Origin of the sequence: Paenibacillus sp. 2RAB27 (assembly GCF_052115445.1) — a bacterium.
Taxonomy (GTDB): domain Bacteria; phylum Bacillota; class Bacilli; order Paenibacillales; family NBRC-103111; genus Paenibacillus_E.
Map to the genome: position 1 here is coordinate 288,358 of NZ_JBFRGR010000005.1, position 57,671 is coordinate 346,028.

41 protein-coding genes and 2 pseudogenes (2 of these 43 only partly in view) are annotated in these 57,671 nt (G+C 48.2%); 36 read left to right on the plus strand and 7 right to left on the minus strand.

Annotated elements, in window-relative coordinates:
* The 3 genes in view from AB4114_RS10305 to AB4114_RS10315 are tightly spaced (at most 25 nt apart) and all read left to right on the plus strand, a layout consistent with a single transcriptional unit that may run on beyond the window.
* Positions 1-619 carry the end of a Gfo/Idh/MocA family protein gene (locus tag AB4114_RS10305; RefSeq protein WP_441988370.1) on the plus strand. It extends 653 nt beyond the left edge of the window, so the window shows 619 of its 1,272 coding nt (coding positions 654-1,272); its start codon lies off the left edge, out of view; it ends in the stop codon at positions 617-619.
* A 1-nt stretch (position 620) separates the two neighbouring features.
* The gene (locus tag AB4114_RS10310; protein WP_441988371.1) at positions 621-1,358 is read left to right on the plus strand and encodes a glucosamine-6-phosphate deaminase; all 738 of its coding nucleotides are present in this window, start codon (positions 621-623) and stop codon (positions 1,356-1,358) included.
* Positions 1,359-1,383: 25 nt separating this feature from the next.
* Positions 1,384-2,544 (plus strand): N-acetylglucosamine-6-phosphate deacetylase, encoded by a 1,161-nt coding sequence (locus AB4114_RS10315; protein ID WP_441988372.1) that lies wholly within the window; start codon positions 1,384-1,386, stop codon positions 2,542-2,544.
* Positions 2,545-2,736: 192 nt separating this feature from the next.
* Here AB4114_RS10315 and AB4114_RS10320 read toward each other — a convergent pair whose 3' ends face one another.
* Positions 2,737-3,759 carry a LacI family DNA-binding transcriptional regulator gene (locus AB4114_RS10320; RefSeq protein ID WP_441988373.1) on the minus strand — a complete coding sequence of 341 codons (1,023 nt, stop codon included), beginning with the start codon at positions 3,757-3,759 and terminating at the stop codon, positions 2,737-2,739.
* A gap of 353 nt (positions 3,760-4,112) precedes the next feature.
* Here AB4114_RS10320 and AB4114_RS10325 point away from each other — a divergent pair, with 353 nt between their 5' ends.
* From AB4114_RS10325 to AB4114_RS10370, 10 genes and pseudogenes are all read left to right on the plus strand, one after another.
* A complete protein-coding gene (locus AB4114_RS10325) occupies positions 4,113-5,438 on the plus strand; it encodes an ABC transporter substrate-binding protein (RefSeq protein WP_441988374.1) in 1,326 nt (441 codons plus the stop codon).
* Positions 5,439-5,769: 331 nt separating this feature from the next.
* Positions 5,770-6,651: a carbohydrate ABC transporter permease gene (locus tag AB4114_RS10330; protein WP_441988375.1), complete on the plus strand. Its 882-nt coding sequence runs from the start codon at positions 5,770-5,772 to the stop codon at positions 6,649-6,651.
* Entirely contained in the window at positions 6,644-7,474 is an 831-nt protein-coding gene (locus AB4114_RS10335) for a carbohydrate ABC transporter permease (protein WP_441988376.1), read from the plus strand. Before AB4114_RS10330 ends, AB4114_RS10335 begins: the two co-directional genes overlap by 8 nt.
* The gene (locus AB4114_RS10340; RefSeq protein WP_441988377.1) at positions 7,471-9,474 is read left to right on the plus strand and encodes an alpha/beta hydrolase family protein; all 2,004 of its coding nucleotides are present in this window, start codon (positions 7,471-7,473) and stop codon (positions 9,472-9,474) included. The genes AB4114_RS10335 and AB4114_RS10340 overlap by 4 nt, the downstream gene beginning before the upstream one ends.
* A gap of 31 nt (positions 9,475-9,505) precedes the next feature.
* On the plus strand, positions 9,506-10,753 hold the full coding sequence (locus AB4114_RS10345) for a Gfo/Idh/MocA family protein (protein ID WP_441988378.1): 1,248 nt from the start codon (positions 9,506-9,508) through the stop codon (positions 10,751-10,753).
* A gap of 138 nt (positions 10,754-10,891) precedes the next feature.
* A complete protein-coding gene (locus AB4114_RS10350; protein WP_441988379.1) occupies positions 10,892-11,593 on the plus strand; it encodes a carbohydrate ABC transporter permease in 702 nt (233 codons plus the stop codon).
* Positions 11,556-11,723 (plus strand): hypothetical protein, encoded by a 168-nt coding sequence (locus AB4114_RS10355; RefSeq protein WP_441988380.1) that lies wholly within the window; start codon positions 11,556-11,558, stop codon positions 11,721-11,723. Before AB4114_RS10350 ends, AB4114_RS10355 begins: the two co-directional genes overlap by 38 nt.
* Before the next feature lie 352 nt (positions 11,724-12,075).
* The gene (locus tag AB4114_RS10360) at positions 12,076-14,253 is read left to right on the plus strand and encodes a right-handed parallel beta-helix repeat-containing protein (protein WP_441988381.1); all 2,178 of its coding nucleotides are present in this window, start codon (positions 12,076-12,078) and stop codon (positions 14,251-14,253) included.
* Between the two features lie 149 nt (positions 14,254-14,402).
* On the plus strand, positions 14,403-18,965 hold the full coding sequence (locus AB4114_RS10365) for a DUF4838 domain-containing protein (protein ID WP_441988382.1): 4,563 nt from the start codon (positions 14,403-14,405) through the stop codon (positions 18,963-18,965).
* Positions 18,966-19,067: 102 nt separating this feature from the next.
* Positions 19,068-19,304 (plus strand): annotated as a pseudogene (locus AB4114_RS10370) (carbohydrate binding domain-containing protein); the annotation flags it as partial.
* A 34-nt stretch (positions 19,305-19,338) separates the two neighbouring features.
* Here the strand turns inward: AB4114_RS10370 and AB4114_RS10375 are convergent.
* Positions 19,339-20,039, minus strand: a pseudogene (locus AB4114_RS10375) (IS6 family transposase).
* Positions 20,040-20,364: 325 nt separating this feature from the next.
* On the opposite strand from AB4114_RS10375, the gene AB4114_RS10380 reads away from it, so the two are divergent.
* The 9 genes from AB4114_RS10380 to AB4114_RS10420 are packed head-to-tail and all read left to right on the plus strand — an operon-like array spanning position 20,365 to position 29,548.
* On the plus strand, positions 20,365-21,267 hold the full coding sequence (locus AB4114_RS10380; protein ID WP_441988383.1) for a fumarylacetoacetate hydrolase family protein: 903 nt from the start codon (positions 20,365-20,367) through the stop codon (positions 21,265-21,267).
* Between the two features lie 25 nt (positions 21,268-21,292).
* Complete coding sequence (locus AB4114_RS10385) at positions 21,293-22,171, plus strand: SMP-30/gluconolactonase/LRE family protein (protein ID WP_441988384.1); 879 nt, start codon at positions 21,293-21,295, stop codon at positions 22,169-22,171.
* Positions 22,172-22,227: 56 nt separating this feature from the next.
* Positions 22,228-23,325 (plus strand): alanine racemase, encoded by a 1,098-nt coding sequence (locus tag AB4114_RS10390; protein ID WP_441988385.1) that lies wholly within the window; start codon positions 22,228-22,230, stop codon positions 23,323-23,325.
* Positions 23,326-23,343: 18 nt separating this feature from the next.
* Positions 23,344-23,742 carry a RidA family protein gene (locus tag AB4114_RS10395; protein ID WP_441988386.1) on the plus strand — a complete coding sequence of 133 codons (399 nt, stop codon included), beginning with the start codon at positions 23,344-23,346 and terminating at the stop codon, positions 23,740-23,742.
* Positions 23,743-23,747: 5 nt separating this feature from the next.
* Positions 23,748-25,076 carry a M20 family metallopeptidase gene (locus tag AB4114_RS10400; RefSeq protein ID WP_441988387.1) on the plus strand — a complete coding sequence of 443 codons (1,329 nt, stop codon included), beginning with the start codon at positions 23,748-23,750 and terminating at the stop codon, positions 25,074-25,076.
* Complete coding sequence (locus tag AB4114_RS10405) at positions 25,073-26,563, plus strand: M81 family metallopeptidase (protein ID WP_441988388.1); 1,491 nt, start codon at positions 25,073-25,075, stop codon at positions 26,561-26,563. Before AB4114_RS10400 ends, AB4114_RS10405 begins: the two co-directional genes overlap by 4 nt.
* Before the next feature lie 18 nt (positions 26,564-26,581).
* The gene (locus AB4114_RS10410; RefSeq protein ID WP_441988389.1) at positions 26,582-27,895 is read left to right on the plus strand and encodes an aspartate aminotransferase family protein; all 1,314 of its coding nucleotides are present in this window, start codon (positions 26,582-26,584) and stop codon (positions 27,893-27,895) included.
* Between the two features lie 55 nt (positions 27,896-27,950).
* A complete protein-coding gene (locus AB4114_RS10415; RefSeq protein ID WP_441988390.1) occupies positions 27,951-28,709 on the plus strand; it encodes an SDR family NAD(P)-dependent oxidoreductase in 759 nt (252 codons plus the stop codon).
* A 47-nt stretch (positions 28,710-28,756) separates the two neighbouring features.
* Positions 28,757-29,548: an IclR family transcriptional regulator gene (locus tag AB4114_RS10420; protein ID WP_441988391.1), complete on the plus strand. Its 792-nt coding sequence runs from the start codon at positions 28,757-28,759 to the stop codon at positions 29,546-29,548.
* Between the two features lie 180 nt (positions 29,549-29,728).
* Here AB4114_RS10420 and AB4114_RS10425 read toward each other — a convergent pair whose 3' ends face one another.
* On the minus strand, positions 29,729-30,598 hold the full coding sequence (locus AB4114_RS10425; RefSeq protein ID WP_441988392.1) for an AraC family transcriptional regulator: 870 nt from the start codon (positions 30,596-30,598) through the stop codon (positions 29,729-29,731).
* Positions 30,599-30,838: 240 nt separating this feature from the next.
* On the opposite strand from AB4114_RS10425, the gene AB4114_RS10430 reads away from it, so the two are divergent.
* The 6 genes from AB4114_RS10430 (at position 30,839) to AB4114_RS10455 (ending at position 40,843) form a co-directional block, all read left to right on the plus strand.
* On the plus strand, positions 30,839-35,143 hold the full coding sequence (locus AB4114_RS10430; RefSeq protein WP_441988393.1) for a DUF4838 domain-containing protein: 4,305 nt from the start codon (positions 30,839-30,841) through the stop codon (positions 35,141-35,143).
* A gap of 591 nt (positions 35,144-35,734) precedes the next feature.
* The gene (locus AB4114_RS10435) at positions 35,735-35,944 is read left to right on the plus strand and encodes a helix-turn-helix transcriptional regulator (RefSeq protein ID WP_441988394.1); all 210 of its coding nucleotides are present in this window, start codon (positions 35,735-35,737) and stop codon (positions 35,942-35,944) included.
* A gap of 702 nt (positions 35,945-36,646) precedes the next feature.
* On the plus strand, positions 36,647-38,107 hold the full coding sequence (locus tag AB4114_RS10440; RefSeq protein WP_441988395.1) for a sulfatase family protein: 1,461 nt from the start codon (positions 36,647-36,649) through the stop codon (positions 38,105-38,107).
* Between the two features lie 32 nt (positions 38,108-38,139).
* Positions 38,140-38,901 (plus strand): ABC transporter permease, encoded by a 762-nt coding sequence (locus AB4114_RS10445; protein WP_441988396.1) that lies wholly within the window; start codon positions 38,140-38,142, stop codon positions 38,899-38,901.
* Positions 38,877-39,704 carry an ABC transporter ATP-binding protein gene (locus AB4114_RS10450; protein WP_441988397.1) on the plus strand — a complete coding sequence of 276 codons (828 nt, stop codon included), beginning with the start codon at positions 38,877-38,879 and terminating at the stop codon, positions 39,702-39,704. The genes AB4114_RS10445 and AB4114_RS10450 overlap by 25 nt, the downstream gene beginning before the upstream one ends.
* A 53-nt stretch (positions 39,705-39,757) precedes the next feature.
* On the plus strand, positions 39,758-40,843 hold the full coding sequence (locus AB4114_RS10455) for an ABC transporter substrate-binding protein (RefSeq protein ID WP_441988398.1): 1,086 nt from the start codon (positions 39,758-39,760) through the stop codon (positions 40,841-40,843).
* Positions 40,844-40,874: 31 nt separating this feature from the next.
* Here AB4114_RS10455 and AB4114_RS10460 read toward each other — a convergent pair whose 3' ends face one another.
* From AB4114_RS10460 to AB4114_RS10470, 3 genes are read right to left on the minus strand one after another with little or no spacing between them, the layout of a single operon-like run.
* Entirely contained in the window at positions 40,875-41,579 is a 705-nt protein-coding gene (locus AB4114_RS10460) for a response regulator (protein WP_441988399.1), read from the minus strand.
* An 11-nt stretch (positions 41,580-41,590) separates the two neighbouring features.
* Positions 41,591-43,090: a sensor histidine kinase gene (locus tag AB4114_RS10465; protein WP_441988400.1), complete on the minus strand. Its 1,500-nt coding sequence runs from the start codon at positions 43,088-43,090 to the stop codon at positions 41,591-41,593.
* Positions 43,087-43,974 carry an AraC family transcriptional regulator gene (locus AB4114_RS10470; protein WP_441988401.1) on the minus strand — a complete coding sequence of 296 codons (888 nt, stop codon included), beginning with the start codon at positions 43,972-43,974 and terminating at the stop codon, positions 43,087-43,089. The genes AB4114_RS10465 and AB4114_RS10470 overlap by 4 nt, the downstream gene beginning before the upstream one ends.
* Before the next feature lie 122 nt (positions 43,975-44,096).
* Here AB4114_RS10470 and AB4114_RS10475 point away from each other — a divergent pair, with 122 nt between their 5' ends.
* Both AB4114_RS10475 and AB4114_RS10480 read left to right on the plus strand, forming a co-directional pair.
* Positions 44,097-45,608: a sulfatase family protein gene (locus AB4114_RS10475; RefSeq protein WP_441988402.1), complete on the plus strand. Its 1,512-nt coding sequence runs from the start codon at positions 44,097-44,099 to the stop codon at positions 45,606-45,608.
* Positions 45,609-45,909: 301 nt separating this feature from the next.
* On the plus strand, positions 45,910-47,802 hold the full coding sequence (locus AB4114_RS10480) for a rhamnogalacturonan lyase (RefSeq protein WP_441988403.1): 1,893 nt from the start codon (positions 45,910-45,912) through the stop codon (positions 47,800-47,802).
* Positions 47,803-47,844: 42 nt separating this feature from the next.
* Here the strand turns inward: AB4114_RS10480 and AB4114_RS10485 are convergent, their stop codons facing one another.
* Positions 47,845-48,690, minus strand: coding sequence for a helix-turn-helix domain-containing protein (locus tag AB4114_RS10485; RefSeq protein ID WP_441988404.1), 846 nt, complete (start codon positions 48,688-48,690; stop codon positions 47,845-47,847).
* A gap of 163 nt (positions 48,691-48,853) precedes the next feature.
* Between AB4114_RS10485 and AB4114_RS10490 the strand changes: the two genes are divergently transcribed.
* The 6 genes from AB4114_RS10490 to AB4114_RS10515 form a co-directional block, all read left to right on the plus strand.
* Entirely contained in the window at positions 48,854-49,528 is a 675-nt protein-coding gene (locus AB4114_RS10490) for an MBL fold metallo-hydrolase (protein ID WP_441988405.1), read from the plus strand.
* 10 nt (positions 49,529-49,538) lie between these two features.
* Positions 49,539-49,850: a hypothetical protein gene (locus AB4114_RS10495; RefSeq protein ID WP_441988406.1), complete on the plus strand. Its 312-nt coding sequence runs from the start codon at positions 49,539-49,541 to the stop codon at positions 49,848-49,850.
* Positions 49,851-50,051: 201 nt separating this feature from the next.
* Positions 50,052-50,822 carry an NUDIX domain-containing protein gene (locus AB4114_RS10500; protein ID WP_441988407.1) on the plus strand — a complete coding sequence of 257 codons (771 nt, stop codon included), beginning with the start codon at positions 50,052-50,054 and terminating at the stop codon, positions 50,820-50,822.
* Positions 50,823-50,900: 78 nt separating this feature from the next.
* On the plus strand, positions 50,901-51,566 hold the full coding sequence (pnuC, locus tag AB4114_RS10505; RefSeq protein ID WP_441988408.1) for a nicotinamide riboside transporter PnuC: 666 nt from the start codon (positions 50,901-50,903) through the stop codon (positions 51,564-51,566).
* A complete protein-coding gene (locus tag AB4114_RS10510; RefSeq protein ID WP_441988409.1) occupies positions 51,542-52,585 on the plus strand; it encodes an AAA family ATPase in 1,044 nt (347 codons plus the stop codon). The genes pnuC and AB4114_RS10510 overlap by 25 nt, the downstream gene beginning before the upstream one ends.
* A 753-nt stretch (positions 52,586-53,338) precedes the next feature.
* On the plus strand, positions 53,339-57,671 hold the 5' portion of the coding sequence (locus AB4114_RS10515; protein WP_441988410.1) for an Ig-like domain-containing protein. It continues 1,799 nt past the right edge of the window; the window shows 4,333 of its 6,132 coding nt (coding positions 1-4,333); its start codon is at positions 53,339-53,341; its stop codon lies beyond the right edge, outside the window.

A 57,671-nucleotide genomic window follows, 5' to 3' on the forward strand; every position in this document is an offset into this window, starting at 1 on the left:
TGCGCCTGAGGGAGCACCGAAATACTGTATTGACGGTTGTCCGGTCGCCGACTCATGCCTCTATTATGCGCCAGATACGTATATGATCGAGAAGGGCGATTGGAAGGCAGAGGCCGCGAGCGCAGATCCGAGCTTTGAAGCTCGGTACAAGGCGATGAAAGAAGGACCGTTCGGCCGCTGTGTGTTCCAAAGCGATAATGACGTGGTCGATCACCAAGTCGTCACTATGGATTTCGATAATGAAGTGACAGTGGCGTTCACGATGAGCGCATTTACGGAGAAGTGTAACCGCACACTCAAGCTGATGGGGACGACTGGTGAAATTCGAGCGACGATGGAAACGGATGAAATTGAAATTCGCCCTTTTGGCGCAGAGCGTGTTGAAGTGATCAAGCTTCAGGCATCTGAAGGACATGTCGGTCATGGTGGCGGCGATGGACGTCTCGTGAAAGACTTTGTCCGAACGGTTCGCGCGATGGCGTCGGGGCAAGGCGTGAAATCGAGTCAAACATCAGCCAAGGCATCGGTACAGAGTCACCTGATGGCTTTTGCAGCCGAACGTTCCAGAGTAGAGAAAAGAATGGTTCCACTTGAAGAATTTTATCAGGAGGGCAATTAGTATGAAAATTCATATCTTGGAATCTGCAGACCAATCAGGATTAGAGGCAGCGAGAGAGGGCGCAAGGTTGATCAATGCGGCGATAGCGGTTAAAGGGGAAGCCAGGATTGTACTTTCGACGGGTGCTTCGCAATTTGAATTTCTGAAACATTTCGTCAAGATGGATGTCGCGTGGGATAAAGTAGAGATGTTCCATTTGGATGAGTACGTCGGCTTGCCAGAGACGCATCCGGCTAGTTTCCGCAAGTATCTCAAGGAGCGCTTTTTGCAGTACGTCGATGTGCGGAAATATTGGCTGGTCGATGGCGAAGGCAATCTGAATGAGGCACTTGACCAACTGAATGAAGAAATTAGCAAGGCGCCGATTGACGTGGCGCTGATTGGAATTGGCGAGAATGCGCATATTGCCTTCAATGATCCGCCTGCAGATTTTGACGACGAGCGGCCTTTCAAAATTGTGGAATTGTCAGATACTTGCAAAATGCAGCAGGTTGGCGAAGGATGGTTTGCCACGGTGGAAGATGTGCCTAAACAAGCGATTTCTATGTCGGTCCAGCAAATATTGAAAAGCCTCAATGTTATCTCCGTTGTGCCCCGTCAAGCGAAAGCTCAGGCGATTAGGGATACGTTGCAGAATCGCGTTGACGTTAACGTTCCGGCTACTGTCATGAAGACACATGCCAATTGGAGTTTATATTTGGATAAACACTCATCCTCGCTTGTATACGAGTGGTGCTAATCTGCTGCAGGCGGAGGCGATTGAATTGAAATGGCAGGGGAAGCTGGTCACGACAGGAGAAGCGGTACAGATTGAGACGGCGCACGGCGTCATTACGAAAATAACCCGACTGCTGCAGACGGGCAGCCAGCTGCCGTGGATTTCGGCAGGGTGGACGGACTTGCAGGTGAATGGTTTTGGCGGGTATGATTTGAATGCAGAGCACACGACGATGGAGGACATTGAAGGTGTGACGAAGGCACTTCATGCCAAAGGAGTCACGACGTACTTGCCTACAGTCATTACCGGGAGCTTCGAGCGAATGCGTCAAGCGATGTCGGCCATTGCGGGGTATTGCCGAGCGGATTCGTTTGCTAGCTCATCCATAAAAGGCATTCATATGGAAGGACCTTATTTATCCAGTGAAGACGGCAGCAGAGGAGCGCATCCGCGAGCGTATACAAGAAACCCCGATTGGGATGAATTTGTGCGCTTGCAGGATGCGGCCGAGGGACGGATCTGTATGGTTACGCTCGCTCCAGAGCGGGATGGCGCCACAGCGTTCATTGAACGCTTGGCAAAGTCGGGCGTCGTGGTTGCGATCGGACATACGATGGCAACTGCTCAGCAATTGGACGATGCGGTGAAGGCCGGAGCTGCGTTATGCACGCATCTGGGCAACGGCTCGCAGCCGATGCTGCCGCGGCATCCGAATTACATCTGGCATCAGTTGGCGGATGACCGTCTGTGGGCGACGTTTATTCCGGACGGTCATCATCTGACCCCGTCGGTACTAAAGGCAATGCTTAGAATCAAGCGGGACAGAAGTATACTGGTTAGCGATACTACACAGTTCGGGGGCATGCCCCCCGGCGAATATAGCAGCTTGATCGGCGGCACAGTTGTGCTGCATGAGAATGGACATTTGCATACGGCGGACAATCCGCACATTTTGGCAGGATCGGCCGCATCGCTCGACAAGGGGATCGAGAATGCGATTCGCTATACGGATATGAGTTTAGTTGAAGCAGTTGAAGCTGTGACATTCAGAGTTGCTGCGGTGATGCAGGATGACAAGGCAGGGCGGGTGCGAATTAATAGCCCGGCAGATTTAACGTTGTTCGACTATGATCAGCAGAGCGGTGTGATTGCAGTCAGAGAGACGATTGTAGCTGGGGAGTCTGTGTACAATAACTTTCCGAAATAAAGTACCTTCGGAAAGCTTCACGAAGTCAAACAAAATATAGAGCGGACTTATAAAGCTCTTGAACCCGTCCTTGTGGCGATTCAAGAGCTTTTTCTAGCATTGAAGAAATCCTGTATATGCTCAGTGGAGAACACTTCGAGGATATGAAACGCAAGTATGGAAGTGAGCCCACCTCCACGATTCTCATCTGCTCTACGAAGGACAAATAGCAGTCGTACCTCCGGGAAACAAATCGTATTCCGTTATCAATTCGTACAACGGTGCCGTTTGGTTGTTTGGATGACTTTGGTTACGCTGGATCATCTCGATCAACCGTGTCATGGGAAGCTCTTTTTGCGAGTTGTTCATGAGAAAGGTCGTCAATTGGGGCACGCTCAGTTTGACGAACTCCGAGTATTCGTGGCCGATCAGGCTGATTTCGCCGGGTACGTCAATGCCAAGGCGCTTCAAGCCTTGCAGCACCCCGAACTGGATGACGGTGTTGGCGCAATAAGCGGCCGTATATTCGATATTCAATTCATGCATCCGGTTACATAACTCAAGTCCATCTTCTTCCTTCCCCGTCTGGATCAACGATTTATCCAGTTCGATGCCGGCTTCTTGCAGCGCTTGTGTGTAACCGGCTAACTCCCGCTTGATGATCAGCAAACTGAGGCTACCTGAGAAAAAGGCGATTCTCCGGTGGCCAAGCTCAATTAAATAATTGACCGCGTCGTAAGCTACCTTCTTGTAATCGCCCATGACGACAGGAATATCGGTTCGATCGGTACACCCGTAATAGAGGTGGGGAACTTTCGACTCCTCAAGAATGCCGATCATCGTGTCGTCCAAAATGCCTGAGACGAGAATGCCGGCCGTATCTGAGCTTTTGGCCAATTCTCTAAGCCGTTGGTGATCCTGTGGATTCGGTCTGATGCTCATGAACACCAAGGAATAACCGGAGCGGGCCGCTGCTTCTTCCGCCACCTTCAGATGATGGGAGAAGCGGGGATCGTTCGGATTCCGGTCATAGAACACATAGCATATTTTGGGGAGGACGTCCGAATCTCGATAGCCCAATTCCCTGGCGGCTTTCAAAATAAGCTGTCTCGTCTTCTCGGAAACCGTACTATTTGGCGCATTGTTCAGCACGAGGGAGACGGCTGTGCGCGAGACGCCGACATGATCGGCGATGTCTTTTTGGGTAACCATAACTTCGACCTTCCATTCTATCATGAAGATTTAGTAAACATGTTTATGTTTATTTCTTATTATCAGCGATGAGGGCGGCGGCGTCAATAAATCGTTCCTATATTTATTTTTTGTCGATGGCATCTTTTCAAATGAACATAACATATGTTATATTAGATTCATAAGAAAACGATTACTTTTCGTATGAAAGCGCTTGAAATTTAATTTTTTTGTGGTAAGCTTGGGTCATATCGAAATAATTTATGTTATATACAGGCTGAATTGAGTGGAAACAAGCTATTTCGGTTAAAAAATATAAATTATGTTATGGATTTCATTGTTGAAACGCGTCGCAAGACGATTTCATATATAGTTCAATAATATGGAGGGGTTAAAAGATGAACAAAAAGGGACTTATGATGGTTTCCATGTCGGCAATGTTAGCGCTTGCAGTTGCGGGTTGCTCGACAACGAAAGACGGCGGTGGCACACCGAGCAATTCGCCAACAGCTGGCGGATCAGCAGCGCCGAAGAACGTATCGCTCAAAATCGGTTTGCCTGGCGCCTATGATGTAACGAAAAAGGAAATTATCGACGGTTTTATCGCCAAATATCCGAATATTAAGGTTGAAATTCAAGACGCTCCTTGGGGCGACTTCGTAACGAAGATCGCGACGCAAATTGCCGGCGGCACGACACCGGACGTTTGGCTTCAGGAGAATGCGGTTATTCTCGGCTATGGCAAGCGCGGCGTTGCGGAAGACTTGGCTCCGTATATCAAGCGAGATCTGAAGGATGCCGACTACATCCCAGGCTTGTACGCTGCGAAGACGCCGGAAGGCAAAGTGTACGGCATTCCTCACGGCATTAACCCGGTTGCGCTCGCTTACAACAAGAAAGTGTTTGCGGATGCGAATATCCCGCTTCCAAACGACAACTGGACATTTAACGATTTGATCGAAACTGCTAAGAAACTGACGAAGAACGGCGCTGACGGCAAGCCGGCGATTTACGGATTCGTGGGCAACTTTACGATTACGCAAGGTTGGTTCCCGTGGATCAAGCAGGCGGGCGGGCAAGCGCTGGACAGTACGCTGACGAAATCAATGTTTAACGATCCGAAGACGTTGACCGGTATTAAGCAGCTTGCGGATGGCGTCAAACAAGGCTACTTCACGAGCGACGACTTCCAGAAGGCGAACGGCGGCGAAATGCAAACGTTCGCGACCGGGAAAGCGGCGATGTATATTCTCCAGTACAGCAACCAGGTTGCGATCAACAAAAACTTCCCGGACGCAGACTGGGATGTCGTGAAGTTGCCTAAAGCTGTCGACGGCAAGCGCTACGTACCGATGGTAACGAACTCCTGGTTGGTGTCTTCCAAGGCATCGCAGGACGTGAAGGATGCAGCATGGACGTTCCTGAAATACTACTTGAGCGATGAATCGCAAAATATCTTGGCGTCAAGCGGCTCGTCGATCCCAGTCAAGAAGTCGGCGTTTGAAGTTATTGAGAAGTCGACCACCAAGCCGCTTAACAAGAAGGCGTTCACCGAAGGCATCGCCGAGGGCGGCGTTACGCTGGATGAGAACCCGAGCTGGACCGAATGGCGCACAGCGGCACAGCCGATCATCACGGACATCGTGAAGGGTAATATTCCTGCTGAGGAAGGTCTCAAGCAAGTTCACGAGAAAGTGCAAGCTGTGTTGGATAAAAACAAATAAGAATTCGCGACGAGCACAGTGAAAACTGGTCTCAAAGCGAAGTTAAAGCTGTAGGGCAGCCGGCAATTGGAGACGGATCGCGCGCGAAGAGTTGGCGATTCGTCTTCGTCTGGTTGTTACTTTTGAAATTAAAGTGAGTGTTCAAAAAGTCGGGTTTTCAGCACCGAGAAGATTGAGAGAAGCTGAAGAAGGAGGAACGGAGTGTAGGGAAAACCTACATGAGTACCGCACTTCGAAGGTGAACGCAAGATTCGATGTCGAGTCCGCTTCCTGGATTACTTCGTGATCAAAAGACGACTTTTTGAACTTCCTCTTAAAAGGTGGTGTCCGGATGCATAAACATAACTATTGGGGCTATATTTTCACGCTTCCTTTTACGATTGGCCTTCTCGTCTTCACGGTGTTTCCCGTCGTCTTCTCGGGGTATATCTCGTTCGCCGAATGGGATTTGTTTAATCCGCCTAAGTGGGTCGGGCTTGCTAACTGGAAGGATGTATTCGGGGAGAAAGTATATTGGATCGCGCTCCGAAACGTGTTGTACTTCGCACTTATTTTTGTCCCGTTGCAGACGTTGCTGGCGCTTGTGATCGCCCACCTGCTGAACCAGGGGCTCCGAGGTCAAGCGCTGCTCAGGCTGTTTTATTTTCTCCCTGTCGTAACGCCTTGGATGGCTGCAGGGGTGATATGGGCATGGATCTTCAATACGCAATATGGGGTGCTGAACTGGACGCTCTCGCTTGTTCATATTCCGGCTGTCAAATGGATCTCTAGCATGGACTGGTGGGTCGTCATCGGAAGCATCGCGCTCGTCAACGTGTGGAAGGGCGTCGGTTCCTCGATGATTTTATTGTTGGCTGGTTTACAAACTGTTTCCAAGGATATGAAAGAAGCGGCACAAATCGACGGAGCGAGCAATTGGAATTATTTTATCCGAATTGTGTTTCCTCTCGTCTCGCCGATGATCTATATGGTGTTGATCTTGTCCACGATTTCGGCTTTCCAGGCATTCGACGTGTTCCTTAGTATGTTTGGATCGCTGCTCGCTAACGTACCGGAACGTGCTTTGGTTCCTAATATGCTGATTTTTGGGCAAGCGATGCAGCAGTTCAAGATGGGGACGGCTTCTGCGGGCGCATGGGCTTTGTTTGCGATTATTTTGACCATTACGTTATTCCAGCGCTACTTCGAGAAAAGGTGGGTGCACTATGACTGATAACCGCGCAATCGGCAAAATCGTATCCTATATCCTCCTGTTTCTTGGGGCGCTGGTGATGCTGTTTCCGTTCCTCTGGATGGTGTCCACTTCGCTGAAGACAGTAGGAGCACTTAGCGCAATGCCGCCCCAGCTCATTCCTAAACCGCTCACTTTCGAGGCGTATAAAGAAGTTTGGGACAAAGTCAATTTCGGTCGCTATACCGTGAACAGTGTGTTGCTTGTCATTGTCGATATGTTGGGTACCCTGCTCTCCTGTTCGTTCGTTGCGTTCGGTCTGGCGATGTACGAGTTCAAGCTGCGCAAGCCGTTGTATATCGCGATGTTGGCGACGCTAATGATTCCGACGCAAGTTACGCTTGTCCCAAGTTATTTTATTTGGAAATCATTCCATGCGCTTGATACGTATTATCCCTTGATTATTCCTAGCTTTCTCGGCGGGGCATTCGGTATTTTCCTGATGCATCAATATTTTAAATCGCTCCCTAAGGAGTTGTATGAAGCCGCTGTCGTCGATGGGTACAGTCCGCCAAGAATTTTTACAAAAATATATTTACCCTTGAGCAAGCCAGCGTTGTCCGCACTCGGCGTGTTTACGTTTATGGGTGTGTGGAATAACGCGATGGGACCGCTCATCTATTTGCAAAATAAAGCGCTGTACACGCTCCCGATCGGCCTGCTTTATTTGAGAAACGACTCGAATATTAGTCAGACGGTCATTATGGCGGGAGCTGTGATTGTGACGATTCCGGTTATTATCGTGTACTTAGCCGCGCAGAAACAATTCATTCAGGGCATCGCGTCGACGGGGTTGAAAGGATGAAAATCACCGATTTGGAGACGTGGCGCTTGCGGGATTTCGATGTGAAAGATCAGCTTCGGCAGTATGTGTACAGCCGATCGTTGGCCGCTTTCGCCGCAGGCGATCGCGACCGGGACGCCATTGTGACGCAGGAGCAATTGGAGACGCGCAGGAAGACGATGCGAGCGAAGCTGCTGGAGCAGCTTGGCGGGTTGCCGTCATCCGACGCAGCGCTCGAACCTTGTGTGACCGAGACGGTTGCTTTTGCAGAATACCGGGTAGAAAAAATCGTCTTTCAAGCTCGCCCGCAAACGTATGTGACGGCTAATCTTTACGTTCCTGATGACGTTCGCTCCCCGCGAGGCGCAGTTGTGTTTGCTTGTGGGCATGACATGTTAGCGAAGCATAGCATTGAATATCAGAACGCGTGCCAATATCTTGTCGGGGCCGGGCTGATCGTTATGGCGATCGATCCGATCGGCCAAGGGGAACGGCTAAGTTACTACGATCCCGAGACGAAGCAAACAACAGTCGGCTGGGGGACGGGTGAGCATGAGCATGCCGGTGAGCAATGCTGGCCGCTTGGAGACGGGATTGCGCGATATTTTCTTCACGACATGATGCGGGCGATCGATTATTTGGTTACCCGACCCGAGGTCGATTCTGGCAAAATCGGCATCACCGGTAATTCCGGCGGCGGCATGCAAACGTGCATGGCGATGCTGGTCGACGACCTGATCGCGGCGGCAGCGCCGGGCACGTTCCTGTCGAGCCGGGAAGCGATTATGCTGTCCGGTAAGCCCCAGGATGCGGAACAAATTTGGCCGGGCATGACCGCCATCGGCTTCGATCACGAGGATAGCTTGCTGGCGATGGCGCCGCGTCCGGTGCTGGTACTCGCTTCGACGGACGATTTTTTTCCGATCGAAGGGACGCGAAGGACTGTGGAGCGGGCTCGGCGGTTTTGGGCAATGTGTGGCCACGCTGACGGGCTTGAGTTGTTCGAGGACGAGGCGGTGCACAAGTACACCGAGCATCATGCGCAAGCAGCGGCGATGTTCTTCGCGAAGCATTTGAACGGCGAAGCTCGCTCTGTTCGTCATGTGCGGCCAGCCTTGGCGGAGCCTTCCCTGCTATGGTGTACGGCGAGCGGTCAGGTGAAGAGTGACTACGCGGATACGCGGACTATATGGGAGGAAAATCGTGATCGCGCCGCTGAACTGGCAGTGATGCGGAGCAGGCTGTCCGAACAGGAACGCGAGCTCCAGGCCAGAAGCTGGCTGAAACAGAAAGTATTCGATGGTAGGTATGCGGTGTCGCTGAACGACAACGTAATGGGCGGCAGGCGTACGGTGCCGCTAAACCCCCGCTATCTCGCGTTACCGCTGGCGGATGAGCAATTGCGTGTGCGCAGCGTCTTCTGGCGAAGCCAGGAGCTGTTGTTCAGTCATGCGCTCGTATTCCGCAATGTGCAGCAGGGCGATGCGAGCCTCCCAGTTACAATCGCCGTCTGGAACGGCGGAACTTCACGGCTGCAGCCGCATATGCCGTGGATTCGCGAGCAATGTGCTGGCGGACGCATCGTTATGGTGCTTGATGTGGCGGGAGCCGGGGCGCTGGCGCCGAACCCGGTTAACACGTTCCCGGTAGACGCACCGTTCGGCACGATTCACAAGCTGGCGATGGACTTGTTCTGGCTCGATGACAGCTTGGCGGCGCTGCGGACATTCGATGTTTTGAGGGCGCTCGATATGGCTGAGTGTCTAAGAGGATGCGTACACGCGGACGATGATATTCACGTGTATACGCATGGGACGTTCAGTGTGTACGCCCAATTGGCGGCGGGCTTGGATCGCCGTGTGGCGAAGCTCGAGGTAGTCGGGGGCTGCCACAGCGTGAGTGAATGGGTGCAGGAGCGCCATTATGACATACAGGACCGTGTCGCGACGATCATGCCGGGCATGCTGCGTTATTTGGACTTGCCGGATTTGCACGACTGGAGAGACAGTGAGTTGGATTAGATTTAGATTTAGAGAAAAGGGAGAAACCGCCATGAAAAAATACGTCATCATAGGGGCCGGCGGTCGAGCGCTCAGCATGTTCGCAAGACCGCTTGTCACGGAACTGAAACCTTTTGCCGATCTGGTTGGGGTATGCGACATTAATCCGGTTCGGGCGAGCGTTTTGAGCGAGCAAGCCGGGAACGTGCCGGTGTTTGACGATTTCGACGTGATGCTTGCGGCAACGAAGCCGGACGCGGTGATCGTTACGACGCCTGACAGCTTGCATCACGAATACATTATTCGGACGCTGGAGGCGGGCTGCAACGCGATCTCCGAGAAGCCGATGACGACGGACGCGGAGAAGTGCCGCGCGATCATTGAGGCGGAGCAACGGACGGGTCGCAAAGTCATCGTCACGTTCAACTGCCGGTTTATGCCGTATGTTGTCCGGATCAAGGAGTTGCTGAAGGAAGGCGCGATCGGCGACATCCTGCACGTAACCTTGAACTGGTCGCTTGATACGGATCATGGTGCGGATTATTTTCGGCGCTGGCATCGGCAGATGAGCAATAGCGGCGGTCTGCTTATCCACAAGTCGACGCATCATTTCGACATGGTCAATTGGTGGTTGGACGACGAGCCGGACACAGTTTATGCCAACGGGGCGCGGCTGTTCTACGGTCCGACCCGCGAACAGCGCGGCCATACGTGCTCGACTTGTGCGCATACGAGCACATGCGATTTTTACTACGATGTCACAGCCGATCCGTTTACGAAATCGTTCTATAAGGATGCAGAAGCGCATGACGGGTATTTCCGGGATCAGTGCGTGTTCGGAGAGGACATTGATATTTATGACACGATGTCGCTAAATGTCAAGTATAAGAAGGGGACGCAACTATCGTATTCGCTCAACGCCTATAGCCCTTATGAGGGTTGGAGGGCAACGTTCGTCGGCACGAAAGGCCGAATCGAGGCGGAGGATTATCATAGCGGCCTTGGCTTGCAAGAACCGAACAATGTGATCCGTATTTTCAATCGCGCGGGAGAATTGCTGACCATGCAAGCCGCTAAAGCAACCGGCGCTCATGGCGGCGGCGACCAGCGTTTGCGGCGGATGATTTTTGCTGGCGACTTGGCAGACCCACTTGGTCAAATGGCTGGCTCGCATGCGGGAGCGATGTCTATGTTGATCGGCGCGGCGGCCAACGTCTCGATTGCGAGCGGAGAGCAAGTCGCGATCGGGGATTTGCGGCAGAGTTCTCTTCGCCCGATATCGTCTCGGATCAGAAGCTGACTCCAAACATCCTGATTTACAGGGATGCCTTCCTGACATCGAAAATGGGCTACGCTTCCGCCATGTCCTGGGCGTTGTTCGCGTTGATCATCTCGGTTACGCTCGTGCAGAAATGGTTTGAGAAGAGGTGGGTTCATTATGAGTAAACGGATTTCATGGAAGAACGGAATCATTCATATTCTGTTGATCATTGGCGGGCTCGTGATGCTGATGCCGTTCTATTGGATGGTCGCCACCTCGCTCAAGTCAAGTGGAAACGTGATGAAGCTACCTCCGCAGTGGATTCCGAATCCGATCGATTGGAGCTTTTATTCGACGGTATGGATCAAGGTGGACTTTGCGCGCTATATGCTCAACAGCTTTTTCATCGTCACGCTTGATATTATCGGCACCCTGCTGTCTTGCGCGATGGTTGCTTTCGGTTTGGCGATGTTCAACTTCAGGCTGAAAAAACCGCTCTATCTCGCGATGCTTTCCACGCTCATGCTGCCGGCGCAGGTGACGATGATACCGGGCTATTTCATTTGGAAATCGCTTGGCGGGCTTGACACGTATATGCCGCTTATCGTTCCGAGCTTCCTGGCCGGCGCGTTCGGCATTTTCCTGTTACATCAGTTTTACAAAAACGTGCCGAGAGAACTGTTCGAAGCGATGACGATCGACGGCTGCGGACCTTGGTGGGTGCTGTGGCGTATCTATTTTCCATTGTCGCGTTCGGCCTTGTCGGCGCTCGGGGTATTTACGTTCATGGGCGTTTGGAGCAATACGATGGGGCCGCTCTTATACCTGCATGACAAAAAAGATGTTTACGCTGCCGCTCGGCCTGCTCTTCCTGAGTAACGACGTCGGCGTTGAGCCCCAGCTGCTAATGGCCGGCGCGGTGATCGTCACGATTCCGGTCATTATTATTTTCATCATCGCGCAAAAGCTGTTCGTAGAGGGGATCGCTTCTACCGGGCTGAAAGGGTAAACGTGCGATGCAAACAAGCTCCGCTTCGTGCTGTGATTGGAAGCGTAATAGGGAGTGCGGTTCTTCATGCAAGAACGCAGGCTTCATGTAATCCCGAATATAGGGATGCCTTGATTCGAATGGTCTTCCAAGAAGACTGAGGTTCCATTCAGGACAAAGACATGGAAGTTACTGGCTGTTTCCGGAATGGGATGGTTGGTTTCCCCGTGTCTAAATCATAAATGAAAGGAGATCATTCCGCATCCTGAGCGGAACAAACGACGAATCATCGGTGAATCGCCCCCTGAATCCACATTTGAAAAATCGCCTTTAACAAAATCACTTTCATTCATATTCATAGGAGGGATAAAACATGCCGAGCGATACGTTCGAATCTGATTCGGGTATGCAACAGGCGGGAATTGAAAATAGAATTAGCCGGAGGAAACTAATTGCTTCCATCGGTATTGTAGGTGCAGCGACTGTGGCTTCAACCATGTTCGGACAAAAAAGCGTGTTCGGAAATGGTAATGGTAATGGAAATACGGTGACGCAATCAGTTTACGGTTCGGGCGTTGGTTGGGCTGGTACCTGTTGCATCCCTATTAAATTGGCCGATTTGAGAGCCAGTTCAGAACCGCTGTCCGACGATTTGTATTACATAACGGATGCCGGACAAGAAGGACATTTTATTGGCGATGCGTCCGATACGGTTTCGACTGATAATACGGGAACTGTTGTCGTCTCGGCATCCGGCGTCCGATACAAGCGCATCATTACTACGGATTTTGTGAATGTGAAATGGTTCGGCGCCAAGGGAGACGGGCTGACGGATGATACCGTGTTGGTTCAGAACGCCGATAATACGGCCGCAGCATTGTCCAAACGTTTATATTTTCCATCAGGAACTTACATGACTTACGGATTATTGCTCCATACCTCGTGGTTCAGCTACGAAGGAGCAACCGTAAAAAATAATTCGCCGGGATCCAATAGATACAACTTTTTGAGAATAACCGGACAAAACGGCATCGAAATCGCGGGATTGACGTTCGATGGAGCGGTAAGCCCGGATCCGGTGGCTTGGAGCAGTTCCAACTACGATTCTTTTACCGGTGCCCTTGCTTTTGTTGTATACAGCAGCAGTAACATTCACCTGCAGCAGTGTGTATTCCAAAATAGCGTGATGTCGACGTTGAGGGTTGAAAGTTGTAATTCGGTTACGGTCGTCGATTGTACGATGAGAAAAGCCAGAGGAAATTTCGGTGACGCTGTTTACGTGGTCGGTAGCCGCAATGTCAAATTTGACCGCTGTTTGGCCGAAGACTATACGCGCATCGGGTTCGTCTCTGAAAGTAAGAGTACCAATCTGTCTTACTCGCAATGTTACGCTCGTTTCGGACATGATCAGTCCAAGCTTTACGGAGGAGGCGAATATAATACTGGATTTTGGGCCGAAAATTCGGAGAACGTAACGTATTCCCAATGCGTGGCCGAAAATAACACCCAAAGCGGCTTTACGGTAGCGCCGGGGGCCAACCGACTCCATGAATCGGCAGCGGCGGCTTTCGTGCTTGACTCTTGTATCGCTATCGATAATTTGTATGGGGTTATCGCAGACGATAGTCTGGCCAATTGTTTTTCAGTCACATGCTCCGGTTGTTACGTAACGGGCTCCAGATATGGAGTTGCGGTAAATGCGTGCCATCCGAACGATGTGGTGAGGCTGAATGAATGTTCGATCCAATTGCGCGTAAGCGCGCCCGGACAGCTGGCCGTGGGAATTATATGTAGCGGCAACGAATCTCAATCAACGATTCAAATCAGTAATTGCACGTTCGATCATAACGGAATGGATATGAATGCATTCGCATCAAGTGCGTCATCCTCCGGAGATATCGTTGTGTACAATCAAGCCAAGTTTCATATGCATATCGACCGATGCACCTGCGTCGCCACTTCCGAACCGCTTTATTTGAAAGCGCTTAATGGTACTCCATTATTGAAAGCAGCGAATAGTTTCTTGGCGATTCCGATGCTCTTTAATTTTCTGGGGGCCTATTTTGACAATTGTAAGTTTTTGGGAAATAATCATGTATTTGGAGGTTTCTCTGCGACAGCTGAGATCCAATTTCACAAATGTTCCGTCTTCGGAGGAATGCATCTCACGACAACCGGACGGATCCTTTTTGATGATGTAAGGTTTGCTTTATCAGGCACACAAATGATATTCATTGCGAGAACAGCTGAAAATAAAAATATACTTCTTGAATTTGTTAATTGCCGCTTTGAAAAGGATATCGATACTTCCGATTATATTGTCCGTATTCAAGAAGAAGGAACAATAAAGCCGACTACGTTGTTCAAGGGTTGCGTTTTTTATAATGTAAATGATGTCATAACCTCGACTAATACGTTTGTTTGGATTGTCCGGGCAGGAACAAATTATTATTACTCGGAGTGCTTTTCAGACGATACCGTGCAAAAACCTTTGAAAGTGAACACGTCGCTTACAATACCTTCCGGGAATGTGATGCTGGATCTCCATTAAATCATTCGATTTGGTTTGGTCCGTTTCGCTTGAAACAGTACTTTGAGGAGGAGGTGTATATGGAAGAAAGGGAAATTCGTTTTAATTGGCTTAATTTATAGGTTTTGCGGAATAAGGGAAATCGATTACTTAGAAACGGGAGGTTCAAGATGCAACGAATTCGGTTTATCGGAACGAAGTTTATTCTATTGCTTATTTTGAGTCTGATGCTTCCTTCATTTGAATCCGTATTGAATCTGGGGTCTGTAGCGCATGGCGCGGAAAATTCGGATTCTGGCAATTTGACTGACATTAAAGGACATTGGGCGGAAAAGCAACTGTTGGATTGGTCTGCCCGGGGATATATTCAAGGGTATGCGGATGGTGCGTTCCAGCCGGACAACATCGTAACCCGTTTGGAGTTTATGGCATTTGTCAACCGATCATTCGGATTTACCGAGAAGGTACCCATCCATTTTCGGGATCTGGCAGCTTCTAATTGGGCCTATGATGAAGTAGCCAAGGCGGTTGCCGCCGGATATATCGAAGGATATGAAGACGGAACGATCGGTGCGGATCGTCCGATTAGCCGTCAGGAGACGGCTATCATGATTGCCAGGCTGATCCGGTTGGACGGTACGGTCTATCGCGCCGCTACCGGTCGATTTAGCGATACAAGCGCCATTGCCGAATGGAGCAGGGAGGCCGTAGGGGCGGCGGCCAATGCCGGCTTATTGGAAGGATATGAAGACGGCAAATTTAAACCGGAAGCGCCGATTACCCGTGCAGAGGCTGTCGTTATCCTAGACCGCACAGTTGCAGTAAGATATACGGCGACCTACGATCAAGAGGGAACATACGGACCGTCCGAAGGAGTCGAAACCGTCAGACGGGACGTTGTGGTAAATGCTGCCGGCATTTCCTTGCGGAATATGCGAATAACCGGCAACCTGATTCTGGCTGAAGGAATCGGCGCAGGTGAAGTATTCCTGGAAAATGTGACGATTGAAGGAACGACGACAGCGAAAAGCAAGGGAGTCCAGTTGAATGTCGGCGAGGGATCGACGATTGTGTCTCTTTTGTTGGAGGCAGTGGCCAAAGTTACAGGAAAAGGCCAGATCCAAAAAGCTGTCATAAGCGAACAGGCGAAAGCTTCAACATTCGAGAAGAAACCGGATAAGGTGGAGGGAGCAGGTTCGACATCGCCGTCGCCAACGCCAACGACCAATGGCGGTGATAATGGCAACGATACCCCATCTGCACCGACACCATCGACTGCGCCTACTGCGAAACCTTTGGCCATCGTCTCGCAAGGGCAAGCCCATGCTGTCATTGTCAAGCCGGTGCAGAGCGATAGGGAAATAAACGAAGCGACAGCGGCAATTGCTGACTATATCGGTCGTGCGACTGGCGTAACACTATCGGTATATACGGTCGATCAACTGGAAGGGATGATGTTGGATCCCTCTACGGTTACGATACGGATTGGAGCCGGCTCCTACACCGAAGATCGGGAACTTGCAGATGAAGTGGGAGCTTTGCATCCTGACGGATTTATAATCGTTCCTGATAACAACCAGTTGATCATCGCAAGTCCGACGCTGATTGGAACACGTAATGGCGCATACGCCTTTTTGGAGAAATATGTAGGTGTTACGTGGCTATTTCCGGGGGAAGAGTGGGTTGATGTTCCGCATCTGGACGAACTGCTTCTGCCAAACGAACGTTGGAAAGATGAGCCAACAGCGTTCTCGTTAAAGCGCACGATGAATATGGGCAGCGAGTCGGTTTATGGCACGCTTCGTACAGATTGGCAACGCCAGAACCGGACGATTTCGGCATCTGACATCGCACTTGGCCATAACCTTTTCAATGTTTTCCCGGTTCAGAAATATGGAGATACGACAAAGTATCCGAATTTTTATCCGAATAATAAGCCGCCTGCTCCTGGTGCAGACGTGGGATGGCAGCCGTGTTACAGCAATCCGGCTACTGTTACAGAAGCGGTATACAATATAAAAGAGTTCTTCCGAAATAATCCGAAAGCAAATTCTTTCTCTCTTGCTGTTAACGATATAGGGGGCTATTGCGAAGGAAGTCCTGCTCATCCTTTATATCCGAACAAGGTCAATTCAGTCGGCAGGCAGGACATGTCGGACATTTATTACAAATGGGTGAATGAGGTTGCCGAAGGTGTACTGGCGGACTATCCGGACAAATGGTTTGGTGTTTATGCGTATGAGGAAGTTGCGGATGTTCCTTCGTTCAAGTTGAACCCGCGTGTCATTCCTGTGATAACGAAGGATCGGTTAGCCTGGGTTGACCCGGAAGTGGAAGCGCGAGGCAAAGCGCATATGGAAGCTTGGAGTGAAAAGGCGACACAATTGGGCTGGTATGATTACATGCTGAGTTATGTATATCCGCTTCCGCGTGTTTATCCGCATCTGCTAGAAGAGTTGTACACGTATGCACAGGAGAAAAATGTGCTCGTACACCACTGGGATATGCATCCTGTGCTCGGGGACGGCCCTCAGCCCTGGCTCATCGCCAAGCTCGGCTGGAGTATGGAGCAGAGTGCGGATACATTACTCGATCATTGGTATCAAGCAGCGGTAGGTCTGGAAGCGGCTCCGTACTTGAGAAAGTATTTTGATCTGTGGGAACAATTCTGGAGAACGAAGGCAACACAGTCATCCTGGTTCCAAGCTTCCAAGGATGACACCTACTTATCGATGAGAAATGACTCGTATTTAGCGCTTGCAAGAGACGAGCTCATTCAAAGTCGCTCCTTGCTTGAATCGGTACTCACTAAGGCTCAGACGGCGCAACAAAAAACAAGAGCGGGGCAGTTATTGCGCCAATTGGAATATTACGAAGCTTCTGGGCTCTCTTATCCGCGTCAGATCCAAAAGCCGACTAGCGATAACGACGTGTTGGCACTGTTGAACGATATGGAACAAACATTAGAAGATCGATTAAAGTTGGTGAAGCGCCGGCCGGAACTCATTGCCGAATATAACCAAAGCCCGACGCTAAGATACCCTGCCGATCCGATTTCATACGGGGAAACTTGGTCCGGTTGGAATGCAGATGAACTATGGCATGTCAAACATTACCTAGAGGATCACGGTCCTTTGGATGAGAATAACGCGATTATGCAACGCATTCACGCTTTCCAGAAAGACGCTTCCAAGCCGAAGCTTCGCGAATTCGCGAATTTGCTAGATCGCACCAATATCGGGCAGTCTTTAGCTGTCGATGCTTCATTCGAGGAGTCTGGTATTCCTACTTGGAATAAATGGCGGCCGGATAATAAGGCGAATATCGAAGTTACGGATGAACAGTCGTTTAGCGGAACACACAGTTTGCGTTTCACAAACGCCAAGCAAGCTGGTGTGTGGAAGTTTGTGGATGTTAATCCGGGATTATTGGCTTCTTCCGTCAAATTTTTCACGCCGGCAGGGATAACCAGCAAAGGGATCGTTCAAATCGTCATTGAGCTCCATACCGGGAAGGATAAATTGGTGTATTTCTCCAAATCGATAATATTAGCCGATCATGCCGGGCAATGGACGGAGATCAACTTCTTGGAAGAAATGCCAGCGCAAATTAACGGTCGCGATATTCAAAATATTCTAATCAACACGCAAGTTAGTAATGCAGAAGATGCCACCGTCTATTTGGATGACCTTGGGGTTTATCAAGCTCGAAACGGCGGCGCAGCAAATTTGATTGACGTTGTAAATGGCTATATCCTTGCAGAGAAGTTGACCGGCGCCCAAGCTCAGCCGATGCTTGGATTACTCGAATCGGCCGATCAAAAATATCAGCGGAATGAGATTGAACCCTATGTAGATCTTCTTGCTGATTTCATCGCAGAAGCGGAGCGGCTTCGGTCTACTGACGTATTAGGCGAAGCCGACAGTCAGGCTATCGTTGACGGAGCGTATGCGCTGATCAGAAAACAGATTAATCTTCAGCTCTCAAGTGAAGAGATCAAGGTTACGCGTGCAGGGACGTATAAGGTTCCAGTAACGATCAAAAATAATGGTTCCGTCCCTCTGAATGTTGAGCTTTCCGGCACGGGGGCGAATGGGATTCAACTCCAGTTTGCCAGCCCGGTTACGATTCCTGCCAACCAGTCGTTGATGGTAGAAGGAACATTAACCGTCCCTGTGGGATTGGGAGAAGGCGACTACTTCGTGGAAATTCGTTTGGGAATGGGCGGCAAGGATGCGCTGCATACAAGACTCAAGGTAGCGTATTACGCAAACTTGTTGAATAATCCCAGCTTTGAAAAGGTGAGTACGACGAATCCCTTACTTCCAAGCGATTGGTCCTCGACAAAAATGGAGCGATCGAATGAGCAGGCGCATAGCGGAAGCTATGCTGTCAAAGCGACGCCTGATCCGGGGAATCCGGGACTAGCGATAGAAGGCCGTTCACACAATGTTGCGATTACTCCCGGAGCTAAATATCGTTTGAGCGGGTGGGTGTACAGCGAAAATAGCAAAGCAAGATTTGGCTTACGCCAAACGAATCAGACGAGTGCATCCTTGAGTTATAGCTATACKCCGATCAGCACCTCTGGTCCGGGATGGCAGTACCTTGAATTAGAACTTGTCCCCCGAGCAGATGCAACGATTCTCCAGGTTTATTTGAGATTAGAGCCAAACGTTGGAGCGCCTGCATGGTTCGACGACGTGAAGCTTGAAATCATTCCAACGCCGTAGTGAAAAACGCGTATATCCTTTTGCTGAGGATATGCGCGTTTTGCCTAGGTTCATCATACGTACAATGCAATGCTTCCATGCTGATGGCCGCTTGTTCCCGGAGCCAAATATAAGCTGACGGGCTGGGTGAAGACAGAAGCGACTGCAGGCTCGGTTGCACTTGGCGTGCGCCAAATCGACGCCGGCGGTGCGTCTATGACCTACACGTGGACGGAAGCGGCGAAAACCGGCGATTGGACGAAGGTCGAGGTCGTCTTTACGGCCCAGGCAAATACGAAGCGCGGAGCGGTATTCTTTAAACTCGATCAGGCCGCGAACGGTTGTGGTGCAAGAATATAAAATGGATAGAAAATACCTATAAATTGTAATTTAACTATGCCACTATACCAAATATTTTATTGAGCCATTCTACGGAAGATAGGACAGACGAATTATTTTCCGCCTGCCCTTTACTAATCATATGCATAGCCTCGATTCCCCTCAACGTCTGCTCTGCAGTGTGAAACGTTTTGAAACCAAGCATTGGTTTTGTGATTTTCTTTATGAATCGATGATCTTGCTCCACAATGTTGTTTAAATACTTTGTCTGTCTAACCAAAGTTCCTTTAGGCATGGCTTTTTCATTTATTAATTCTTGTATGGCTGGTGGATATGTCGGGTTTTTATCCAAAGTGATCACACGTGGTAATTGATTATGTGGTGAGGTCAATGCTTTTGTGAAGAAACGCTTAGCTGCTGGCATATCTCGATTTTCGGATAACATAAAATCAATCGTTTTCCTCATAGAATCAACCGCTCTATATAAATACTTCCATTGACTTTGATGTACGTTTCGTCCGTTCTGTACGAATCATTTGTGGGTTTTAAATAGGGGCGGATTCGTTTGTCTATTTCGGGCCCAAACTCATGGACCCATCTCATGATCGTCGTATGGGAAATCTCTAATCCCCGCTCACTCATTATTTCTACGATGTCTCGATAACTTAAACTATATTTTAAATACCATCGCACGGTTAGTAAAATGATTGCTGACTCATATTGCTTCCATTTAAATAAATCCAATTTGGTTTCCATAAGTTGCTCCATCCCATGTCTTCATTATCAGTTACGTTATCATGTATTAGAGCTTTGCACCACTACCCGTCGGGTTCTGTGGGGGTTCGGCCACAAGTTGGGAGACTCTTCTACCCAGAGACTTTCTTTTCTGCTCGATTCTTATTACTCCTTTTTTTAAAATTAACGGGCTTTGGTTATCTGAGAGGAGTTAAAAATTAGGTCGTGAGCCACTCGTACAACAGGGATTGGCATGGCATCGAAAAGTGATTTACAAGATAATTCCGTTATGTTATGTTTTAAATGAAACATTGGTTTCGTTTGATGAAACAAAGCGAGGGATGTTATGAAATTACTTACTTTTTTCAAGGGAATGGAGCTGCATTTTGGGGTCCATACCAGAAAAGGCGTGCTTGATGTGACGAGCGCGATCTCGACGGCTTCCCAGGATAACCTTGTCCCGCTGACGATGATGGATGCGATTGCAGGCGGGGCGGAAGCGCTGAACAATCTCGATCAGTTTGTTGAGCGGATTCTTGCTGATGCAGACAGTTCCTCGTTGCTGCTGGATGAAGCCAATTTGACGTTGGGACCGTGTGTGACGCATCCGGGCAAAATCATCTGCGTAGGTCTCAATTACCGGAAGCATGCGGAAGAATCGCAAATGGCGGTTCCCCAGTACCCGATCCTGTTCAACAAGTTCAACAACACCCTTACCGGTCATGGGGCCGATGTCGCCTTGCCCAAAGTATCTGCGAAAGTGGATTACGAAGCGGAGCTCGCGATTGTCATCGGTAAAACGGCGAAATATGTACCGAAGGAAGCTGCGCTCGAGCATGTTTTTGGCTACTGTTGCGTCAACGACTTGTCTGCGCGCGACCTGCAAATGCGTACAAACCAGTGGCTGCTGGGGAAATCCTGCGACGGATTCAGCCCTCTCGGGCCGTACCTTGTTACTACCGATGAAGTTGGAAACCCGAACGACCTGTCGATCCGAAGCACTGTCAACGGTGAGCTGCGGCAAAACTCCAACACGTCCGACATGATCTTTTATTGTGACGAGATCGTTAGTTACATCTCACAGCATATGACACTTCTGCCTGGTGATATCATCCTCACCGGCACTCCGGAAGGCGTCGTACTAGGCTATCCGGAAGAGAAACAAGTGTGGCTGAAAGACGGCGATATGGTAACCATTGAAATCGAGAAACTGGGATCGCTGACGAACAGGATGATTGCGGAAGCTTGAAGATGAGCGGGGGAGGAGATGGAAGGTGGATAATCGCCTGGAATTGATTGCAGCCGGAAGAGCGAAGCTCGGGGAAGGGCCTTGTTGGGATGCCGACAACCGAGTGCTGTATTGGGTCGATGTCACAGGTAAAAAGCTTTTTACGTATCAGCCGGTTACGGGTGTTCATCAGGAAGCCGAATTTGACCGCTTGATCGGGGCAGCCGTCCCGAGAAGCAGCGGCGGGCTGATGCTGGTCATGCAGGACGGCTTCCATTTCTTCGATCCGAAAAGCGGTGCCCTGACGAAACTGTGCGACCCTGAAGGCCACTTGCCGGACAATCGCTTCAATGACGGCAAGTGCGATGCCCTCGGACGGCTGTGGGCTGGAACGATGAGTATGAAGGGCGACAAGGCAGCGGGAACTTTATATTGCCTGGACACGGATTTGAGCGTTCGAGCGGTCGTTGAACAAGTCGGAATTTCCAACGGGCTAGACTGGAGCCCTGATAATACCATCATGTATTATATCGATTCGGTAACGAAACGGGTTTCGGCCTTCGATTTTGATTTGTCCGCAGGAACGGTAGGCAATCGGCGGACGATTGTGACGATACCAGAGGACGATGGACTCCCTGACGGTATGACCGTTGATAGGGAGGGGATGATTTGGGTCGCGCAGTGGGGAGGCAGCAAAGTTTCCAGGTGGAATCCTTATACAGGCGAGCTGATGGAGATCGTCCCTGTACCGGCATCACTCGTCACCTCGTGCGCATTTGGCGGCGAAAAACTGGATGAATTGTTTATCACGACGGCAAGAGAAGGGCTGGATGATCAGACTTTGCGCGGGCAACCGCATGCAGGAGGTCTGTTCAGGCTTAGAACACGAGTCGCAGGATTGCCTGCCAACCGTTTCGGAGGGTAATCGCTGCTGATCGATCGAGGACTTATTGACATTTCTATTGTGAGTGGAGGGGCTATATGTCATCGTTTCTAAAGGATCTCGAGACCCCGGCCGTTGTGATCGACTTGGACCGGTTGGAGGACAACCTCCGTCGAACGGCGGAAATTGCGGCGCAAGCCGGCGTGAAGTTGAGACCCCATATCAAGACCCATAAAAGCGTCTGGATTGCCAAACGGCAACTGGAACTCGGCGCCTGCGGCATTACCGTTGCCAAGCTTGGCGAGGCAGAAGTGATGGCAGATGCGGGGATTCGCGATATTTTGGTCGCGTATCCGATTATCGGCAAGAGCAAGCTCGCGAGGCTGGCCTCGCTCATGGAGAAGGCGAAGGTGATCGTCAGCGTGGATAGTATCGAGGCGGCTGCAGGATTGGCCGAGCTCGGGAAATCGCTGGGCGTGCGGATTCCGCTTTATCTCGATGTCAATTCCGGACTGAACCGCTGCGGAAGGGAGCCCGGCGCCGAGTCCGCTGAACTTGGGCTGCGCATCGGTGAACTGCCCGGGCTTGACCTTATCGGGCTGATGACTCATGCCGGACATGTGTACGGCAAGCCGGCGGCGGAAGGCTGCCGGGAGGTCGCGCACGCGGAAGCACATGCGCTGCTGCTGACGCAGGAGCAGCTTCGGCTGCAAGGGATGGACGTGAAGGAGATCAGCGTTGGCTCCACCCCGACCAGCAAATTTGCCGCAGAGCTTCCAGGCATAACGGAAATTCGCCCGGGCGCTTATGTGTTCGGCGACGGATCGCAGCTTTATCCCGGCACGATTATGGAAGCGGAATGCGCAATGCGCATCTATGCGACCGTTGTCAGCACACCGCGTCCCGGAACGGTCATCATCGACGCAGGCTCCAAGACGCTGACGACAGATGTCAGCGTGCATCGTCCCGGGTACGGCTATATGCCGGAGTATCCGTCCGCCGTCATTGAACGGCTGAGCGAGGAACACGGCATCGTTCGGACAGAGGCCGATTGCCCGCTGCGGATCGGTGATGTTGTCTCGATCATCCCGAATCATTGTTGTACGGTCACTAATTTGCACGACCAATTGCTCGGTGTGCGAGGCGAAGGCGTTGAACGCCCTATATCCGTTGATGCACGCGGCAAAATCAAATAAGCGAAGGAGTAAACCTCTATGTCTCAATGGATTCATACCGATCAAGCCCCTAACTTTCCACTCCCATTCTCACAAGCCTTGCGTGCTGGCGATTTCGTCTATGTTTCGGGTCAAGTAGGTGTCGATCCGGAAACGCGCCAAGTGGTTGGCTCTACAATCGAAACGCAGACTCTGCAGTCTCTGCGCAACATCGAGATCATCTTGGCTGCGGCGGGCTTGACCCTCGATCATGTCGTCAAAGTGAACGCGTATCTTTCGCGACTGGAGGATTTCCCGGGCTATAACAAGGTGTATGAAAGCGTGATGAAGCGCCCGTTTCCGGCGCGCACCTCGGTGCAAAGCGGCATTGGCGACTATCTGGTGGAAATCGATGTCGTTGCGTACGTTCATACCGTGCGCGGTGAAACGAAAGGGTGAATTGCGTGGAGCTTGAAACGTTATCCCGACGTATCGGCCAGTGGGTTCAAACGAATCGCGAAGAAGCGGTTGAACTTGCGCAATGCTTGGTCAGGATTGAAAGCGTGAATCATCCACCTCATGGAAACGAACGGGCCTTCCAGCACATGGTGGCCGAATGGCTGAGGTCGGAAGGTGCAGAAGTGGAAGTTTACGACATCCGTTCGGTGCCGGGGCTCGAGGCTCATCCTGGCTATATGCAGGGCCGGGATTATGCCGACAGACCTAACGTCGTCGGACGATTCCGGGGCGAGGGGGGAGGCAGGTCGCTGATGTTTTCAAGCCACGCAGATACGGTGCACGAAGGTAGAAAACCATGGCGGTTTCCTCCATTCAGCGGCGTGATTGAGAACGACAAGTTGTATGGACGCGGCGCATACGATATGAAAGGCGGCTTGGCCGCCTCGCTCATGGCGATCCGTTGCTTGCGCGATTTGGGCGTTAAGCTAAAGGGCGACGTCATCGCCGAAAGCGTCGTCGATGAAGAGTATGGCGGCTCCAATGGGGCGCTGGCTGCCCGGTTACATGGACCGGATGCGGATATGGCGATCATCCCGGAGCCAAGCAATTTGAAGCTGTACCCGGCGCACCTGGGGGGTGGTGCCTGGAAAGCAGCGTTCACAGGCAAGAACGGCATCGTCTTCAACGGCGAACAGATTGTCAACGCACTGGATGCTGCAGTTGACTTTGTTCGATTATTGCGGGAGTTCGGAGATCATTTGCGAAACCGCTATCCGGCGCCCGAGTTGTGGCGCAGCAGCAAGGAGGCGGAGGTCGCCACGCTTAAGATCGTGACCGGGGATCCGAATCGCGAAGTGACGGAAATGTCCGACACCGGCGAGGTGCGATTCTGGATCGAAGGCTATCCGGGGATGACCGGGGACGGGATCATCGGGGAGCTTTGGTCGTTTTACGAGTCCCGGCTTGACGCGTTCCCGATTCTTCGCTCATGCCGGCCCGTTATTACGCCGATGATTCGTTACCTCGAGGCGAGCGCTTTGCCGGATGACGAGCGAAGCCGGACTTTTCTTGAAGTCGCCGCATCTGCGGGGGAACGCTCGCTCGGGAAGCCTTGCGGCGAACCGATGGGAGCGCCTTTCACTTGCGACGCCTTTATGTTCAATCTGTATAGCAGCACGCCTGCGCTTGTTCTCGGTCCGACAGGCGGCAACGCGCATGCGCCTGACGAGTATTTGGACATTGACAGCTACTTGAGCCTTATTGCATGGTATGCGGAGCTGACGGCGGAATGGTGCGGAATTTGCGCAATGGCTGATAGGGAGGTTAAGGCATGATTACACAGGAATCGGTGCAGATCGCCGTCGCGGGCATTTTGCATGAAACCAATACGTTTGCGCCTGGGCTTACGGAATTGGCGAACTTCAAGGGAGAATGGGTCGCAGGGCGCGAGGCATTCTACGAACGCTACAGCGGTACCCGCACCTCCATGGGCGGTGTCATCGATGCGGCTGACCGACATGGCATCGAGCTGAAGCCGGGGGTATATGCGGCGGCTACGCCCAGCGGGATGGTGAGCAGCGAAGCGGCGGATGAGCTGATCGATGCGGTTGTGGCATCGATTGACCCGGAAGCTTCCGGCCTCGTGCTCATTATGCACGGTGCGATGGCGTCCGAGCAGTATGGCGATCTGGAAGGCGAATGTCTGCGGAGAATCCGCGAAAAGCGCGGCGCCGCATTTCCAATCGCCATGACGATTGATCTTCACGGCAATGTTAGTCCCGCGATGGTGCGTCTTGCTGACGTAATCGTTGGCTACGATACGTATCCCCACATCGATATGCACGAGCGCGCAGAAGAGGCGTTCGGTCTTCTGGTGCGGATCATTCGCCGGGAGATTTCACCTGTGCGTTCTTATTCCCATACGGGCATGCTGGTCGTTCCCCAGGCGATGATGACTGAAGAGGGAAGCATGAAGTTGCTCATGGATCGGGCGTTTGACATGGAAACGAATCCCCATGTACTGAACGTGACGGTTGTCGGCGGATTTCCTTATTGCGATGTAGCGGATGCGGGTATGTCGTTCATCGTCACGACGGATGGCGATCAGGAGCTCGCTGAGCGTTGCGCCTCCGAGCTCGCGCAGATGGCGATCGGAATGAAAGACCTGTTCGAGATCGACCAAATGCCGCCGGCCAGCGCGGTTTCTGCGGCGCTGGCCGAGCCGCTGGGCCCGGTCATTCTCGCCGAGGGGTCCGATAATGTCGGCGGTGGCGCCCCTGCTGATGCGACGCATGTGCTGGCTTGCTTGACGAACGTTCAGCAGAAGGCACTAGTCGTCATCAGGGACGAGGCGGCCGTGCGCCGTGCGTTTGAGATCGGCATTGGCGCCACCTTCGAAGGCAAGGTCGGAGGAAAAAGCGATCGGCTGCATGGCGAACCCGTTATGGTGAACGGCAAGGTGCGGCTCTTGTTCGACGGGAAATATCGGCATATCGGTCCGTATATGACCGGCGGACGGGCGGACATGGGGAACACGGCAGTCGTCGAGTGTGGACAGTTGACGCTGGTGCTGACGGAGAAGCGGGCAGCGCCATGGGACTTGGGTCATGTCCGGAGCGTCGGCTTATGGCCGGAAGACTTCAAAATTATTGTCGTCAAATCGGCCATCGCTTGGCAAGCCGCGTTCGGCCGGTTCGCCAAACGCGTCATTCACGTCGATTCGCCTGGATGCTGCAGTGCGAATTTACGGCATTTCGAGTATCGTCAGGTGCGGAGACCGGCCTATCCGCTTGACGCAGAGCCGAATCTGATTCTTGATTGATCGAAGGAGGGACAAGAGATGTCCAGAAATTATGAAACATCACAACGGCTGTTGGCCGAATCCAAACGCTATTTGTCTGGAGGTGTGGCCTCCTCGCTGCGCAGCGCGATGAAGCCGACGCCCCTGTTTGCGGAGTCCGGCAGCGGGCCGCGCGTCCGAGATGTGGACGGCAATGCCTATATCGATTATCTGCTCGCTTATGGTCCGCTGATTCTCGGCCATGCTCATCCATCCTTGATGGAGGGTGTGGGCGAAGCGCTGCGTAACAGCGTCACGTATGGCTTGCAGCATAAGGGTGAGATCGAGCTCGCAAAGCTGCTGACGGAACTGCTTCCCTGCGCTGAACGGGTAGCGCTCAGCGGCTCAGGGACAGAGGCCGTCATGCTGGCGCTCCGTCTTGCGCGAGCTTACACGGGCAAACGGAAAGTTGTCCGCTTTCACGGCCATTACCACGGTTGGTCGGATGCGATTTTCACCTCGTTTCCAAGCGCAGATATGCGGCAATCCGCGGCAGCCGGCGCTGCCGACAGCCATATTGTTCCCGGTACTGGAGGGCAAAGCGAGCTCAGTCTGCAGGACATCATCTTGCTGCCTTGGAACGACGCTGAAGTGCTGGAAGCGGTGTTGCGGCAGGAAAAAGATGATATTGCGGCGGTCATCACGGAACCCGTGATGTGCAACTCTGGCTGCATCCATCCGAAGCCTGGCTATATGCAGCGGATGCGTGAATTGACCGACGAGCTTGGTATCGTCATGATTATGGATGAAGTGATTACCGGTTTCAGGCTCGGTCTCGGAGGGGCTCATGGCAAGTTTGGACTGATGCCGGATCTGGTCACGATCGGCAAGGCGATGGGGGGAGGCATCGCGATCAGCGGCGTGGCCGGAAAGGCAGACATTATGGCGCTGATCGAAGACGGAACCGTCAGCCATTTGGGCACGTTGAACGGCAACTGCGCGGCAACGGCGGCGGCGTTGGCAACGCTTGGCGAACTGGGCAAAAACGGCGGTTCGGTATACCAGCTGATGGAGCAAACGGCCGACAAGCTGGTGCAGGGCATCCGATCGCTTCTGGTCAAGCGAGGCATTCCCGGCTTGATCAACCAGGCAGGCCCCGTGTTCCACTTGATGTTTACGGATGAAACCAAGGTGGAAGATTTCGTCTCGTTCAACAAGCGGGATGCCTCTCGCTATGTCAGGTTCGCCGAGCGGTTGCTCGAGGAAGGCGTGCTTGTCCGTGCAAGCGGCTTATGGTATGTTTCGGCGTCACATGGCGAAGCGGAAGTTGAGTCGACGCTCGAGTCGGTCGATCGGGCGTTGGCAGGCTTGTAATTCGTGGATGTATGACAGGTCGGGTGCAAGAAGGAACAGAAGAGAGGTTAACGAGATGAGACTAAGCGGCAAAATTGCTTTGATAACGGGAGGCTCCGCGGGGATTGGCAAAGCGATTGCTGCCCGCTTCGGAGCTGAGGGAGCTTGCATTGCCATAACGGGGCGGGACAAGGAAACGCTGGAGCAGGCAGTTGCCGAAATCAAAGAGCAAGGCGGGGACGCCATTGCGATTTGCGGCGATGTGCAAAGGGCGGCCGATGTGGCGAACATGGTTCGGACGGTTCAGGATCAGTGGGGGACGATTGACGTGCTGGTCAACAATGCGGGAATCTGTCGCACCTCCCCTTTCCTGGACATCAGCGAAGAGGACTGGGAGCAGCACATGGCGATCAATCTGAAAGGCACGTTTCTCGTCGGTCAGGCTGTCGCGCGGGAGATGGTGAAACGCGGGCAAGGCGGCTCGATTATCAACATGTCGAGCGTAAACGGTCTTGCGGCGGAAGCGGATCAGGCGCACTACAACGCGACCAAAGGGGGCATCAACTTGCTCACCATGTCGATGGCGCTCGAACTGGCGCCGCTCGGCATACGCGTCAATGCCTTGTGCCCGGGAATGATCGAGACGCGGCTGACCAAGCCGCTGATCGATAACCCAGTTGCGCTCGGGCCGTACTTGCACACGATCCCGATGGGGCGCGTCGGACAGCCGGATGAAATCGCCGATGCGGCGCTGTTTCTCGCCTCCGGCGATTCGCGCTATATGACGGGCCATTGTCTGGTAGTTGATGGAGGGCAGTTCATTAAGTTATCCTAATAATGGACGATCAGACTCGCCCTAGGCGGTAGACGGAGGAACGAGCAATGAACAAGGAAGAGGAAGAGAAACAGGGACGCTATACGATCCAATCGATCGACAAAGCGCTGGATCTGCTCGAACTGCTGGCCGATCGCGGGTCCCTCAGCTTGATCGAATTGAATGAACTGCTGGAACAGCCCAAATCGTCGACATACCGGATTGTGCTTACGCTTGAGAACCGGGGATTCATCAGCCGCAGCGACGAGGATGGCAAGTATTGCCTCGGGTACAAGCAACTGATGCTGACGCGAAACTTGCTGGAGCGGAATACGCTCCGCTCGGCGGCTTTGCAGGAAATGAAGCGGTTGTCCGAACGGTACGGCGACACGGTCAATTTGGGAGTTTTGGTGGGGGGCAGCGTTCTCTATGTGGAAATTATCGAAAGTACACATGCGCTGCGCATGACGGATGCCATCGGATCACGGTCGCCGTTTCACGCCACGGCAATCGGCAAGGCGATTGCGGCATATTTGCCGCAGGGCGCCGTTCATGAGCTGGTAGCTTCATACGGACTGCCTGCCATGATGCCGAATACGATCGTATCGGAAGATAAGCTGTTCGCGGAGCTGGAACACATCCGCAAGATGGGCTACGCGCTTGACGATCAGGAAATGGTCGAAGGTGCCCGCTGTCTGGCGGCTCCTGTGTTCGATCTGCATGGCCATCCGCTTGGGGCGATCAGCCTATCCGGCGCTGCGCATCGCTTCGCAGCGGACAAGGTGCCTGAAATCGTCGTGCATCTGCGGGAAGCGGCTGCAGTCGCTTCCCGCAAGCTTGGATTTCTACAAGGGCCTTGACGGAAGTTCGGATAAATTTCATCGAAAATAGGCTTATTTCGTGTTCGCGATGTGGTAAAGCTATTTAAGGATGCCGGTGTAGCACGACCCGGATGGGAACGAGCGACGGGGCGGAATAAGAGTAATTAACGCGTAGAGCCGCTGTATACGGTCTACGCGTTTTTACGTCGTTCTTATAGATCAAATTCCTTTTCGAAATTGTAATGGTGTGTATCCATTTTTTTGTTTAAAAACTTTACTGAAATGCCCTACATCGTAAAATCCTATTAAACCGGCAACCTCCGTAATGCTAATGTTTGAATCCAATAGCAGTTGTTTGGCACGGTGCAAGCGAACATCGGTAACCATTTGCATAGGAGTCATCCCGAACAGCTTCTTAAATTCACGTAAAAAATGAAAGGAACTCATATTGGACTGACTGCTAATTTCCTCTAAATTTATTTTATTCGCATACTGTTTTTCTATGTAATCCACTGCTGGCTTCAACTTCGCGTATTGTTCAATATAGCGGACAGGACTTACATCTAAACTAATTTCAATAGCATACATGCGTAAAATGGATACGATAAATGAATAGATTTCCGAAATAATTAACAATTCATAGCCAATAAGCTTTGATGTATGTTCTTCATTTACCGTTTTGAACCCTTCATTTAATTTAGGCCAAAGTTTATGGGTAGGTTTATATTGGTTGCGGATTTTTCGATGTCCCAATAATAATGAAATCCATAGTTCTGTTTCCTGGTTTGCAATTGCGCGATATAGCAAAACTCGATCGAAGAGCATACCCTGGATCATAGGATCGACCTCTTCGTCTTTATTCATCACAGAATGAACTTGGCGACTGTTAAAAAAGAAAATATCGCCTTCTTCACCGATGTAAGTTAGTTCGTCGACTTTAACTTGAACGGAGCCTGAAACAACTTGAATGATTTCCAGTTGCTCGTGCCAATGCGGCAGGACGAGATAATTGTTATTCATTTGCTTTACTCGCGTTATTTTGAATGGGAATCGTTGGTTATAATCTATAGTCTGCTGTTGTGTTTCCATTTGATGGCCCCTCCTCTTTGCAAGCGCTTCCTCGGATACTATTGATTATACGCTATTTTTTATAAAGCCGATGATGAACAGCAATAATATACAAAAAGATAGCAAGATGCTTCGTAGATTTCCTCTACCCTCGATGGTAACTTTATAGGTAAGTTCGAGCAGAGGATTCGCATTAGCCAAGTGAATGGAGAACTTACTATGTTCGAAAGAAATCGATTTCTTTTTACGAGGAGGAGAATTATGTTGAAGCAAAAGTGGATGTTGTGGACGTTGGTTTTTGCCTTAGTTTTCACTTCAATGGCCGGGTTGCCCAACACTACCACTGCGCAAGCGCCGGACAGTCTGACACGGAGTCAAATCAATCAGGTACAAACGTTGCTAGATTCCTTGATCGGATCAGGGGGTGTTCAGCACCCGCTGTCCAAGCAGCTCGATAACGCATTGCAACAAGCCAAGCATCAGTTAGAGAAAGGCTCGATTGCGCAGGCACGCAAGAAGATGGAAGATTTCCTGAAGCATCTTACCAACGAGGGTATGCAGAAAAATATAACCGAAGCCGCAAAAATCCAGTTGGAGAAAGCGGTTACAGCGGTGCTGGAAGGAGAAGTACCTGCTTCAAATCCGCCGCTATACATCGTCCATGACGGTCAAGCGAATGCGGTTATTGTAAAACCTGAACAGAGCGGCGCAGAAATTAATGAAGCAGCGAACGCGATGTCGGATTACATGGAGCGCTCTACAGGAGTTAAACTCCCGATCAATACCGTTGGTCAGCTTGGGAGTCTAAATTTGGAGCCATCGACAATCCTGCTGCGTATCGGGGAAGGCTCTTATCCCGAGGATCAAGCACTGGCTTCAGAAGTGGCAGCCCTGCATGCGGATGGCTTCATCATCGCTCCATCCGAGACGCAATTAATCATTACGAGCCCGACATCGGTCGGAACACGTAACGGCGTATATGCCTTTTTGGAGAAGTACGTAGGCGTTACATGGCTATTCCCAAGTGATGAGTGGACAGATGTACCACATTTGAATGAACTTGTGATACCGGTGGAACGCTGGAAGGACGAGCCAACTGCCTTCTCGTTGCGGCGATCCATGAATATGAGCGATGGCAATTATGGCGATGTTCGTTATAAGTGGCAACGTGAAAATCGTACACTATCTGCGTCAGAAATCAAACTTGGTCATAATATGTTTACCCTTTTCCCGGTTGCCAAATATGGAGATACGACAGCTTATCCGAACTTCTATCCGAATAATCGACCACCTGCTCCCGGCGCGTACACAGGTTGGCAGCCGTGCTTTAGCAACCCTGCAACAGTCCAGGTAGCGATCGAAAATATTAAGGAGTATTTCCGTAACAATCCCAATGAAATTTCCTTTTCTCTTGTTGTGAATGATTCTAATGGATTTTGTGAGATGAATCCTGCCCATCCCGGTTATCCTGCAAACCCTACAAAAAACTCAGTTGGTCTGCAACATATGTCCGAGATTTATTATAAATGGGTGAATGATGTCGTTAGTGGCGTGGTAGCGGACCCTCTGTATGCCAATAAATGGTTTTCGGTATACGCCTATGAAGCCGTAATCGATCCACCTGCATTTCCTCTACATCCACAAGTTATTCCAGTTGTGACGAAAGATCGTCTAGCTTGGGTAGATGAGGAAGTGGAACAGAAGGGGAAGGCCCAGTTCGATGCTTGGAAAGAGAAGGCGACAACGCTAGGCTGGTATGATTATATGGAAAGCTTTGCCTACCATGCTCCACGCGTTTATCCGCATCTGGTGAAAGACTTATATGATTACGCTGTCGATCATGATGTGAAATTGCATCATTGGGACATGCATCCTGTATTAGGGGATGGGCCTCAGCCATGGATTATTGCCAAGCTAGGCTGGAACGAGAATCAAGACGTAGACGTATTGCTCGATCACTGGTATCAAGCAGCGGTTGGTTCGAAGGCAGCTGCGGATTTAAAGGCATACTTCGAGATGTGGGAGACATTTTGGCGAACAGATGCAAGAGCCTCCTCCTGGTTTCAATCCTCTAAGAATGATGTCTATCTGACGATGAGGAATAGTTCTTATTTATTACTCGCTCAAGATGAATTTTTACAGGGTCGGACTCTACTTGAATCTGTGTTAACCAAGGCGGAGACACCTGAGCAAAAGCTAAGGGCTGAACAGCTGTTACTTCAGTACGAATATTATGAGGCATCTGCTTATTCCTATCAAAGTCAGCGTCAAATCAATAAACCTGACAACGAAGTCGAGGCTTTAGCGATATTGAATGGGTTAGATAACACATTGGAAAGTCGCTTGTCTGCTTCCAAACGCAGAGCGGAGTTTATTCAAGAATTCAGCAAAAATCCAACGCTCAAATATCCAGTTAATCCTGTAACCTATAACGAAGTATGGACGGGGTGGAACGCAAATGAATTCTGGTACACGAAGGATTTTTTGAACTCATGTGTAACATGTAATGTATATAGCGAAATCATGCAAAAACTTCATGCCTTTCAACAAGATATTGCTCGTCCGAATCTTCGTGAATTTGCAAATTTGTTGAATCGTATCGATCTTAAAAATTCCTTAGCCGACAATGCCTCTTTCGAAGATGGTACAGCCACATGGAATTTGTGGAAACCTGATGGTACAGCAAATATCGCAGTCACGAATCAAAACGCAAACAGCGGGTTTAAGAGTTTAGTCTTCACAAATGCCAAACAAGCGGGTGTTTGGAAAAACATTGATGTCAAACCAGGATTGTTGGCAAGCTCTGTTAAATTTTTCACGCCTGCGGGTACAACGAGTCAAGGTACTGTGCAAATTGTGATTGAGCTCCATACAGAAAAAGGAAAGAGCACGTATTTCTCCAAAGCGATGACGTTAGCGGATTATGCAGGGGAATGGACAGAGGTTACCTTCTTCGATGAACTACCTGCCCAGATTGATGGATACGACATCAAGAATATTTTAATTAATACGCAAATTAAAAATGCAACAGATGCAACCGTTTATTTGGACGATATTGGCGTCTATCAAGTGGAGTATGGTGCGGGCGACTTGAAAAATGTGGTTTATAACTACATTAGCGGAGGAAAATTAACATCTACCCAAGCTGGAGCCATGCTGCAGGCGCTGGAAGAAGCCGAGAATGATTTTAATGAAAATAAAATCGAGTCCTATCTAAGCTCGTTGGCTCAATTTATTGCCGAAGCGAAAAGGCTTCTCCTTGATGGCGTGATGACGAAAGTTGATTTTGACAAGTTGGAGACGGAGGCGTATGCCTTAATTAATCGCTACCTTTCATTCGGTTCATTCGACAAGATAATCCGAGCAACGCATCCCGGCACTTTAAAAGTTCCTGTTACCATCACAAACAATAAACCGTATGCCTTATCTGTCGATTTAACAAGTGCTGCAACAAATGGATTGGCGCTTGTCTTTGAGAATCCTGTAACCGTGCCTGCTAATCAATCGGTTAGTGTAGAAGGAACATTGACGATTCCCAATCCATTAGCGGAAGATCATTATGTTATCGATGTAAAGTTGCAAATAGCCGGACAGAATGTATTAAGCACCCACATTGAGATCCTTTACAGTAAAAACTTACTGCTCAATCCCGGGTTCGAGCAAGTGACGAATTCGATCGCTACGGGTTGGCAAGGGACATGGACGACTGGGGAAGCCGCCGTTGCTTCAGGCAACTCTCATTCAGGCAACCGTGCATTAAAGTTAACAAAAGATAGCGGAAATACGCTGGTTAAACAACAAGTTAGTGTGATTGGCGGAGAAACCTACGATCTCTCAGCATGGTTAAAGAGTGAAGTTATCTCACCAGGCAAAACGCAAATAAAAGTGGAGCTTTATAAAGATGTTCTGGGAGTAGCTGGTTACGTTAGCGAATTCAATAGTCAGCCGTATTATAATGTTGCAGAGTGGCAAGAAGCGAAGATGCAGTTTAAAGTACCTGAGAATGCAAATATAGCCGTTATTTATTTACGTGTATTTGGCCCAGGTACGGCATATTTTGATGATGTGGTATTGGAGAAAGTAGAGAGGCCCCAAATCGTTAACTTGTTGACGAATCCCGGGTTCGAGCAAGTGACGAATTTGATCGCTACGGGTTGGCAAGGGACATGGACGACTGGGGAAACATCCGTTACTTCAGAAAAATCCCATTCAGGCAACAACGCATTAAAGTTAATAAAAGCAGCAGCTAGCGGAGGTACTCTGGTTAAACAGCAGCTTCCTGTGAACGGCGGGGAAACCTATGATCTTTCAGCATGGTTACAGAGTGAAGTTACTTCAGCAGGCAAAACGCAAATGAAAGTGGAGCTTTACAAGGATGTTCTTGGGGCAGCTGGTTACGTCAGCGAATTCAATAGTCAGCCGTATTATAATGTTGCAGAGTGGCAAGAGGCGAAGATGCAGTTTAAGGTACCTGAGAACGCCAATATAGCCGTTATTTACTTACGTGTATTTGGCCCGGGTACGGCATATTTTGATGATGTGATGTTGGCAAAAGTAAGCCAATGACTCCGGAATTCGAAGCATCGTCGTGGTTAGATGGCAGGAAACCAGAGATCATTCATTGAACTGTAATAGCTTATTAACGCGTAGCCGCTGTATACGGTCTACGCGTTGTTTGTGTTGTTCGAATAAATTATTTTGAACCCTAGCTTTAGGAGATCGCCACGAGCGTCGTAGTGCCTTTATGCGGTTTTAATCGTCAAGACTGACACTTAAGTTAGGGCTGGTGGTTTTTGGGGATTGCCCCCTCCAATCAAAGCAGCCATCTTATTGTAATACCTCGGATTGTGGCTTGTGAATTCCCGGTGATGATATCGAAAGATGTTCTTGTTATTCGACACACATGAGGTCACAATAAGTGTTTACACGCATTTGCAAGTTTATTTTTTTCTTTTGTGATTATGTATACCATGAAGTTGCTGAATGACTCGGCGGAGTTCCTAACAAAGCAGAAAATTAAGAAGGATGACTTCTAGATGTAGAAAGAGTGGGGCACAACTAACTCGAAAGCAAAGTATTCTATGCAAAGAATACTTGTCATTTTGGACAAGATATGATTATTTTATATTTACATAATTTACATAGAGGTGAGTCAATGTGGGTGAGAAATTCGATTCAATTCTTGCTACAGCACGAAAAGAAATTGGCATGTCCCAGGAAGAGCTTGCCAGGAAGGCTAATGTAAGTCGAGAAACAATCCGCAGCATTGAAAAAGGAACGTCTATTCCAAATGTTTTATTAGCACTAGCTATAGCAGCCATAGTCGGTTTGGCAGTAGACAAATTATTTCGTAATAAAGGAGAGTGAGTTTGATGAATGTTAACACTATTTAAAACAGTTGCTTTAGTCGTAGGTATCATCACAGCAACGAATACAATTGCGCAAAACATTAAACAACTAAAAAGTAGCCTATAAGGAGCGTCGAATGTCTAATGAATAGACTTCAGCTTAGTTCAAGTACCCCTGACTTGGATTTTTCTCAAAAAAAAGCAAACATTCAAGCGGATTATTAAGGTAGCCAAAGGTGTAGGGACATAATGGGGACGAAATTTATCATAGTACATCCTAATTGAGCCAAATAGAACGGAATGCGAACAGTTAAAAACCTTATTTATCAAGGAAGATCAGATTTGATCGGAATATAACTTATACGAGTGTCCATCTTGAGGGGGTGGCGCTCACAAGGCGTGAGGGTTCAAATCCCTCCGACCGCATCCCAGTTTTACATGTAGGAAACCCTTACTTCGGTAAGGGTTTTTTCTGTTTTATGGTTGCTTTTTAATATCTCGATCCCTACTTGCCTTCACTGCTTATGGGCTAGTGGGGATTTTTATTGCCCTCGCTAAGAGGGTTATTTGTCGATTGTGAGATAGCAATTATTCATTATCTCCTGTGAGCCCCTTTGCAAAAAGGTTGAAAAATGTTCAACCTTATTTAGATTGAAAATTATGAATACAATAGATACATATTAATGAAAACCCTTACATCACGAGGAGGAGGATTATACGCATGAGAATGATTTACTTAGATATTGATTCGCTTCGTCCGGATCATATGAGCTGTTATGGCTATAAGAGGCAGACGACTCCGAATATCGATAAAATTGCATCGAAAGGAGTTAGATTCAACAGCTGCTATACGGCTTCGTCGCCCTGCGTTCCATCAAGAGCGAGTTTTATGTCAGGTCGATTCGGTATTAACCATGGGGCATTAACACATTGGGGACCTGGCGGAGAGTTCCAATATCCAGATGGAGATGGACACAGCGAAGAGGTTCCTTTCTTTACAAGGTACCTACGCAACGCTGGGTATAAAACAGTTACCTTCTCTACGTTTGGTGATCGGCATCATGCATGGTGGTATTTCGCAGGTTGGAACGAGGTRCATACGCACTCATTGAAGGAAGGCAACGAGAACGCTGATGAAGTAAATGGTGCCGTAATCCCATGGTTGAAACAACACGGCAAAGAAGAGAATTACTTCCTCCATATCCAATACTGGGACCCCCACACGTTCTACACGTACCCCATCGAGTACATGGAACGTTGGAAGGATGAACCGCTTAAAGAATTTCCGGATGAAGCGACGATCGCGAGTCAACAGCAAGACAGTTTCCCTCGTTCGGCTCAGTTCCTTCACTGGGGCAATAAATTTCCGGCAACAATGCCTGCACAAATTACGAACCGCGCTGATTTGAAGCATGCCATTGATGGTTATGACGGTGGTATCAGCTACATGGATAAGTATGTGGGTGAACTCTTGGATACGCTGAGAGAGCTCGGCATCGAAGATGATGTGTGCTTCATTATCAGTGCTGACCATGCAGAATCCATGGGTGAGCAAGGCATCTATCTTGAGCACGCAAGTGCTACAGAGGCTGTTCATCATATCCCTCTCATCATTAAAGTTCCTGGCGTTACTCAGCCTGGACAAGTTATTGACAGTTTCGTTTATAATGTTGACGTAATTGCCACTATAACGGATATGGTCGGATTGCAAATACCCGTTGGGTGGGATGGCAAATCGTTTCTGTCTACATTGAAAGGTGAGCACTGGCAAAGCCGTGATTATTTGGTTATGGATCACGCGCTATATGTATGCCAGCGAGCTGTGCGTGATGAGAAATGGTACTTCATCCGCACGTATCATCCAGGTATATACCTGCATTTTGATGAAGTGATCTTGTATGACATGGTGAATGATCCAAACCAATTGCGGAACGTGGCTGCTGATTATCCGGAGATCGTAAGAGAAATGGATCACAGGCTCTCTTCTTGGCAGCATGAACAGTCGCGGAAGCCGGGTTATAAAGTAGATCCGATGCAAAAGGTGCTGGAAACCGGTCCATGGAAATACCTAAAACCAGAGGACTGGGTGCGCAGACTAGAGAAGGCTGGATGGCAAAGTGAAGCTAATATAATCAGAAACCAATATAAGAGTGAGGCCCTGCAACCTGCCTATGACGGGTAGCTGTTGAATCAACTTAGAAGGAGTATACTACTATGAATAAGATTCCAAAATGGCTGCTAACGATTATTTCCATCGTTGCCGGGCTTGTCGTATGGTACCTGCTCTCTGCAATACCAAGTGTAGGAGCGATCATAACGACCCCTATTAAAGTGTTGAAAACATTTCAAACTGAAATTGCCAGCGGTCGTATGTTAACGAATGTTTGGGCGAGCCTGCTGCGTGTACTCGGCGGTTTCTCGCTGGGATTAATCGTTGCGATTCCGGTCGCATTTGTCATGGCTTGGTATGCCATTGCTCGTGCCATCGTGGACCCTTGGATCCAATTTTTTCGTACAATTCCGCCAATTGCCCTAATCCCTCTCGTTATCGTATCGCAAGGTGTAGGGGAATCTGCGAAAATCAGTGTCATTTTTGTTTCAACTTTCTTGGTTATGGTGATCTCCATCTTCCAGGGGGTTCGCAATGTGGACCCCACGCTCATACGAGCTGCTAAAGTGCTAGGTGCCACAGATAAACATATTTTCCTAGAAGTGATTGTTCCTGCCTCATTTCCTTATATTCTTGTTGGTGTAAGACTCGGGCTTGCTGCGGCATGGACGACCTTAGTCGCGGCAGAGTTGACAGGAGCTAACAAAGGGCTTGGCAATATGATTATGGAAGCGAGTTTGTATTTCCGTATGGATGTTGTTATTTTAGGAATCATCGTCATAGGCATTATTGGACTTTCAATGGATAAATTCGTTCTCTTCTTGGAAAGGAGGCTGACAGGATGGCAGGAACTGCGGCAGGGATGATTGGAGGGGGTGTGCAACGCGGCTCAGCGTCTAGCAAGATTGAGATTCGCGGACTCTCTAAGGTATACAATGGACGCAATGGCGAGACAATTGCACTTCAGAATACAGACCTCTCTATTATGGAAAATGAGTTCGTTTGTGTTGTAGGCCCGAGCGGTTGCGGCAAAACGACGCTGCTAAACATTATTGGCGGCTTAGAAGAAGCGACATCCGGCTCAGTCAAAGTCGATGGTGTAGAAGTCAAAGGTCCAGGTAAGGAGCGCGGCGTGGTGTTTCAGCAGTACGCGTTGTTCCCTTGGAAAACTGTACTGAAGAATATCGAGTTTGGTTTGAAACTGCGTGGATTAAACAAGCAGGAACGTCTTGAGCGGGCAGAGCATTATTTGGAACTGGTTGGATTGAAAGATTTTGCCCATGCGTATCCTAAGGAGCTGTCAGGCGGGATGAAGCAGCGTGTAGCTATCGCTAGAGCTTATGCTGTCGAGCCTGAGGTACTGCTCATGGATGAGCCATTTGGTGCATTGGATGCTCAAACCAGAGCGCAGCTGCAGGAAGAACTGCTTAAGACTTGGCAGAAGGAAAAGAAAACTTGTTTTTTCATTACACACGATGTGGAAGAAGCCGTCATTTTGGCACAGCGAGTCATTATAATGAGCGCTAGACCTGGGCGTATTAAAGAAATTATTGATGTAGACATCCCTTACCCGCGAGATCAGTCAACGAAACTGGATGAACGCTTCGTTCGGATCAAGAACGAAATTTGGTCTAAAGTTTACCAAGAGTATTTAGAGGTATCTAAATAAGGGACTTATTCGTAGAAAGCTGAAGATACAGAAGACATAGGGAGGGTATTATCATGGTTAGTACAATTAAATCGTTGCCAAAGCTTTCTGTTACTGCAGCATTATTCAGTGTCGTTCTTCTTTTAAGCGCTTGCGGTTCAAGCGGTGGCTCCTCAGCTGTACAGACATCTAGCCCGCAAGGTTCGTCGCCAGTCACTACACCGGTTCAAGCGAAGACGGAAGCGAAAGTACAGACCATTAATTTTGGATATATTCCGGATATGGGCGGAGCGGCTCCAGTGGCAATTGGAGAAGAGAAAGGTTTCTTCAAAGAGGAAGGCATCAAATTGAATGCGATTAAATTTCTAAGCGGGCCTCCCGAGTTTCAAGCTATGGCCTCTGGCGATGTAGACATTGCCTATATCGGACCTGGCGCTGCGTTCTTGTCTGCCCAAGGTCAAGGAAATATTATCGGACTTATCTCGCTAGGAAAGAGCGATATGGTTTTTGCAACGAAGAAATCAGGGGTTCAAGATTGGAAAGGTCTTAAAGGAAAAACAGTTGGTGTGCCAAAAGGGACCTCAGGTGAAATGGTTCTTAATTTAGGACTGGAAAAAGCGGGACTGAAACCAAGTGATGTGAATATCGTCAATATGGATGTCGCAGGTGCGGTTACAGCTTATGTGGCAGGTAAAGTCGATGCCGTAGCCATCTGGTCTCCTTATACGGTAGAAATTGAAAAGCAGATCGGTAAAGAAAATATGATCAAGCTAGGCGATAACAGCAGCTTCTTCCCCGACTACAGTTTCCCGGCCAGCTGGGTTGTGAGTCCTAAATTTCTGAAAGAAAAGCCAGAGCTTGTAGAGAAATTTATGAAAGCAATGAACAAAACAACAGATTACAAAATCAGTCACATTGATGAAGCGGTCAAACTGACTGCGGCATATACTCAAGTGCCAGAAGATAGTCTTAAGCAAGAATTAGACTCCCGTGAGTGGATCGACAGCAAGAAGCAAGCTGAGGTGTTTAAGGATGGCTCGGCCAAGAAGTGGTTCGACAACTTGCAAAAACTGTTTGTTGACAATGGTAAGTTAACAAGTGTTGTTCCATCGGAAAACTTCTTGACGACAGGTCCAGCAATCAAAGCCGTTCAGCCATAAAGGAGACTAAGCATAAAGCAAGAGGAGGGCTTCATAGCCCTCCTCTTGCTTTATGTATGAATGGCGTTATGTTTAACTCGCGAAGCATAGCCGTCACTTCTTTCGTCCGCTTTTTGTTGAACTTTTTTAAAATCATATTAATTTGCGATTTGATCGTCGAAAGTTCAACTTGACGCTCTTTAGCAATTTCAGTAATTTTCATCTCTTTGAGCAATAGTTCCAGAATCGACAGTTCAGAAGGAGTCATCTGAGAGATAATCAGGGTGGCCATCAGCAGAGTTTCCTGATTTCGCCTTATGCGAGAAAATTCATTTTTGATTTTATAGGCGAACTCAGGACGTACTTGTACATTTCCAGCATACGACGATCGAATACTCTGAATAATGGCGTTGCTTGAGCTTGTTTTGAGCACATAATCGACTGCACCTGTTTCGAAAGCACTGAAAACCGTTTCGTCGTCCTCATGAACGGTAAGGAAAATGATGCGTACCKGTGGGTACTGGTCGAGAACCTTCTGGGCTGTAATGATCCCATCATGCTTCATGTCCATCTCGATATCCATCAAAATAATGTCAGGTGCGCCAACTTGATTCAACAATTGCAGCACTTCCTTGCCACTTGCGGCTTGGCCAATGACGGTTAAATCCTCTTCTTCAGCAATCAAGCTGCAGAAGTGCTCTCTCAAAACATCCAGATCCTCAGCAACGATGATTCGAATATTTGCTGCCATGTTCATCAACCTTTCTCTTATTTTGTTTTCAATACATATAAAGGAATAATCAGTTGAAATGTACTACCTGAACCTGGTTTACTCTCAAGGTGAATCCGTCCATAATGGCCTAGCACAATGTGTTTTACGTAAGACAAACCAACGCCCCAATTTTTATTTGTATTCTTGTTCGTATAGAAAGGATCGAAGATATGCTCCTGCAAATGCTCGGGAATACCTGAGCCGTTATCGGCAATTTTCAAAATAACCCAATTATCCTCCACATAAACAATCATTCGAATGAGTCCTGACTGGTCAGCTTCAATGGCTTCAATGGCATTCATCAGCAGGTTGTAGATGACTTCAGACATATGCTCAAAATCGGCTAATATCATCGGATCTGTTCCCAGCGATTCATATTCAATCTCGATATTAGAAGGAATTTTTGGCATTCTATCGAGGGTGTACTGAATGAGTGCTTGAACGGAATGAGGCTTCAATTGTAGATGGCTTGTTTTAAAAGATTTATATAATTGATCAAGTCGGCCTAACGTTTGATTGACGATTTCATCGGCTTTCGTCAGATTCTTTTCTAAGGATTTCCGGTCATCATGCCCAGCCTGTACACTTTGATTGGCTTGCTTAATGAGTAAGTCGATCATGATTAATTGGTTTTTTAAAGCATGAGTAAAAACTTGAGCCCCCATGTTGGCAATATTAAGCTTTCGCTCCAACAATAGATCTTCTTTGCCCATTTTCATTTCGATCTCCGTATATTGCCAGATTGAAATAATGCTGAATAACGATAACACACCGGTTAATCCTATACTCACATACCACTCTAAAAGCGTGAGAGGAGGGTTAAAGTTGGAAAAATCGGAATATAGTACGTAAAATGTACGGACATCGAAAACCTGTAAAGGACCCATAAAGCCAAGGTAAAAATAGAACAAAACAAGCGAAAATACACCCAATATAACGAACTTGCTTTGTCGTTTCACCCAAGGGATTGTGACGCGCCTATATTTCCATATGAGTACGTAAATAGCTGCTGAGACAAACAAAACGAGCCAACCACGCGTAACCCAGCCAATGATATAGGTGTGTTTACGATCCATGGAAGTAAGCACCCATTTGTAGATGATCGGATCATAGAAAATGAGATTGGCCAGTGACGGTAGGAGAGTAAAGACATAAATGCTCCACATGCGTTTGGTGGGTTTATAAGCCATGAATGAAATGGACAGGCCGATTAAGCTGAAAACAAACAACGAGCGCCCCGCCGTAAGCATTCGGCTGATCCCTTCGATTTTTATCGGTGCGTTAAGCAGGAGATTTCGAATCGAATCGTTAAAAAACAAAACAATATTAATGCGGTAGTAGAACCCGCCGTATTTGGCGATAAATAGAATCAACCCAAACATACTCAAAAACCAGCCTACGAGTACGAAACCCATCCAATAGGCGGAAGGATTACGTGCTTTGGCTATAAATAGTGTAATCGCAGCAACCATAAGTAAAATAAGCAGAATTGTCATAGCATCACCTGATCGTATTTTTCTAGGTCACAATGCTTGTCCCTGTAGTGTTTAGGAGCTGTTCCGTAAAACAAAGTGAAGGCTCGTGTAAATGCGAACAAATCGCCATATCCGAGGGAGAGCGCGATTTCCGTAATGGAGTAAGTGGATTCGAGCAGCTGTCGCCGAGCTTCTCTCATACGGAGCCGTTGTAAATAATTAGAGGGATTTGTATTCATATGTTTGCTGAATGCTTTCGAGAAGTGTGAACGAGATATACCCAGCCAATCGGATACTTGCTCTACCGTAATTCCTTCGGCAAAATGGACGTCCATGTATGATTTTCCGCGCTCGAGCCAAGTCGGCAGTGAATGACTTGAACTTGAATCGTTAGAGGATGATGTAACAACCAAAAGGTGAAGGAATTCCATCAATCTACCGGCTAGCAGCAAAGGTTGATCCAATTGTTGAGCGATGAGCTCACGGATGGTATCTAGGATAGCAATAAGCTCCCGTGTGACCCCGTTATGAATATAAGGATGCACAGCGGATAGCTGGGTAAGTTGAAGCTGAGCGGCTGCAAGCGGTCCATGGAATGCGATCCATGCCATTTGAAGTTCGGTCCCGCTAGGGTTAATTTCGTACTCGTAGGTTTCATCCGGATGCATGCAGAACAAATCGCCTCTCTTCAGAACAACCTTATCTCCACGAAAGCTAAGGTGAAGCTCGCCGCTCAAAATAATATGAAGACTGTAATAAGTAAAATGGCGCGGTCCCACTCTGTAGGTTGATTTGGCGCGATTGCGCCCGGAAGTCAACACCCAAACACCTATCTGCCTCTCTAACGCAGATGGGATATGAGGTATCATTTCATAGAACTCTGCCCCGTTTTCTTGCCATGCCAATCCAAGTTCCTCCTTTTCGCGTGATCACACAAATAGATAAATGCAATTACTGCATTATAGCATGTTCATAAGATTATTTGTGGTTTAAAATTAACTATAGCACACAATTAGAGGAGGAGATCATGACACGTCCCAATATTTTATTGATCACCAGTGATCAGCAGCATTGGCATACAATAGGTGCGTTTAACTCGGAAATACACACACCTAATTTGGACCGATTAACCTTCGAGGGGACAACTTTCAATCGAGCTTACTGCCCGAATCCTACCTGTACACCAACAAGAGCTTCCATTATTACCGGCATGTATCCAAGCCAGCATGGTGCATGGACATTAGGAACCAAATTATTAGAGGATCGCCATACGGTAGGAGAAGACTTCTTAGCTGCCGGTTATCGTACTGCCTTAGTAGGCAAGGCACACTTTCAGCCACTTAGAAGCACCGAGGAGTTTCCTTCCTTAGAAGCTGTCCCACTTCTACAGGATTTGGACTATTGGAAGCAATTTAACGAAACCTTCTATGGCTTCGATCATGTGGAGTTGGCACGTAATCACACGAATGAATTTCTAGTGGGACAGCATTATGCGATTTGGATGGAAGAGCAGGGCTGCAGTAACTGGCGCGATTATTTCCTTGCTCCGACTGGTACACTGGACCCTTCTATCAAACATAAATGGCCGATTCCAGAAAAGTATCATTATAATACATGGATAGCAGAAAGAAGCAACAAGCTGATGGAAGAATTTACTGAGAAGGAAGAGCCGTTCTTCCTTTGGGCTAGTTTCTTCGACCCTCATCCGGATTATCTGGTGCCTGAGCCGTGGGATACGATGTATGATCCCAATAAACTTACTCTTCCTAAGGTCGTGCCAGGCGAACATGACAATAATCCGCCGCATTTTCGTATGACGCAGGAGGCACAGCCAGACTTCACAGCCTGGAAGGAAACCGGTCATGTGATCCACGGCTATCATTCCCACCAAGTGTACGATGAAGCTGAGCAGCGTCAGAACATGGCTACCTACTACGGGATGATCAGCAAGATGGATGCTTACATTGGGCGCATTCTTGACAAGGTTGATGAACTAGGTATAGCTGAGGATACCTTGATTGTATTTACAACCGATCATGGACATTTTTTTGGTCAGCATGGCCTACATTTCAAAGGTGGATTTCACTATGAGGATGTCATTAAGTTGCCGTTTATTGTTCGATATCCGGGTAAAGTGCCTGCTGGACGCCAATCAGAGGCATTTCAGTCTTTGGTCGATCTGGCGCCGACCTTCTTAAGCATAGCTGGCCTGCCGGTTGCGAGAACGATGACAGGCGTAGATCAAAGCCAGGTATGGTTTGGGAAACAAAGTGCGGCACGTGACCATATCTTGTGTGAATTCCGACATGAGCCTACCACGATTCATCAAAAAACGTATGTCAATGAAAGATACAAAATTACAGTATATTTTAATCAAACCTACGGGGAGATATTCGATCTGAAGGAGGATCCTCAAGAACTGCATAACCGATGGGACGACCCCGAGTATGTACACGTAAAGAGCGATCTACTTCTGAAATTTACTTGGGCGGAGCTTGGAAAAGAAGCGCTTCCGATGCCTCGCATATGGCATGCCTAAATTGTTATGTTTAGGAAGTATAGACCAGTTCCTATTTTGGGGAAGTGGTCTATTTTTTTGTTCGAAGCTGGGGCTGTTGCTTGTTACAAAGATTCATAAAATAGCAGGATTGTGCAGGAAGTTAGCTATTGTCTGCATTAAATCTCTTCTATTTTCACGTTATAATGAGGAACGAAATGAATTGTAAGCGCAATCAATGAATGGATAATCCATACGATCAGTGGAGGTGAAACGGGAAGTTCTCAGATGTCCCGAGGCAAAGTGAATGTAGATCTATATTGACTACCTGGAGGTTGTAGAAATGTTTAAACATGCAAAGCAACTGATTAAAGCAACTTGCTTCATTACATTAAGCTCACTCCTCATTTCTTCTTTCGGTATCCAGGCACCTTCCGCACAGGCAGCGGTTGCAAGGCAAATGGAGAAATTAGACCGCGGTCTAGTGGCAGTTAAGGTCAGCACAGGCGTCCTCGTCAGTTGGCGACTTCTCGGTACGGAGGCAGCTAGCACGTCGTTCAACGTCTATCGAAATGGCGTTAAGCTCAATGCTTCACCGATCACGACAAGCACGAATTATCAAGATAATTCGGGTACAACGAGCTCCAGTTACACGGTCAAAGCTGTTGTTGGCGGCGTGGAGCAGACCGCATCAGCTGCAGCTACGCCATGGGCGAACAACTATTTGGATGTGCCGATACAGAAACCTGCGGGCGGCACGACACCAGACGGTGTCAGCTACACCTATAACGCTAATGATGCAAGTGTTGGCGATGTGGACGGAGACGGCCAATATGAAATCATTTTGAAATGGGATCCTACGAATTCCAAAGATAATTCACAGGATGGCTATACGGGTGAAGTGTTTGTCGATGCTTATAAACTGAATGGTACGCGGTTATGGCGGATCAGTATGGGTAAAAATATTCGGGCTGGCGCTCACTATACGCAATTCATGGTCTACGATTTAGATGGAGATGGCAAAGCGGAAATCGCCATGAAAACAGCCGATGGAACGAAAGACGGCACTGGCGTAGTTATTGGCAGCTCAACGGTGGACTATCGAAACAGTGTGGGTAGAGTTCTGAGTGGGCCAGAATTTTTAACGATCTTTGAAGGAGCGACAGGAAAGGCATTGACTTCGACGAGCTATGAGCCGCCACGTGGCACAGTCGGCGATTGGGGCGATACGTACGGCAACCGGGTAGATCGCTTCTTAGCGACGGTCGCCTATCTGGATGGGCAGAAGCCCAGCATCGTCATGGCACGCGGATATTACACAAGAACGGTTCTAGTAGCGTACAATTGGCGTGGTGGAACACTATCCAAATTATGGACATTTGACAGCAACACCTCAGGCAATTCGGCCTATGCAGGGCAAGGGAACCACAACTTAACAGCCGCCGACGTTGACGGTGATGGCAAGGATGAAATCGTCTATGGCGCGATGACGATTGATGATAACGGAGCTAAGAAATACAACACAGCGTTAGGGCATGGCGATGCCCTTCATGTCGGCGATTTGGATCCGAACAGTGCGGGACTTGAAGTATTCAAAGTGATGGAAAGTACTAGCGCTACCTACGGCGCAGCCGTGTGGAATGCAGGAACTGGCGCCATCAAGTGGGGAGTGAATACAGGCGCTGATACGGGAAGAGGCATGTCTGCTGATATTGACCCACGGTATGCCGGCGAAGAAGTATGGGCCAGCAACGGTGTCGGGCTATACCAAATTAATGGTACCAAAATCAGCTCCACGACCCCTTCATCCATTAATTTTGGTATCTGGTGGGATGGCGATGTTTCCCGTGAGCTTCTTGATCATAATTGGGATGGCACGAATGGGGTTGGACGCATTGATAAATGGAACTACACAGCTCTCAATACAACGACTTTATTAACCGCAACAGGAACCAATTCGAATAACTACACGAAAGGCAATCCAAGCTTGCAAGCCGATCTATTCGGCGATTGGCGTGAAGAGGTCATTTGGCGGAAATCGGACAGCTCAGCTTTACGCATCTATGCAACTCCTTATGAAACAACGACACGCCTGTGGACTTTAATGCATGATCCGCTTTATCGTCTGGATATCGCTTGGCAAAATGTAGCTTACAACCAACCGCCTCACACGAGTTACTATCTCGGAACAGGCATGGCCACACCAACGCAGCCGAATATCTATACCACACCATAAAGTGAGAATGAGAGAAGCGTTCGGGTTACTCCGGCGCTTCTTTTATTCCATTCTTAACTGTTGAATACGCTTTCTACATAGGGCAGGGGATGTCCCATAGAAAGCAGAAAACTGGCGAGAGAAATAAAAGGGATGATTGAACCCGACTTCCTCCGCGATTTCGGCCATCGTTAGTGAAGTCGTTTCTATGAGCTTCCTAGCTTGGCGAAGTCGAATTTTATTTAACATGTCCATAACGGATTCACCGGTCTGTCTTTTAAAGAGATGGGCGAACCTAGAAGGGGATAAGTTAACCAACGCAGCTAGTTCAGCAACCGTATAAGGGTGATTATAGTGTTGTGTAATCAGCGCTAGCGTACGCGCTATGCGCGAATCGAGCGGATATTCGGTTTGCATAGCACTTTTGGACAGGAGAAGGAGGATTTTTTCTAGTGCGTTGCTAGCGAATCTTTCGGAGTAGAAATCTGTTTCATCGTTGTATTGAACTAATTCGTTAAAAGCGCTAGTTACCTGAAGCGACTCATTTTCGGAATGAAAGCGAGCTAATCGTATGCCCTTAATCGCCTCTGGCAGCTGTAAAAGCGGTAACCATTCTTCCTTCGGGACAAAATGACACCAATAAAACTCCCATAGCGTGTTCTCTGGCGTTCCGTAAAAATGGGGGGTGCCTGGTGTAATTAAAGTAACCTCATTCTGCTGGCATTCGTAGGTTTCTTTACCGTTGTTAAATAAACCTGTCCCCTTTAACGTCAAGGTCAAATAATAATCTTTCGTACCATTGGACCGTTTAACTTTGTAACCAAAGGACTGACGATAATGGCCGGAAATCAACCTTCCAGGAATCGTAGTTAAATTCTCAGTGGCGGAAAAAGACATGAACTCAGTCATAATAGGATCGCCCCCATTACCCATTTAATTACTAGTATATAGGATTTTATGGAAAAATAAATCGGTATAGGGTTCAGCGTGATAAAACTGCAAAAATTGATCTTACATTTGCTAACCCTTACAATGGAATTATTCGTTTGATAAATATTCTGGAGGTGTAGGAATGGGAGATCAAGCAGGAATTCAACCGTTTATTTTGGATATGGATGTCAATGGGAATCCATTCACTGTACACGCGGCATTACTTTGGGACGAGCAGGAAGTCATTCTCGTCGATACGGGAATCCCTGGCCAGCTAGGGCTTATACGAGACAAACTTGCGGAGGCATTCTGTCCTTTTGAAAAGCTGACGAAAATCATCATTACTCACCAGGACATGGATCACATTGGCAGCCTGCCAGAGCTGGTGGGCGCTGCAGAAGGACGGATCGAAGTGCTGGCGCACGAACTAGGTAAACCTTATATTCAAGGGGAAGTGCCCTTGGTTAAACGCAAGATTTTGGCTACGCCAACTAAAGTAGATGTAACGCTTCAGGATGGGGACGTCCTCCCTTATGGCGGAGGCATTCAAGTTATTTTTACGCCTGGACATACGCCAGATCATATCAGTCTGTACCACCTAGGCAGCAAAACATTAATTGCCGGGGACGCGCTTACGTCACAAGATGGTGTGCTAATGCCCCCGAATCCTCAGTTCACGCCGGATATGCCGTTAGCGCTTGAATCGGTAGCAAAGTTACTGGACTATGACATTGAAACTGTCATCACTTATCATGGTGGTGTTTGTACGGAAAATATTAAAGAGCGGCTCACTGAAATTGCGCAAGGTCAGGCATAAGGAGAGTCCTATGGATCCCACAGTCAAACAAGCTTTAGACATAACTCTTCATAACTGGCAGACCATGACCTCCTATCAAAGCGATGAGAAAGAAGCTGTGGCCGATCAATTCCAATCTTCCTTCTATGTATTCATTGATACCGTCCGTGATTGGGTACTCCGTCAAGATCCCATGCCTCTAACCATGGATAGTATGCTTGAAATGGAGATGATCCAAGATATTTTCGACCTATTGCCTGCTCCTTTGCATTTGAATTTGGAAACGGAACTGGAATTAATTCTGGATCGTGTAGAACGAGTGGATGAAGATAAATACGATTGATGTAAGACTCAACCCCATGTCATATATGGAGTTGGGTCTTTTCTGGTTTTCATTTATTTCCTCTGAACATGGTAAAATGTAATTCATAGTATTCAAATCCACCTTGATGTTAAAGTGGCGATAATCCACTTGACATCTCCTTTTAATATGTCATAATGATAATATCAAATCGACATTAAAGTTGTGAAAGCAGGTGTCACATTGGACACGAACGAAAAAGAGTCGAACTACTCCTCCCAGAAGTATCGGACACCAGACGGTGCACCGAGTGATATTGTCATCTTCACGATTACATCTACCGAGAAGCATACAACTAAAAAGGCGCTGCCCATTCGGGACTTACAGGTCCTGCTGATTCAAAGAAAACAATGGCCGTTTGAGGGCCAGTGGGCGTTACCTGGTGGGTTTTGCCAAGAGTCAGAGAGTATGTACACTTGCGCGAAACGAGAATTGCAGGAAGAAACCGGCATCGTGGATGTTCATATGGAATATTTAAACGTCTATAGTGAACCGGGACGTGATCCGAGAGGATGGATCATTTCTCATGCCTTCTTCGCTTTAGTCCATGAGAAAATGTTGTCTGAAAGACGTGCCGACACAGACGCTTCAGATGTGCAACTGTTTACGATTGAGGAAGCGCTAAAGTTAGAGTTGGCTTTTGATCATAGGCAGATATTGACGGACGCCTTGCATCAGATTCAGAAAAAGATGCTAACGACAACCATTGCCAAGGAATTTCTTCCCGAAGAATTCACGATTGGTGAACTGTATCAAGTGATTCAAACGGTCGTGCCGCATTTTGAGGAAAGCAACTTCATTCGTAAAATTACGTCTACGCAAAGCCGCAAAGGCATTATTGAAGAAGCGGTGGATCGTAACGGAGAACCGAAGCTTTCCAATCGCTACTCGCAGAGAGCCGCACAGCTCTATCGCTTTACGGATCTGACGCCGCAGCTGTCGATTTACAGCTAGGCGGTTCTTTTTTACCTTTTGATAATGTCATATTGATAGTATTATTCATTTGGAGTTAATCTTAAGGAGGCGTTACGTATGAGAAAAGCATGGTCATTCTTGGCACTATTCGTCTGTATGGTCGCCATTGCGATCTACACCTCATCAACAGCAATCGAAATCGTCGCGACGACGACAGGCTTGTTGTGCGTATGGTTAACAGCGAAGGAGAATGTATGGTCTTGGCCAGTTGGACTGGTCAATGTGGGTTGTTTCTTCGTGATGTTTTGGGAAGCGAAACTATATGCGGATACGATGCTGCAGGTGTTCTTTTTCATACTAAGCGTGTATGGTTGGATCATGTGGCTGACAAAAAGAGAAGGTACCAAGGTACGTCCGACTAGAAAAATAACATCACGACTCACGTTCATATTAAGTGTGTTACTGGTGGTGATGACCCTGCTTTGGGGTTATGTCCTGCAAACATACACGGATGCCTCGATTCCTTATGCGGATGCGTTCATTGCTACTTTAAGCCTCATAGCCCAGTATCTACTTTCGTCAAAAGTGCTAGAGAATTGGCTCATCTGGATTGCTGTCGACGTGATGTCGGTAGCCATGTATGCTTACAAAGATTTGTATGCTGTTGCCTTCCTATACCTTATTTTCTTGTTTATCGCTATTGCTGGCTATGTTGGATGGAGACGGGCGTTACACATGGTAGATCGGAGGGAACTCACATGTCACAACACAGAACAGGCTTAACACTTGGGAAGTTTGCACCTCTGCACGCGGGACATCAATTCATGATCGAAACGGCGATCAAGGAGATGGATGAAGTGATTGTTGTCATCTACGATTGTCCCGAAACGACGCATATACCTTTGCGTGTGCGATCCAATTGGATTCGTACCCTTTATCCGCAGGTGCATGTGATCGAAGCATGGGACGGTTCTAATGAAATAGGCGATACGCCTGAGATTAAAAGGATGCATGAGACCTATATCCTGCAGAAGCTTGCGGGGCGGAAGATCACACATTTTTACTCCAGTGAGTTTTATGGTGATCACATGAGCGCGGCTTTGGGAGCGGTGAATCGCCAGGTGGATCCAGATCGGAACACGTTTCCAGTTTCGGGCACGCAAGTGAGGGGGAACCCTTTTGACAATAGAAAGTTTCTGAGTCCGGTTGTATATAAAGATATGATTGCAAAAGTCGTATTTCTTGGGGCTCCCTCAACAGGGAAATCCACACTTACCGCTCACATGGCGAAACAGATGCATACAGGTTGGATGGCGGAGTACGGACGGGAATATTGGGAGAAGCATCAGATGGACCGCAGATTATCGTTAGAGCAGCTAGAGGAGATCGCGGAGGGGCATTTGGAAAGAGAGGAGCTTCTTGTGAAAGAAGCGCGAGATGTTCTCTTCGTAGACACCAACGCGATTACAACGTATATGTTTTCTCATTACTATCATGGTACGGCTACGCCACGTTTGACTCAACTGGCAGTGGACGCGGCGTCGCGGTATGAGCTTGTTTTTGTTTGCGATACCGATATTCCTTATGAAGATACTTGGGATCGATCGGGAGAGGTGCAGCGGTTTGTGTTCCAGAAGCAGATTATTGCTGATCTCAAAATGAGACAAATCCCATATTTCCTATTACAAGGAACTCTCGAGGAGAGAGCCGAGAAAGTAAGTCATATTTTGAAGATATATCATATATATCATAGCTTGATTGAATGTATAATGACGCATACAGGTAGTGGGGGAAGGGAGTAATGAATATGAACAGAACAGACTTATTGGATAAAATCAAAGGCGGGATCTATGGCGTTGCGATCGGACATCGATAAATTGAGAGGTTTTAACTTAGGCGTCGATGATTATTTGGTGAAGCCTATTACCAGTTAGCCGCCACGCGTATTGCTTAACAGGAAAAGCCGAGATCACATCAATAAGTGTGCACCTCGGCTTTTTTGTGATATTTGCATAATTTAGCAGTCTGAGTCGAAGGTTATCGAATCAAGTTACATTAAGTTTTTAGGTTGAAAATAGCTTGTAAAATGCAGCCAATACCTTGAATTAATCTCCTATTCTTCTTAAGTTTACCGCTTTCAATGAAAGCGATATTTCTCTATGATGAAGATATCAACTACGAGACAGTATCCTACTTTTGGAATAAGAGAGGGTGATCGGTGAAAGGAATGTAACCGTTTACTAAATGAAATGATGCAAGTCGGTTCGGTTTCCAATCTAAGGTAAGGTGTGGGGTAATAATTAATGAGAAAAATATCAAAATGAATGATTCTAGATTCTTATAAATGATGAGAAATGAATAATTATGCGGTGGAAAGAAGTTGTACATTTGCAGAATCAATGATACATTTTGTATATACAAGCGAGTGATAATGATACATATCGGATTGGTGGAGAATACATAACAGGAAAGGACGGTGCTTCGGAACTTCCATTTAAGGTAATCAGCATCAAAGTAAAGAGTCATGACTAATTCATTCGTTGGAGGTTTTTTAAATGCTGAGAAGAGGTTTATCTATCATTCTAGCTTTGTCTTTAAATGTAAGCCTTTTCATGACTACGCCTGGTGTTTCCCACGCGTATATCGCTAAAGATTATTCTTATATTACTGCGTCGGCCAATTCAAAAATGGTAAGAGCTTCTGGTCTTAATGGGATTACAGCTGACAGTACAGCCAATAACATCACAGCAGCTGATGCTGAATCATTTGTGATAGTTGACGGTAAAGATAGTAATGGAAATCTTGATGGCTCAATCAATATTAAGTCTAAGGCGAACAATATGTTCCTTACCACAGAAGATTACAAAGTCGGTACTGAGGTTATTCAAACCGATGCATTGAAGCCAACAAAAGCAGCACCAGGAGTGACAACCACTAGCTGGGAAAAATTCTATATTGAAAAATTAAAGGATGGCAATGGGGTTGAGACTGGATTTGTAGCGATAAAGGCGAACAAAAGTATTGGCGGTAAAAAATTGTATATATCGGTTAATACCTCGAATGCTAATGGTCCCTATTTGACCGCATCCAGCGCTACAATAGGTATCAACGAAACATTCAAGATCCGCACCTCTCTAGGTGCGCCAGATGCACCCGCAACACCATCCGTCGATTCAACAACAACGAATTCCGCTACTCTGAGCTGGGCAATCGTAGCTCGTGCGGACAGCTATAACGTATATCGTTCGAAAACCAGTAACGGTACATTCGTCAAGATCAATACGACAGCCATTGCCTCAACCAGCTTTGTAGATACGGCATTGCCCGCAAACTCTGGATTTTACTACAAAATTACAGCGGTCGGCATAGACGGAGAATCAGCAATGTCAGCTGCAGTATTTGCAGCAACTCTACCTGATCAATTCGGTATAAGTACGACTACGACAAAAACAGTAAGCATGGCTTGGACAACCGTGCCCGGCGCAACAAGCTATAACGTCTACCGTTCCACGAGCAGCGACGGAACATTCAATAAGATTAATACCGCAGCGATAATGACATACAACTACTTAGATACGGGCTTGACACCTAATACTAGATATTTCTACAAAGTTTCTTCCGTGAGCGGAGGCGTAGAATCAGCATTGTCTACAGCAATTGCCGCTTTAACGCTGCCTGACTTTGGTAAGAATGTCTATGTATTTGATCCGGCTATGCCAGCAGCAGACATTCAGACGATTGCTACTAACGTGTTTACTAAACAAGAAACGAATCAATTTGGTTCCGAAAGATACGCGCTTCTCTTTAAACCAGGCGCATACAGCACGGCAGTTAGAGTTGGCTTCTACACGCATGTTGCCGGTCTGGGGAAAATGCCCGACGATGTCACTATCAATGGTGGGGTAACGGTTGATGCCAACTGGATGACGAACCACAATGCTACTCAAAACTTCTGGCGATCCATTGAGAACCTCGCCGTAACGCCCCAAGGTGGAGATATGAAATATGCGGTATCGCAGGCCGCATCCATGAGACGTCTGCACGTTAAAGGAAATCTGTCGCTTCATGATGTAGGAGGATGGGCAAGCGGTGGCTTCCTATCCGATTCCAAGATCGATGGAAGAGTGGTTCCTGGATCACAACAGCAGTGGTTTTCCAGAAATAACAGTTGGGGTGAATGGGCAGGTTCACTCTGGAATATGACGCTTGTTGGGAACACGAATAATCCGGTAGAGAACTACCCAACAAACGCATATACAATCGTCGATCAAACGCCGATTATTCGGGAAAAACCTTTCCTCACCATTGACGCGTCCGATAAATACAGCGTTTTCGTTCCGAATGTTTCCCGTGCTGCGCAAGGAACCAGTTGGGCGAACGGACCTGCGGATGGAACTTCCATTCCGATCGATCAGTTCTATATCGCAGACGTGGATACTTTCAACGTAGATAATGTCAATGCCGCACTTAGCCAAGGTAAGCACCTGCTGCTTACTCCAGGTGTATATCATTTAAGCAAACCGATCGTAGTATCGAATCCAAACACGGTTGTGTTAGGCCTGGGACTTGCTACTTTGCACTCAGACAACGGATCTGTGGCGCTGCAAGTTGCTGATGTTGATGGAGTTAAAATTGCTGGACTTCTGTTTGAAGCTGGGTCTACCAGCTCGCCTGTATTATTGGAGGTTGGACCAAAGGGCAGTTCAGCTGATCACTCGGCTAATCCAACTTCTCTTCACGACCTCTACTTTAGAGTAGGCGGTGATGCTCTTGCCTTAGCCGAAGTATGTATCGAAATCAACAGCAACTACGTCATTGGCGACCATTTCTGGGTATGGCGCGCAGATCACGGCACGGGTGCTGCATGGAATTCAAATCTAACGACCAATGGGATGATCGTAAATGGAAATGACGTAACGATATTCGGCCTTTTTGTAGAGCATTTCCATGAGTATCAGACGCTTTGGAATGGTGAACGCGGGAAGATGTATTTTTATCAATGTGAAATTCCTTATGACGTCCCGGATCAAGAAAGCTGGATGAGCAACTATGGGACTGTTAAGGGTTATGCAGGCTACAAAGTCGCGGACTCGGTGAATCAACATGAAGCTTACGGATTGGGAGTATATTCCTTCTTTAGGGATGCACCTGTGAAGCTTGAAAGTGCAATAGAAGTCCCGGATAAGCCAGGCGTTAAGGTCCACCATGCGACGACTGTTTTCTTAAGCGGTATGGCTGGAAGTGAGATCACTCATATTGTGAACAACATGGGTGGTGCGGTAACCGTTGGAGGACAAAATCTGAGATTGACAGATTATGTTCCAAGAACAATTCTAAGCGTTAAAGATATAGCAATAGACATTATTGCTAAGATTGCACCCGTGTTACCTGCATTAGTCGCACAAGTGTACAACGATAACAGTACGAGAATGGTACCTGTTACCTGGGATAGCATCGACCCTTCCCAATACGCTGCTGCAGGAAGCTTTACTGTAAATGGAACGATTGCTGGCAGTGCGTTCAAGGCAAAAGCTGTTATTACCGTAGCGGTTGGACCGAGCGTACCCGTAACGGGTATTGTAGTAACCGGAGCTAACAACGCAACGGCGATCACAACAAAAGGCGGCACTCTACAAATGTCTGCTGCGGTAATGCCTTCGAATGCAGAGAATAAGAATATCACTTGGTCGGTCGTGGGCACGGACGGTAAGGCAACGAACAAGGCTACGATTGATTCTTTAGGATTGTTAACGGCCTTTGATGACGGAACGGTGAAAGTCATCGCGACAGCCAAAGACGGTACAGGAGTGAAAGGCGAAGCAACAATCACTATTAGCAATCAATTCATGAAAGTTTCTGCGATCATCGTATCCTCTTCAGGCGACGTATCAACGATTGCATCAAAAAGCGGCACTTTACAACTAACTGCGTCAGTAGCGCCTGCGAATGCGGACGTTACAACAGTTACTTGGTCCGTCGTGAATACGGATGGTACAACAACGGATAAAGCTAAGATTAGTGCCGAAGGCTTGTTAACCGCTCTTAAAGACGGAGCAGTGAAGGTTATCGCTTCAGCTAACGACAATTCCGGCGTAAAAGGCGAGAAAACCATCACCATAATAGGCCAGACAGTTTTATTAGCCAGTGGATGGTCATGGGTGAGGGAAAGCCAAGCAGATTGGGCGACCGTATCCAATAATGCTAACGGCATGAGATTAACGACAATCGAAGGAAGCTGGGGCGGATCTAAACCGAGTAATATCCTTCTTAGAGGTCCCGTCGCAGGCGACATAACAATCTCCACGAAGTTGAATTTTGATGCGAAAAACGGTTTTGAGTGGGCCGGTTTGATCATCTACCAGGATGATAGCAATGCGATTACATTGGGAAGGCAAGCAAACGGTAGCCCTGCCGCCAATCAGCTGAGGTTCTCTCAGATCAAATCTGGCGGGCAAACGGATAAAAACTACGATGACCCCGTCTATCCAAAGGATATTTATTTGAAAATTGAAAAAGTAGGTACGGTTTACAAGGGGTATTACAGCAGCGACGGAGATACTTGGACGCAGGTGGCCGATTCGTTCGACATTGCTTTAACAAATCCCAAAGTCGGCATTTTTACAAGGAAGCTTAATACGGCTATCCCTGTCAGAACGGCAGAATTTACGAATTTCACTTTGAACGGCAGCATTATCCCCTATTGGAATCCTGTTAGTTCTATTGCTGTTACGGGAACAGGCGGAGCAACGGCTATCACTGCTTTGAATGGCACATTGCAAATGTCTGCAACAGTATTGCCTGCTAATGCGGATAACAAATCAGTCACCTGGTCCGTTATGAACGTGGATGGAACTGCTACCGATAAGGCGACCATCAGCACTGCAGGAG

What these genes read in the sequence shown, in the direction of transcription:
- AB4114_RS10310 (WP_441988371.1), top strand. Translation starts at nt 621, where the DNA reads ATGAAAATTCATATCTTGGAATCTGCAGACCAATCAGGATTAGAGGCA.
- AB4114_RS10320 (WP_441988373.1), bottom strand. Translation starts at nt 3,759, where the DNA reads ATGATAGAATGGAAGGTCGAAGTTATGGTTACCCAAAAAGACATCGCC.
- AB4114_RS10325 (WP_441988374.1), top strand. Translation starts at nt 4,113, where the DNA reads ATGAACAAAAAGGGACTTATGATGGTTTCCATGTCGGCAATGTTAGCG.
- AB4114_RS10330 (WP_441988375.1), top strand. Translation starts at nt 5,770, where the DNA reads ATGCATAAACATAACTATTGGGGCTATATTTTCACGCTTCCTTTTACG.
- AB4114_RS10335 (WP_441988376.1), top strand. Translation starts at nt 6,644, where the DNA reads ATGACTGATAACCGCGCAATCGGCAAAATCGTATCCTATATCCTCCTG.
- AB4114_RS10340 (WP_441988377.1), top strand. Translation starts at nt 7,471, where the DNA reads ATGAAAATCACCGATTTGGAGACGTGGCGCTTGCGGGATTTCGATGTG.
- AB4114_RS10345 (WP_441988378.1), top strand. Translation starts at nt 9,506, where the DNA reads ATGAAAAAATACGTCATCATAGGGGCCGGCGGTCGAGCGCTCAGCATG.
- AB4114_RS10350 (WP_441988379.1), top strand. Translation starts at nt 10,892, where the DNA reads ATGAGTAAACGGATTTCATGGAAGAACGGAATCATTCATATTCTGTTG.
- AB4114_RS10355 (WP_441988380.1), top strand. Translation starts at nt 11,556, where the DNA reads ATGTTTACGCTGCCGCTCGGCCTGCTCTTCCTGAGTAACGACGTCGGC.
- AB4114_RS10360 (WP_441988381.1), top strand. Translation starts at nt 12,076, where the DNA reads ATGCCGAGCGATACGTTCGAATCTGATTCGGGTATGCAACAGGCGGGA.
- AB4114_RS10380 (WP_441988383.1), top strand. Translation starts at nt 20,365, where the DNA reads ATGAAATTACTTACTTTTTTCAAGGGAATGGAGCTGCATTTTGGGGTC.
- AB4114_RS10390 (WP_441988385.1), top strand. Translation starts at nt 22,228, where the DNA reads ATGTCATCGTTTCTAAAGGATCTCGAGACCCCGGCCGTTGTGATCGAC.
- AB4114_RS10395 (WP_441988386.1), top strand. Translation starts at nt 23,344, where the DNA reads ATGTCTCAATGGATTCATACCGATCAAGCCCCTAACTTTCCACTCCCA.
- AB4114_RS10405 (WP_441988388.1), top strand. Translation starts at nt 25,073, where the DNA reads ATGATTACACAGGAATCGGTGCAGATCGCCGTCGCGGGCATTTTGCAT.
- AB4114_RS10410 (WP_441988389.1), top strand. Translation starts at nt 26,582, where the DNA reads ATGTCCAGAAATTATGAAACATCACAACGGCTGTTGGCCGAATCCAAA.
- AB4114_RS10415 (WP_441988390.1), top strand. Translation starts at nt 27,951, where the DNA reads ATGAGACTAAGCGGCAAAATTGCTTTGATAACGGGAGGCTCCGCGGGG.
- AB4114_RS10420 (WP_441988391.1), top strand. Translation starts at nt 28,757, where the DNA reads ATGAACAAGGAAGAGGAAGAGAAACAGGGACGCTATACGATCCAATCG.
- AB4114_RS10425 (WP_441988392.1), bottom strand. Translation starts at nt 30,598, where the DNA reads ATGGAAACACAACAGCAGACTATAGATTATAACCAACGATTCCCATTC.
- AB4114_RS10430 (WP_441988393.1), top strand. Translation starts at nt 30,839, where the DNA reads ATGTTGAAGCAAAAGTGGATGTTGTGGACGTTGGTTTTTGCCTTAGTT.
- AB4114_RS10445 (WP_441988396.1), top strand. Translation starts at nt 38,140, where the DNA reads ATGAATAAGATTCCAAAATGGCTGCTAACGATTATTTCCATCGTTGCC.
- AB4114_RS10450 (WP_441988397.1), top strand. Translation starts at nt 38,877, where the DNA reads ATGGCAGGAACTGCGGCAGGGATGATTGGAGGGGGTGTGCAACGCGGC.
- AB4114_RS10455 (WP_441988398.1), top strand. Translation starts at nt 39,758, where the DNA reads ATGGTTAGTACAATTAAATCGTTGCCAAAGCTTTCTGTTACTGCAGCA.
- AB4114_RS10465 (WP_441988400.1), bottom strand. Translation starts at nt 43,090, where the DNA reads ATGACAATTCTGCTTATTTTACTTATGGTTGCTGCGATTACACTATTT.
- AB4114_RS10475 (WP_441988402.1), top strand. Translation starts at nt 44,097, where the DNA reads ATGACACGTCCCAATATTTTATTGATCACCAGTGATCAGCAGCATTGG.
- AB4114_RS10480 (WP_441988403.1), top strand. Translation starts at nt 45,910, where the DNA reads ATGTTTAAACATGCAAAGCAACTGATTAAAGCAACTTGCTTCATTACA.
- AB4114_RS10485 (WP_441988404.1), bottom strand. Translation starts at nt 48,690, where the DNA reads ATGACTGAGTTCATGTCTTTTTCCGCCACTGAGAATTTAACTACGATT.
- AB4114_RS10490 (WP_441988405.1), top strand. Translation starts at nt 48,854, where the DNA reads ATGGGAGATCAAGCAGGAATTCAACCGTTTATTTTGGATATGGATGTC.
- AB4114_RS10495 (WP_441988406.1), top strand. Translation starts at nt 49,539, where the DNA reads ATGGATCCCACAGTCAAACAAGCTTTAGACATAACTCTTCATAACTGG.
- pnuC (WP_441988408.1), top strand. Translation starts at nt 50,901, where the DNA reads ATGAGAAAAGCATGGTCATTCTTGGCACTATTCGTCTGTATGGTCGCC.
- AB4114_RS10510 (WP_441988409.1), top strand. Translation starts at nt 51,542, where the DNA reads ATGTCACAACACAGAACAGGCTTAACACTTGGGAAGTTTGCACCTCTG.